The organism is Campylobacter massiliensis (assembly GCF_014253065.1).
GTDB lineage: Bacteria > Campylobacterota > Campylobacteria > Campylobacterales > Campylobacteraceae > Campylobacter_A > Campylobacter_A massiliensis.
In genome coordinates this window covers 172,135-229,805 of record NZ_JACLZK010000001.1, presented here as the reverse complement: position 1 = coordinate 229,805, position 57,671 = coordinate 172,135, and the positions used below count along the sequence as shown (strand labels likewise).

Below are 57,671 nucleotides of genomic sequence, written 5' to 3'. Positions count from 1 at the left end.
TCCTCGCTAGGCTCGATACCCTCTTTTTTAAGCAGCTCGCGCGTAAATTTAAGCGACTTGCTCTCGTCTTTATCCGCGATATCCATGGCGTGTTCTTTGGTTGGTTTTAAGCTTAACTGCTCGCTAGCTAGCTTAACTACGCTCTTATCGGGCTCTACGGGCGTTTTGCCGAAGTAGCCTAGCACCATTTTGCCGTAGCCCTCGGCGATCTTTTTCCATGGGCCAAACATCACGTTGTTAAACGCCTGCTGGAAATAAAACTGACTCACCGGCGTCACGCTCGTGCCGTAGCCACCCTTTTGTACGACTTCGCGCATAGCAAGGATGACTTCGGGGAATTTATCCAAGATATTATTATCGCGCATCATTTGAGTGTTTGCCGTTAGCGCGCCGCCTGGCATCGGGCTAAACGGGATGAGCGGGCTAACCTGCACGGCCTCAGGCGGCAGGAAATAATCTTTCAAGCATTCACCGAGCACGCTTTCATATTTTAGAATTTTCTCCACGTCAAGTCCGCCCAGATCGTAGTTTTTGCCCTTAACGGCATGCAGCATCGTTAGGATATCTGGCTGGCTGGTGCCGCCGCTAACCGGGCTTGCGGCTAGATCGATGCCGTCTGCGCCGGCTTCTAGAGCGGCCATATAGCATGCGACGCTAACGCCTGCGGTTTCGTGGGTATGGAGTCTGATGTGGGTATTTTGCGGGAGGAGTTTGCGAGCCATTTTGATGGTCTCATATACTTTTTGCGGGCTAGAGGTGCCGCTGGCGTCTTTGAAACAAACGCTGTGATACGGGATGCCCGCGTCTAAAATTTCGCGCAAAATCCGCTCGTAAAACGCCACGTCGTGCGCGCCCGAACAGCCTGCAGGCAGATCCATCATCGTGACGACCACTTCGTGCTTTAAGCCGTGATGAGCGATACGCTCGCCCGAGTATTTTAAATTTTCCACGTCGTTTAACGCGTCGAAGTTTCGTATCGTGGTCGTGCCGTGCTTTTTAAAGAGCTTTGCGTGCAGATCGACTAGCTCGCGGCTGCCCGTATCTAGCGTCACGGTATTTACGCCGCGGCTTAGAGTTTGCAGGTTTGCCTCGGGCCCGACCGTTTCGCGAAATTTATCCATCATCGCAAACGCGTCTTCGTTTAAGTAAAAATAAAGGCTCTGAAACCGCGCCCCGCCGCCAAACTCAAAGTGCGTTATACCAGCCTCTTTAGCCGCGCTAACCGCAGGCAAAAAATCAGCCATCGCCACGCGCGCGCCGAAAACCGACTGAAAGCCGTCTCTAAAGGTAGTGTCCATAACGTCTATAAATTTTTTCGCCATTTTGCCGCCTTGTCAAATTTCAAAATCGTGCTAATTTTACCTAGTTTTAGATTAAGTGGATATAATAAAATCAAAGCATTATCACAAAAATGTTTAACGAGGGGAGCAAATGCAAGAGCGCACGCTAGAAGAGCTTTATAAAAAGCTAAAAGAATTTGATAGATTAGCCGATAAAGAAGAGTTTTTGTTTGACGAGATAAGAGACGCCGTAGAGGCGCAGGATTTGGCGTTTGCCGCGCAAATTTGCGACTTTGTTTTAAACGATGAATTTGAAAAATTCGGCGCGTTTTTAAGAACCAGAGCGCTAATGTGGCTCACGGACTATATCGTGCAAAATTTAAAAGAAAACGAGAGCGAATACCCGAATTTTGGCGACTTTACGGACTGCCTGTGGAAATTTAAATGGATCGTCTCGGGCGTCGCTCAAAGCTCCGTGATAGAAAAGGAGCTCATAGACGAGGCAAACGAGGCGATGCTATTTTACCACGAGCGCATGGAGCTCTCGCTGGCTGCCTACTACAAGGCCTTGATGAATCAAAACATAGACATGGGCGATGCTAGAGAAGCAAAGGCAAACTACGAGCTGTGGAAAAAGCTCGCCAAAGACGATATGGCCGACTGCGAAGCGTGCGAGGCTAGCGACGAGATTGCGTATCTGTGTTTTGCCGGCGAGCATGAGGCCGCGCTGGAGCTTGCCGCGCCGATACTATCAGGCGAACTAACCTGTGCCGAAGTGCCTCACACGACCTACGCGCCGATACTTTTTAGCATGATTAAAACAGGCAAGATAGAAGAGGCAAAAGCCCTTTTACCAAAGGCTGCAGCGACGATCGAGTCAAATCCTCGCGTCATAAACGAGATCGCCCCGCTCATCGAGATCGCCGTTAGGCTAGACGAGCGCGAGACGGCTCTAAATTTGGCGCGCAAGCACTCCGCGGCGATCCTTGAGGGCAACGACGATTTAAACGACCTGCGATTTTTCATCGCAGTTAGCGCATTTAAGGGCGAGAACGACTACAAGATAGCTCTAGAGATAGCGGGCAAATTTGACGCTAGAAACGGCAACACCTACTACTCGGACTACCTGAACGAATTTTACGCGGAGTTTGGTTTTTAGCTTTTTGCGGGTTAAATTCTATGGATAAATGCGGAGTTAAATTTATAAAATTTGACGCGCTGAGACTTGCATCTTGAAAACTCAAAAATTTGGTTTTTAAATTTGACGCTATGCGTTTAAATTTCTCTAAACAGAAATAATTCTTTGGAATCATCTTGTTTCTTTGTTAAGGGGGAAGGGGCTTGAATTACGAAGTCGCTCCCTTCCCCCTTAACGATCCCCTATCCCCTACGACGTGAGAAGTTGCTGCGCTATGCGCAGTTTTAAATTTGGCGCTGTCGCGCCGCAAGTTTAATATTTAGCATTTTCGCGGTGCGGGTCTCGGCGGCTCAAATTTACAAATTTGACTTCAAATTTGAACGCAAAGAGTCAAGGCGAAGTATTTTTGTTCTAGACAAGGCGCTTTTAAATTTGGCGACGGGGGTACCTGGTCGGTAATGACCTAGCCAAATTTAAAAGCAACGAAGTATAGGGCAAAAAGACAAGCCGCGACAAGAAATTTATAATCTTATTCGCTCGGTTTAGTTAGCTCATAGGAGAAATTTATCTCCTTGCTCTCATTTGGTTTGAGCGCAAATTTCCACGTTACTTTGCCGTCTTTACCGATCTCGTTTTCTTTCGGGTCGTTTTTCACGCTCACGCTTACGCTCTCGTGCGTGCTAACTGGCGCTTGCTCCTCTAAAACCACGTCCCATGCGAGTTTTGAGCCGTTTTTGACGCTATATTTATATCCGCGCGAGATCTTGTTTTTCGAGCCGAAAAACGACTCTTTCGTATATTCGCCGTTAGCTTCTTTTTTTACGCTAACAAGCTCGTTTTTGCCGAAAAACTCCTTCGCCTCCTCGCCGGCGGCGTAGCCTACGTATCTTTTGCCGATATTTATGCCGTCGATTTTAAACTCGCTTTGCGCGCCCTCGATGCTTCGCTCGGGCTTAAACGCGGCTCTAACGAACGCGCCCGCACTGCCGTAGCCGTCGATCACGAGGTCAAATTTAGCATCCAAGCTCTGCTTGTCGTAGGCAAAGTCCGCCGTTTCGTCCGCTTTTAGGCTCACGCCCTCGATGCGCCAAGCGTTTGCGAGCGCGTTTTGATCGTTGCTGGCTTGCACGTCTTTGACGCTATTTTTCTTTGCGGGCGCCCTAGCCACGGCCATATCGGCACTCGCCTCCATCATCGGCGCAGCCGCTAGCGGCATCATGTTTCGCGGCTTTGGCTTGCCCTCATAGCGCGGATAAAACGGTGCGGGCGTCAAATTTGACGAGTAGTAAAACGGATAAAGTGCGATCGTAAGGGAGTTTAAATCTATACCCAGCGGATTTGTTACGGTTAAATTTTGCGAGATTTCGACCTTGCCTTTTGCGACGTCGGCATGGATTTTATTTTTTAAATTTACGCTAACGCCCACGGGATAGGAGATCTTGACCTGTTTTGGGTCGCATTCGAATTTCAAATCAAGCTTTTGAAAATTTTTAACCTCAGCCGCGTTCATTTTCTTTTTCAGCTCGTCTATTTGCTTTTTGGTTTGCGAAATTTGGGCTAGATTTTTTAGCACCGCTTCGTAAAATTTATCGCCGTCGGCGTCCAAATTTGCGACGCTTTGCTCTTTAAATGCCGGGAAGTTATTTAAAAAAGCATTTTTCGAGTTTAGCGCGTTTAGCTTGTCGTTTAGCTCCTCAAGCTCTTTTTCGTTTTGCTTAAATTTAGCGTAGGCCTCGTTTTCTGCGGGCTTTGCTTCGTTTAAATTTAGACTTAGAAGCTCGCACGACGCGGCCACGTCAATGTCCTCAAGCTCGACGAAATCGGGCAAATTTAGGCTAAATTCGCTTTTTTGGTTGGTGAAATTTTGATGGATAAATGAGGCGTTTTTGTAGATTTCTATCAAGTTGCTTTCGGCGCTCGCGATCAGGGCAAACGCCGAAACTAAGGCTATCTCTCTCATTTTCTCTCCTTTGGGTGAATTTAAGAGATTATAGCCTTACAAAGATAAATTTTAGCCTAGCAAGATAATCGTAAAGATGATCAGAACTAAAATTTGTATCGCGATAAAAGGCACCACGCCGCGGTAGATGTCGGAGGTCTTGACCTCTGCCGGCGCCACGCCTTTTAGGTAAAAGAGGCTAAAACCAAACGGCGGCGTGAGGAACGAAGTCTGTAAGTTCATCGCGATAACGATAGCGAAATATAGCGGATTTATACCTAAATTTACGGCAATCGGCGCCAAGATCGGTAGCACGATATACGAAATCTCGACGAAGTCTATAAAAAATCCTAGCGCAAAAATCGTAATCATGGCTAAGATGATAAAGCCCCATTTTTCGCCAGGCAAACTAGACATCACTTTCTCAACGATCTCGTCGCCGCCGGTGTAGCTAAACACCATCGAAAACGCCGTCGCGCCGATAAGGATAGTAAAAACGACGGCCGTGGTTTTTACGCTCTCTTCGAGCGCTTCTTTTAGCATTTTAAACGAAAAAGTCCTGTAAAAAACCGAAAGCAAGATCGCGCCCACGCAGCCAAACGCCGAGCTCTCCGTCGGCGTAGCTATGCCTTCAAATATCGAACCGAGCACCAGCACGACAAGTACCAACGGCGGCAAAATCGCAAGGATAGCGTTTAAAATTTGCTTTGATTTAGGCACGTCGCTCTCTATGACGACGGGCGGTGCGTAGTCCTTTTTAACGTAAGAGACGATGAGGATATAGGCTATATAAGCGCCCACGAGCGCAAGACCCGGATATATCGCCTCGCGGAAAAGATCGCCGACGGGCACCGTAAAGACGTCGCCTAGGATAATAAGAACGATCGAAGGCGGGATAATCTGTCCAAGCGTACCCGAAGCGCAGATAGTGCCGCAGCCTAGAGCCTTGTTGTAGTTGTACTTTAGCATAACGGGCAAGCTCATAACGCCCATAGCTACGACGCTAGCGCCCACAACGCCCGTAGATGCGGCTAATAGCGCGCCCACTAGCACGGTGCTGATCGCAACGCCGCCGCGAATCTCGCCGAATAAAAACGCCATGCTCTCGAGCAACCTCTCGGCTAGCTTGGTCTTTTGTAAAATAATGCCCATAAAAACGAAAAGCGGCACGGCGATGAGGATTTTATTTTCCATTATCGAGTAGATGCGGTAAGGCATGAAGTTAAAGGTCTCTTTAAATATCTCAAGCCCGCCCATAAAGCCGTTACCGTCGCCAAAGCTCTCGACCATACCGCCGATGAGTCCGAAAATGACGGCTATCGCGCCAAACGTAAATGCGACGCTAAAGCCGATAGCAAGCATAAAAAGCGCGGCTAAAAACATTACTATGCCGGTCATTTTCCATCTCCTTGTTGCGCGGTTTTGCTTAAATTTGCGTCAAATTTGCCCGCCTCGCTTAAATTTGACCGGGCGTCTAGATAGACGTTTAGCCACTTTATAAAGTATCCGACGCTAAAAAATATAAGTAGCCAGAAGCTAAACGGTATAAAGGCCTTGATGACCCAGCGATACGGTAAACCGCCCGGATCCGCGCTACCTTCGCCGCTCTCGTACGCCTCCACGACGTAGTCCCAGCTCAGCCACGCGACCAAAAGCGCAAGCGGCAGGATAAAAAGGATGACGCCCGCCATATTTATGAGCGCCCTTTTCTTTACGCTCATCTTTTCGTAAAATATATCCACTCGCACGTGCGCGTCGTCTTTTAGCGCGTAGCTCATGCCAAGCAGGATGATGATGCTAAAAAAGTGCCACTCAAGCTCTTGGAGGCCGACGTTGCCGTATTTGAAAAAATATCTCGCCGTGACGTTAAAAAAAACGTCCGCGATCATCAAAAACATCACTAGTATACAGACGTAGCCCACGACGTTGCCGACTTTATCGAAAAACCTCTCTACTTTTTTTAAATTTCGTTCCATTTAACTCCCCAAAATTTGTCTTATCATTATCGCCAAAATGCAAATCGGCGCGACGAATCGTAGTAAAAAATACCAAATTTCAAAAACCGCCCTACCCATATACGGCAAAAATAGCTCCTCTAGACTGCGTCTTTTCATCGCGTAGCCGACAAATACCGCGATCACGATACCGCCAAGCGGAAGCATGATATTTGAGCTAAGATAGTCTAAAACGTCGAAAAATCCCTTGCCGAAAAACGTGAGCGCGTCTTTAAATTCGGCGATATTTGAAAGCGCGCAAAGCGTGCCTAGGCAATAAACGCAAACGCCTACGATCGCGATCGCGCCTAGGCGAGGGATCTTAAACTCGTTTATGAGATAAAAAACGAGCGGCTCGACCATCGAGATAGCCGACGTAAGCCCCGCAAAAATAAGCGCGGTAAAAAACGTAAAACTTAAGACGTTTCCCATCGCTCCTAGCTTAGCAAACAGCGTAGGCAGCGATATAAACGCAAGCCCCACGCCCTGGCTAGGCTGCTCGCCGTACTCAAAAACAAAGGTAAAAACGATGAGTCCGATGACGACGCTAACGATGATGTTTAGCGCCACGACGTAGAGCGAAGAGGTGAAAAGATTGGTCTTATCGTCTAGACTTACCGAATACGTAGCGATCGCGCCGATACCAACGCACATCGTAAAAAACGCAAGCCCCAGAGCTACAAACACCGCCTCGCTAGTGATCTTAGAAAAATCAGGCACTAGCAAAAACTCCGCCGCCTGCGAAAATCCGTCCATTTGCATCGAGTAAATCAGCATAAAAATAAGTAGCAAAAAAAGCGTCGGCAAAAGCCATAAATTTATGCGCTCTATGCCGCCTTTTATGCCCTTTGAGAGGATGAAAAAGTAGGCCGCGAACGCGATGCTAAAGTATAAAATTTGGCCCGAGATATCAGAGCTTATAAATTTGCCGAAATTTTCGCCCGAAACCGCGATACTCTGCGGAAGCTCGCCCAGCGACAATACCGAATACCTAATAACCCAGCCGATGATAACCGTATAAAACGACGCCACCAAAACGCCCGTTATCATTATGACGCCAGCGTACCCCCAAAATTTGCCGTTTTTAGGAGCGAGCGAGCGAAAGGCGTTAACCGGATCGGCGTTTGAAATTTTACCCATCGCCATCTCGGCAAAAAATATGCTAAGCCCGACCGCAACGGCAAAAACAAGATACAAAAGCACGAACGCCGAGCCGCCGTTTGCGCCGACCATATATGGAAATTTCCACGCATTGCCAAGTCCGATCGCGGCACCCACGATGGATAATATAAATCCGATTTTAGAAAATTTATCGCTCGCCACGGTTAGCCTCTTAGCGCATTTATCGTGATGATGACGATGCTAATAGGAGCTACGAATCTAATCATAAAATACCAAATTTCAAAAACGACCCTACTCATATACGGCCCAAAAAGTATGTAAAGCGCGTCTTTTTTGATGACAAACCCGACGAAAATCGACACCGTGATGCCGCCGATAGGCATGATGATGTTTGAGCTAAGAAAATCAAGGCAGTCAAAAAAGCTCTTGCCGAAAAATACCAAATTTTCCTTAACGCCTTCGATGCTTGAAAGTATGCACAAAATGCCCATGCAGTAGATGAAAGCGCCGATTAGCGCGAGGGCTTTTTTACGAGAAAAGCCAAATTCGCGGATAAGATAGTGCGTGAACGGCTCTAGCATCGAGATGGCCGAGGTAATGCCGGCAAAAAGCAGAGCCGAGAAAAACGCAAACGCAAGCACGTGTCCGAGCGCTCCGAGCTTGGCAAACAGCGTAGGCAGCGAGATAAACACGAGTCCCACGCCCTGACTAGGCGTCGCTCCAAACTCAAACACGAAAGTAAAGATAACAAGCCCCATCAAAATGCCCATCACGACGTTTATCACGACAATTATGATCGAGGAGCTAACCAGATTGGTATTATCGGGCAGCGACGCGGAGTAAACGATGATAACGCCAACGCCCAAAGATAGCGTAAAAAATGCCAGTCCAAGCGCGGTTAAAATGCTGCTTACGCCCAGTTTTGAAAAATCGGGAACCAGCAAAAATTTAGCCGACTGAACGAAGCCGTCCATCGTAAACGAGTAGCTAAGCATGATGATAAGCAAGATAAGAAGCGACGGCATCATCCATACGTTTACGCGCTCTATGCCGCTTTTTATGCCCTTTGATACGATAAAAATACAGAGAAAAAACACGATCGTAAAGTAAAAAATTTGAGACGCGGCGTCATTAGCGTAGAAATTTCCGAAAATTTTCTCCGAAGCCTCGACGTCTTTTGGAAGTTCTGTTATTACCATTACTGCGTATTTTAGTATCCATCCGATGATAACCGTGTAAAAAGAGGCGATAATGATCGCGCCTATCATCGTAAAACCCGCAAATTTCCAAGTTTCTTTGCGCTTTGGAGCAAGCTTTTTAAAGGCGTTTACTGGGTCAGACTCAGAAAGCTTACCGATAGCTATCTCGCCGAAAAATATCGCAAGTCCGATAAAAAACGTCATAAAAAGATACAAAAGCACGAAGGCCGAACCGCCGTTTTGACCGACTAAATACGGGAATTTCCACGCATTTCCAAGCCCCACCGCAGAGCCCGCGACGGCTAAGATAAAGCCGATTTTTGAAAATTTATCCTGCGCCAAATTTAACCTTAGTATTTGAAATTTCAGAAGCGAGGCTAGCATAAAAAAGCTTTTAAAATTCTAATTTTTAAATAAATTCGTAGAAAAATGAAACATCGCTGAAATTTTTTGTAAATTTGTAGCACTACGCAGCGGCAAATTTGACGAACGGAAAATTTATGAAAAATTTTCTCGGTTTTAAGTAACTCAAAGCTAATTTTTTATAAAATGCGCTCTCAAAGCTTCAAAGTAGGGGTCTGATCCGAAATGGCTTAAATTCACAAGGAGACTTTATGAAAAAAGTTGTTTTCTTAATGATGGCTTTTGCTAGCTTCGCGTTTGCGGACGGCGGCGAAATGCTAAAATCTTACTCTGTTCTTGCAGCAGCAGTTGGTCTAGGCCTAGCGGCTCTTGGCGGCGCTATCGGTATGGGAAATACCGCATCTGCGACAATCTCAGGCACAGCTAGAAATCCAGGCGTAGGCAGCAAGCTAACTACGACGATGTTCGTTGCTCTTGCGATGATCGAAGCGCAAGTTATCTACGCACTAGTTATCGCGCTAATCGTTCTTTACGCAAACCCAATGTTATAATCTCGGGCGGGTTCGTCCCGCTCTTTGTTCTTTATAATCCACGTGCGACCTTGGTGGAACGGTAGACACGCTACTTTGAGGTGGTAGTGCCGAAGGGTGTGCGAGTTCAAATCTCGCAGGTCGCACCATTTAGACAAATTCTCCCAAAAAATATCCCGATATCCGGCTTTTGCAAAATAGGCATTAAAGCTAAGTAATCCGAAATTTATCGAATTGCTTTCCTAAAACTTCCTTGACGGCTTCCTATCTCGGTTAGGAAGTATTTTTTTAGAAAACTCGCGCTACCCGTCTGAAATCTTATAATTAAGAGAAAAAGGACGCGCATGCGATTAACCTCTCAACTTGACAAACTTACGGATTTTGTCGGCTTTAAAGCTCACCCTGACGAAACTATCTCGTCTTATACTCTCCCTATTGGCAAAAAAGAAAGCCGTCAAAAGCTCGACGAATGCGGGCTTTGGGTGAAAATCCTAAAAACGACTGCCCGCAAGAGTAAAAAAGTCAAGCTCAAGAAGGACTACTACTACGGCGAACAGGGCAAGCTCGTTAAGTTTTTAGGCTCCGCGAAAGATATCAGCTACAAAACCGCGCTAAAAATGGCGAAGGAGCTAAGCGTAGGCGCTACGCCAAAGGGAAAAGCCTTTAATACCCTAGGCTCCGTTTTTGAGCTGTATCTAGCCTCGGGTTCTAAAAGCTGGGCTCCGCGTACGACTGCAAAAAAACTAAAAATATATAAAAAATTCGCCCCGATAAAAGACAAAGATATAGCTCGAATAAAGGCCGACTCGATATTCACAATCGCTGACGAACTCTATCAGGCTGAAAAATTTGCCGCACTTAAGGACTTTCTAGTCGAGGCTAAAATGCTTTTCACCTATGCTAAAAATCGTCAAAAAATCGCTAACAATCCTTTAGACAATATCGATTTTTCTAAAATCTACGTCATACCTGATAGCGACGGCTTCGGGCATATCGAAACCGACAATGACTTACGCTCGTTAATCGCCTATTGCTGTGATTATGCAGGGTCGCGCGATGTTCGCAACGCTCTAGTTCTCGGCCTTTGCACGGCGTTAAGGGCGGGAAATATTCGTACTTTGCAAAAGAGGCATTTAAAACTCGACGAAAACGGCTACTATTTGGCTTTTAACAAAGATGAGATGAAAGTATCAAGTAATGGCGATATGTATCTCGGCATTCCTCAAGAACTTGGCGAATGGCTTGAAAATATGGATGTCGGCACTCACTTTTTTATGGGTCGCGCGGGAAAGGGGCTTCTCTCTGACGCGATACTCTCAAAATCCCTAAAAGACTACGAGCCTGAAAATCCGAAAGGTCGTATCGTGTTTCACTCGTTCCGCAGTATTCTTTCGACTTTCGCTCATGAAGTCGATGAAAGCGAGGTAAGCGATTACGACATATCACGCACTCTATCACACAAGATAAGAGGCGTAGAGAAAAGTTACAATAAATCGAAATCGATCGCTACTACTCGCCGTGTTTTATCTTGGTGGTTTGTATATCTGAAAAATAGGGGATTGACATTATGAAAAAAGAAGGCGGGCGAAAGGTTACTTTATCCTCTCGCCTAAAAGAACAAGTGAATTATAACAAAATTTCCTTATTTGTCCCTAATTTATCGCAGGAAGCGAGCGGTCAGTATGCTAGAAAATAGAAAATTTTTAAGCATAGATGACGGCGAGGTGATTAGCGATGAGCTTCTTGCTCGCTCTAGTATCGGCCGAGAAGTCCGCCTGCGAACTATAGATGTTTCAAAAACTCTCGAAAAAATCGGCTTTACCGCTTTAGGAATTGCAATCACGCTAGACAATTCAGGCATAAGAAAGCGTGGCACTTGCGGCCGCATGAGTGCCGTCGAAGCTGCTCGAGCTCTCGAAAAATATTTGAGAGCACTTATAGAAAAAGAGCTAGGACGATATCCACTTTTTGTAAGCTACGTATTCGAAGCTCATCGCGGCGGCACACCTCACATTCACGCGATGGTCTTTTGTTTGCCTTTGCATCTCTATAAAATTGCGGCCATTCTAGAACGGCACTTGTCACGCAAGGCTGTAACCGTCGATGTCCTGTCGCCTTCGTATCTCTTTAAAGAAGGCACGGGCGAATGGCATTTGCGACGAACAACGGCGCAACTCATCGGCTATGATGTTTCGAAGTTACTTAGGAAAACCGCGAGCGAATGGGAAAACGGCAAGAAGCGGGTCTATAAATGCGATCGAATTAAAGACCTTCAAGAAGGAAAAATTCTACACAGCATGCAAAACTACGCTATGGCCAAACGCTATCCGAATACATATATCGAAATCGATGTGTTTATGAATGCGCTATTGGAACAATGGAACGCTACTTTTGGCGTCAAGAAAAACCGTGCAAAAGCGTCCTCTGCGATGTCGCCTGAAAACAGAGCGCCATATATTCTAGAAAAGGTCGTCATATTCCCGTCGAGCATTAAAAGAAATCGCAAGCCCAAAAAGACGAGTAAAAAAGAAAACACAAAACCTCTTGATCTAGATTTGCGGGCAAAAAATGGCGATCGATATCATGCCTGCAACTGCCGGGTTTTTTTGGATTCGAAACAAGTCAAAGCCCTAAAACTTGCCGCAAAAAAACAACGCAATAAAAACGGGCTGATTTGCCTAATTCGCACTCTTTTTTCAAATTACCAAAATGGTTTAATGCCTAGTTTATCCCCCACTCGTGCAAAAGCATATCTAAATTTTGTCTATAACCAACATCAGGCACGGCAACGGGCGCGGCAAAAACAAGCTCGCGCAGATCGAAAGCTCGCGCAGGAATACGGCGCAGACAATATTCAGCAGCTATATGAGTATCACAAGCATCGTGAACTTTGGGGCGAAGTAAAGGTTGAAATTTTTGAAACTTGGCATACCGAATTATGGGCGCGGGGGTTAATGGGCGACATCTCGGGCAGAGCCTGCGATGCAATAGTTGACGAGCTTTTGGACACGGAGGAATATTGGGAGCTCGGCCTGCATGAGAAGTATCAAAAACTCGGCGAACTCTTTCCGAAAAAACGCACGGCGGTTGCAGAAAAATCGCCGCAAAAAATAAAGGAAAGCGAGCCGCAAAAAGTCACCGAGCCTTGCCTTTTTGCGCCTTCCGAACTAGTGCCGACATCGGCGGAAAAATTAAATAAAAATTACCATCTTTCCTGATATGATCTTTATCAAAATTTTTTAAAAAGGAGTTTCATCAAATGGAACAAAATTTTCAAAAACCAATCCCAAATGTTGCTCTAGCTCAAACGCAGAGCCAAAAACCTGCTCAATCGCAGGATATAAAAACAAGCGAAACGAGGGATGAAAAACCTCTTAGCAAAAATGCGCGGCTCGTCCAAGAGTTGAAAAAAATTTTAGCAAAACTAAGCTCTATTGAAAAACGCGAAAAGGCTGCGCAAAATGCTATCGAGAAAGCCCAAAAAGAGCTTGCCGCAATCGCCATTGAAAAGGCACAATATGAAGCAATCGCGAAAAAGTTCGAAGCGCCTGCCGTTTAACCTCTGCCTTTCCCCTTGCGGGCGGACTTTTCAGTGTGGGGGCTTGTCCCCCTACTGAAGTAGTGCGCACTACATGCAATAAGAGGGACAAGCCCCCATTATTGCGCGCTGCTAGACAAATACAATTAAAAGGATGGGAACTATGGATAACAACGCTAAGAGCTCGTTCAATATCGCCCTGACTACATCGGGGAGTTTTTGGCATAATTTTCGGCGCGGATTTTTGGCAAAAAACGTCCGAGCTGAATTATCACATTTAAACGAGTATACTTGTAGCTTCGAGGAAGCGCGACAAAAAGCGAAACAAATGAAGGCTGACGCTGACGCTGCCTATTATGCGCGCACGGGACGACGCCCGAAGTACGACGAAAAAAAGATATATTGGTCGGCCGTTGTGAATGCCCGAGCGTGGCATTCTCTGGCTGACCTTGAAAAGGTCGCCGAGGTGATCGAGGATGAGATGGGCTATCGACTCGTTTACGGGTGCTTTCACCGGGATGAAGGACATCCAAATGACGCAGGGGAGTGGATTGAGAATAACCATTTTCACCTTGAATTTATTTCGCTTGACTCGAGCGGGATTTCACAGCACCGAAAAACATTTAATCCATCAATGATGTCGCGAATCCAAACAAGGATTGCGGCCGTGCTCGGAATGGAGCGCGGCATCTCGAAAGGGATTACGGGACGCAAACATCTTCCGCCTCGCCAATACAAGCAAGCGATAAAAATCGCCGAGCCGCTGAAGCAAGAGCTGAAGCTTACAAAAGACACTTTGAAAACGGCAAAAGAGCGAATAAAACAGCTAGAGGAACAACTTAAGACTGCAAACAAGCAAGCCCGCGCTGACTTGCAAAAGGATGGGGCAAAACGTGAGGACTACTCTGCGCTAGAGCAAGAAAACAAGCAACTAAAGAACGAACTAGCTGAGCTAAAAAAAGCGCCTGCTAATGTAAATATCGATGACGAAATGGCTAAAATCGGTAAGAGAATTGAGGAGCTTCAACATTCTCGAAAAATTTTAAAAGAAGCTAAGGCTGGGGTCTTGGAGTTTAAAAACGCTTTGGGGTTACTCGATAAGGAAAAGGTTACGGCTTTTATCTGCCAAAGCGTCGCTCTTACTTACGCCGTGCGTGAGCAGCTACAAAACTATATCCCTATTTTGAACGATGTCGAGCGTTATAAGGCGGAAGCCGCGCAAGCGAAAAATCTCCGAAATAACAAGATCGCTCAAGTCTTTTTGGGCGCCGCCTCAAGCAAGCCTGACGTAGACGTTGATGCCCTACAAAAAGAAAATGCCTCATTGCTAAAAACTTTTGACGTGCTATATGGGCAAAATCAAGATCTCCAAAATGATCTTAAAGCCACTGCTGACGCTATCGAAAAAAAAGACGCCGAAATCGCAAAGCTGAGAAAGAATCAAGAGGATGTGAAAACTACTAATGCGTTTCTTCTTGGTCAAGCTGAAATGCTTTCCGATCTCGTGCGTTCGGGACAGCTCTATATCGAACCGGGAGGTCGTCACCTTGTCGAGAGCTTGGACGGTATCGTAAAAGGCGATCGTCCTCTTACAAGCTTCGCCGGAATAAAAAGCGGCCTTCTTACCTATTGCCCCTCTTTATCGTCTCCAAAAAATGACCTAGAAATATAAACTCGATTGCTCGCGCGCGTCTGGAAATACGGCGTTTGCGAGTATTTTTAGCGTTTTCTTAATATATTAAAATAAAGATATATATGGCAAAACCCCTAATCCATACTTCGGTCAAGCGAGAGTGATTTTTTGAGAGTGGCGAGAAAAATCACGGAAGCGTAAGAGAAATCAAATTTTCTTAAACCGACAAGGGGGTATGGGGGTGAGCCCCCATAGATGTGTATTCGGCGACCTCTCCCAAAGAGAGGGCGACGCCTAGAAGTGAAAAAGAGAAAAAAACAAATTTGTATTTTTTTAACGCTCACGCCGTTAAGCTCGCCACTCTCACTTAACGGCTCCGCTTGCCCGAAGTAGTGGAATAGCATTTTTTTTGCCCAATTTGCAAAAAATAAAATTTTGTGATATGATGCAAAAACAAGAACGGCGGGTAGTAGTTACTTTAATTTCTTAAGCTTAGAACCTTAAGTTGTTTATTTTTGATTTACTATAAACCTAAAAATAAGCAGAAATCTCTTAAGCTTTCTTAATTAACTACCTCAAAAAGCTACGTTTTCTTTAAAATTCTTAAAAACCTAGGAAGTCGGTTTTTACGCTTCCTATTTTTGCTAAAGCCCCGATTTTTTTGGCTTATTTGGCTAAATCACAGACCCCGCAGGTCGCACCATAATTCTTATTAACTTCCAACAAAAACTCTCAAAACCATCAATGATCTGCTAGCCTAAAATGCAACCCTGTAAAATAGGCCATGTGTATAAGTGCTCTTGCAGTTGCGCATAATGCATTAAAGAACTTAAGTCTATTAGATGTTTTAGTAGCTGCCACACTTCTTTATACGATCAAATTTAAAAAGCGGTTTGCAAATTTAAATAACCTAAAAAACAAATCAATAATTTAAGTTTTAAAAATCGTCAAAAGTAGCAGCCCTGCAAGACAAATTTAATCCGCTATAATTTATATCTAAATTTAAAACAATGGCAAAAACAGGGGAAATAAAAAATCTCAAATTTAATCGGCAAGCGCCCGAAGTTAATTCTAAAATAAAAAGCAACCAAGCTCCCATAAGAAGCCCGGTCGCCTAAATTTGCATTGAAGCCAAACGTCAAATTTGAAAATTCGGCTCCAAATTTTGTCTTACATAAAGACCGGTATCGTCGTATTTTTAAGGAAATATCTCGAAGTACCGCTCAAAAATATCTCTAAAAAGCCGTTTTCGCCGTATCTGCCCGCCACGATCAGGTCAAATCCGCCCTCTTTAGCGCTTCTTAGCAACGCCTCGCCTGGCACCGAAGTCGTGCTAACTACCTCGTAAGTCGCCTGTATGTCGTGCAGTTTTAGGTACTCTTCTAGTTTTTTTAGATTTTCCTCTGCGCTACCGTCGCCGGAATGCGGCATACAAGTGATACAATGCACTTTTTTAGCTTTTTTTAGTAGCTCAATCGAGCTACTTACGGCGCGCGAGTTTTGCGTCGAGCCGTTCCAACTAACTAGGATATTGTCAGCCTTAAAGCTCGTTATGCGCCTTGGTATCGTGATAGCCGTTTTACCGCTTTTTAGCACCGCCGCCTCAAACGTACCCGTGATCTTGCCGTCAAGCGGTACTGCGGCAACTACCATATCGCAAAATTTAGACTCCTGCTCGACTACCACGCTTCGCTTGCCGCTTTTTGTGGTAAATTTAGCCGTCGTCTTGCCCTCGATCGGCTCGTCGCTGATCTGCACGTCTAGCTCTTCGCAAAGTTTATGAAAAATAGTCTCGTTGCGCTCGTGCTCGACGCCGAGCTCCGCTTTCGCCGCCTTTAAAAACTCGTCATAAAGCACGCCGCCTCGAAGCGTCATTTTCATGTTATAAACGACGCCTGGATCTAGCTGGCAAGCCAAAATCTCGATGTGGCTGTTGAAATGCTTAGCGACCAGCAAAGCCCCTCTGATACGCTCTTTTACGTCGTCGCCCGCACCGATTGGGAAAAATATTTTTTTATACTGCATCGGTTCTCCTTTAAATTTATTGCGCTAGAGAAAGGGAAATTTTGTGCCCTTTTTGCTCGCTGATTTTTACTTTGACCTTATCGCCGGCTTTTAGAGGCGTTTTGATCTTTGAGATATGCAAAAGTCCGTCTACGCCACCCGGAAGCCCGATAAAGGCGCCAAATTCCACCACGCTTTTTACCTCGCCCTCAAATTCGTCTCCGATATTAAATTCGGGCGTCTTGTGAGGCTTGCCGTCTCTGCCGCCTCTTTTGCCGCCAAAGCCCTTGCCGTTATCTTTTGAGACGATTTGGATGATGTAGTCTTTAGCCGCGTCGACGCTTGATTTTTGCGCGCCGGCGATCTTTACTTCGCCTTTTTCGCGATCTAGATCGATAGCGACGTCAAATTTTTCTATGATCTCTTTTATCGTTTTACCAGCCTGTCCGATGATATCTACGATCTTGCCCGGATCCACGCTAAAGAGCTCTAGTTTAGGGAGTATATCTTCGTTTACGGAGATATTTTCGTTTGCTTTTTCCATCAAATTTAATATATGCAGCCTGCCCTCGCGCGCCTGCAAAAGCGCCTCTTTTAGCACGTCAAGGCTTATGCCGCCCAGTTTTATATCCATCTGAAGCGCGGTTATGCCGTCTTTGCTACCTGCGACCTTAAAGTCCATGTCGCCGTCGTGATCCTCTAGCCCCATGATGTCGGTTAGCACGGCGTGTTTTTCGCCCTCGAAAATTAGTCCCATCGCAACGCCCGCAACTAGTTTTGGCGTATCGACGCCCGCAGCCCTTAGCGCTAAAGAGCCGCCGCAAACGCTAGCCATCGAGCTTGAGCCGTTACTTTCTAAAATTTCGGACACGAGTCTGATCGTATAAGGCGAATTTGCGTCGATGCTAGGCGCAAGCGCGCGTTTAGCGAGGTTGCCGTGTCCTAGCTCGCGTCTGCCCGGAGCCTTTAGCGGGCTAGCTTCACCGACGCTAAAGCCGGGGAAGTTGTAGTTAAACATAAATTTATCCGTCACGGCGCCTTTTTCCGTTAGCATATCATACATCTGCGCGTCGCCATCGGTGCCTAGAGTCGCCACCACGAGAGCTTGCGTCTGGCCACGAGTAAAGAGGCAGCTGCCGTGAGCGTTTGGTAGGATATTTGTTTCGATGCTGATCGGGCGAACCTCCTTAAGCCCTCTGCCGTCGGCGCGAACGCCCTCGTTTATGATCTGCTCTCGGACGATTTTTTTCTTAAATTTAGCTAGGACGTTAGAGACGACCTCCTCCCCCCAGCCCTCTTTTTGTGCTACTTCATCGGTCAAAATTTGCTTGGCGATCTTGGTTAGTTCGCTAGCGCGCTCGCTTTTAGCCATCTGATTTATCGCGGCTTTTACGTCGTTTTTGTAAAATTCGTTTAGATAGACGGCGACGCTCTCGTTTTCGATCTCCGGTTTTAGCTCAAGCTGTGCGTCCTCTTTTTTATGCTGGCTAAATGCTTCTTCATAAGCGTTTGAGGCGCGAAGTATGGCTTTACCGGCCTGCGCGATCGCCTCCACGATGAGATCTTCGCTAAATTCGTTCATATCCTGCATCGCTATCACGCCGCCGCCTAAATTTGGATCCATCATAGGATCTAGCGCGATAGGCATTATTTCGTCTTTTTCAGTCGCGATACTTCTCATCTCGATCATCAAAAGTTCGTCTTTAACGCCGGCCACGTAAAGATCGAGCGCCGATGTTTTTAACTCGGAGTTGCTAGGGTTGATTACGAATTTATTATCAATATAGCCCACGCGTACGCCGCAAACAGGCGCATTTACGGGGATGTCACTAAGATAAAGCGCGACCGAAGCGGCATTTAGACCGACAACTTGCAAATCAACCTCCGGATCGCAAGATAACACCATAACGACGATTTGCGTCGGGTATGCGTAGCCCTTTGGAAAGAGCGGACGTAGCGAGCGGTCGATGATGCGCGAAGTTAGCGTCTCAAAATCCCCCGGTTTAGTCTCTCTTTTTACATAGCCGCCCGGAATCCTACCTGCTGCGTATGTTTTTTCGATGTATTGCACCGTTAGCGGTAAAAAATCCTCGCTAACTTGCGTGTCCTCGCGAGCGACGGTAGCTAAAACGACGGTATTTTTCACGCGCAAAAGCACCGCGCCGCTAGCTTGCTTGGCAACCTTGTTTATATCGTAAATTTCAACTTGATTATTGACTTCTATTGAATACTGCATGTCCTGATATCTCCTTGTTTTTGTAATGGTATATAAAACGGACTCTCCTCTAATATGGAAAGCACGGTTTCCGGTTTTGGTTCGATTTTGTTTTCGTAGTAAAAATCCACCTCGATAAAATTTGCGATCTTGTGCACGGCGTAAATTTCATCCACCAGCGGCGCGATAGCTGCGGCGACGTCGGTAGCGATGAGCGGCGTGGCGTAGGTGACTGATTTTACTCGCTCGCGCATGAGTGTTTTTAGGCAGGTTAGCGCTGTAAGACCCGTCTCGCAGCCCTCATCGACGAGCAGGATATTTCTATCCTTTAGATCGCCGATTAAATTTCCTTTTCTAAATTTATATACGTTTTTTAGGATTTTTTCGTCGTATTTGCGATCCGCCTCGCCATAAACAAAATCGTAACTAATGCCAAAGCTCTTAATCAGCTCGTCGTTTAGCACCACGTCATCCTTTTCGCTAACCATCGCGATCTCACACTCCGGGTTATTCGGCGCAAAAATGCGCTCGCAAAATAAAATCTCGTAGCTCAAATTTAGCCCGCGAGCTATGCTATCGACCATGATGACCGAGTCTATAGAGCTGCATATCATCAGATACTCGCCCGCGACCAGCTCTTTTTTGGGCAAAATTTCAAGTAGCTTTTCGGCCGCTTCGAGCTGGTTTTCAAACATAAAGTCTTCGTAGTTGCCCATTAACTACCCTGCGTCGTCTGTCCTACCGAAAAGTCGTAATGCAAGCCGCCCATCGGATAGAAATTTATAAAGAAGTAAACGCCTCTTGATTTTTTGGCGGCTGTTCCGCTCGTGGTCGTCGTAGGCTCAAGCTCCTCTTCGTAGACAAAGGTATAATTCCAGCACTTTCTGCGGTGAGAGATGCCTAGCTGCCACTGCTTATTGTAGTCGCGCTCGAGGTCATACTGAGTACCGCTAAATAGTCTATAGTTATGCGGAAGTTCGACGTAACCGTTTAGGTGTAGATAGTTTTGCTTTTCCTGCGCATTTTTTCTTTGCATCGTATGCCAGAGGCTAGCGCCGAATTTATCATGCGTATAGCTCGCGCCGCTTTGGACTTTTTCAAAGTATTTATTCACGTACGAATACTCAAGTCTGTTGTAAAAAGATAAATTCGCCAGCGGATACCAGCCGATGATGTTTTTCAAATTTGAGCGCTTGTTTTCTTTGGTGTAATAACCCTGCGAAATCGTATGGCGTAAAAATTTCCTTCCGTCTTCGTTAAAGAAATACTGCGTCGCTCTAGCCGAAATTTCATCTCTAGTGTGTTGAGGGTTGATGAAGCTCTGATATTTTCGTCCGAGCATATCGTATACGTATACGTTGCCGTCATCTTCGGCCGTCTCGTATCTGTCTGGCAAGTCGCCTTCATTATATGCTTTAACCACGTAATCTACGCCCAAATTTAAACTATGATAAAAGCTCTCGTAAGCCTTAGCCAGATCTGTCTGGAGAGAAAATTTATGATAGTTTTCTATATAGTTTGCGCTCTTGTCCTCATCTCCGGTCGGACGGTACATTTTCTTTGCATAGTCCACGTGGGTAGCGTATAAATAGTGATAATACGAGAATTTCAGATAATCGTCCGCTAAAGGTAGATGAAATGAAACCGGCAGGTTAAATTCGTACTGCGTCGCTTTTACGCCGATTTTTCTCGTGTAGTTGTGCGAGTGAAGATCGACAGAGTAAAGCACGTTTGGCAAGATGAAGTTGTCGGTAAATTTATGATACTGAAAGCTCGGATACTCTTGAAGCGTGTCTTTATTTTCGTTCGGACTACCGATCTTTGACGTATCCGTATAGTACCTAGCATATGCACCGAAGTAATGCTTGTCGCTACTTAAGAAATAGTTTAGTTTTGAGGTCACGAGAGGGTTATCGTCGCTACCCGAGCCGCGTTTTTTCAAATTTATATAGTCTATATCGTTTAGCGCCGTCGCATCGAGCCACAAGCCCTCCTGCAAATCCTCGTTTATCAGGTGCTTGACGAGCCTATCGCGCTCATATTTTACATCAGCGCCTTTATGCGTTTTGTTTTTCAGAGGGAGTCTTAGCGAGTTTTTCTCGATCTGTCTTTGTCGGTAGCCCTCGGTATCTCTAAATGCGCCAAGTGTCACAGAGCCTCTAGAATAAGGCGAATCGGCAAATCTAAACGTACCGTATATGCCTGTACCGCGTCTAGTGCGAATTTGCGGATCAAACTGTAAGTCCCAGCTGTCGTATTCGGCGATATAGATCGGTTGTTTGTAGTAAAATCCATCGTTTTTACCGTAACCAAACTCCGGCGGCAAAAGCCCGGTACGTCTGCGAGTATCGGTTGAAAAGCCAAAATACGGTAGATAAAACACGGGGACGTTTCCGACGTAAAATACGGGGTTAAATAGATGTAAAAATTTATTCTCGCGGTTTAACTTGCCGCTGCTAAATTTGATCTTCCAGTCCGGGTCTTGGACGTTGCAGCTTGACACGACCGCGCCGTTTACTCTGTAAAATTCGGACGTACTGTTACTCTCGTCGCTTTGCATCCACACTTCCATGTCGCGGTTCATCATAAATAGCGTCTCGTAGTTGCTATCTTTACTATTTAGATCGATCTTCGCGTACGAGCAGCGCGAGATTTCGTCCTTATTTCTTATCAAATTTACGTTACCGAAAAGCTCCAAAATCTCTTTTTGCTGATCGTAAACAGCTCTATCTGCGCTCATCAAATAATCTTGCGAATAAACAAGCACGTTTTTATCTGCCGTAACAACGCCGTTGTCGCGCTTTACGTCATCGGCTAAAAGCTCGAAATTTTGAACGGCATAGCAACTAAAAGCCCCGAAAATAAGCGTCAAGAAAATTCTAGTAAACATTTATAACTACCGTTTTCGCGGCCTTATCTTGCCACGTTTGAAATAATGGATTTGAAAACGCCCATGCAAAACCTAGGAAAAACGCGTTTTCGCTGATAATGCGTACCAAAGAGCGGGTGAGAGAATTTAGCAAACCCGGCTTATCGAGCAGATCGATATCCACGCACACGATCTTCATCGCGACCTTACCGATGCTAGCGCCGCAATACCACGTAAAAAACGTCTGGTAAATAACCTCGAGCAAGACTATCTGCGGTATCATTTCCATCGCTAGCGCACTGATCTGCTCGTAGTCTAGTCCGTCAAATTTCTCGTAGTAAACGGCATAAAACAAAAACGAGATGAGAAATTTATCTATACCCCATGCGACGGCTCTTTTGCCGACGCTGGCGAGCGTGATATTTTCGTTTTCGAGCTTGTCTATGACGCTCCTTCTCATTCGCGCCCTTTTAGCATTTGCCAGGCGATATCTTTTCTGTACTGCGCGCCGTCAAATTCTACGTTTTCGCAAAGCTCATAGGCCTTTTGTTGCGCTTGTCTTATGCTTTTGCCAAGCCCCACGCACACAAGCACTCGTCCGCCGTCGGCATATATCTCGCCGCCCTGCTCGCTCACGCCGGCAAATGCTATGTGCGAGTTTTCAGGCATGTTTTTTACGCTGATTTTGGCCCTAGGCGAGCTTGAAAAAGGATAATTTTTACTAGCCATCACGACTCCGACGGCAAATTCGTCTTTTAGCTTCACGGGTTTTAGATCGCCTTTTGCAGCGTTTAGTAAAATTTCGCCCAGATCGCCATCGATCAGCGGCATTAGCACTTCGCACTCAGGATCGCCGAAACGCACGTTAAACTCAAGCACGTACGGCACGCCTTTAACCACCATAAGCCCCACGAAAAGCACGCCGCAGAAAGGATTTCCTTCGGCCTTCATACCTTTTAGAGTCGGTTTTACGACCTCTTCTTCGACCTGTTTTATTAGCTCGGGGCTTGCTAGCGGACTAGGAGCGTATGCACCCATGCCGCCGGTATTTGGCCCTTCGTCGTTATCTTTTAGGCGCTTATGATCTTGCGCTACCGGCAGGCTAACGAAATTTTCGCCGTCGCAAATCGCAAAAAAACTAAGCTCAAATCCGTCTAAAAACTCCTCCACGACCACGCGTTTGCCCGCCTCGCCGAAGCTCTCTCCGCTTAGCATATCGCGAGCTGCGACCTTTGCTTCCTCGCGGCTTTGCGCGATTATCACGCCTTTGCCCGCGCACAGTCCGTCGGCCTTAACGACGACCGGAGCGGCAAGAGAGTCGATAAATTTAGCCGCAGCATCGTAATCGTCAGTGTTTAAATAGGCAGCCGTTCGGATAGCGTTTCTAGCCAAAAAGTCCTTCATAAATGCCTTACTACCCTCAAGCCTGGCCGCAGCCTTGCTCGGTCCGAAAATATTTAAATTTCGCGCCTTAAAGATATCCACGACGCCGTCACTTAGCGGCGCTTCAGGTCCGACGATCGTTAGTTCTATCTGCTCTGTCTTAGCAAATTCTGCGAGCTGATTATAATCTTTGGGGTTTAGATTTGTGCCGAGCTTTGAGGTAGCTCCGTTGCCCGGAGCAAAGAAAAGCTCGTGTTTGCGGGATTCTTGAAGTTTTAGAGCTATGGAGTACTCGCGCCCGCCGCTTCCGATTATCAAAATTTTCATAATTTCTCCAAAAATAAAAACCCAAGTGAGCGGTGCGCATATAAGTGGCCCGAAAATTCAAAGCCAACCTTGCAAATAGGCGGTTCCTTTAGGTCGCAACTTCTCGCGCTCGCACGCTCAAACGAAGCCACGTCACACAGTTCCGCACATCTTCGCCGATACTAATGTGTTGGACCCTGTAAAAATACGCTGCCAAATCACTCAGGCAAGGTTATTATATAAAATTTTAGCTTAAAATAGCGTTTTTGCGAGGCTTACGCAGGAATTTATATTTTGCTGGGCGCTCACTGCGGGCGAGATAAAAATTTCCAGCTCTTTTGCCGTCGTAAGCCCGATAGCGACGGCTTTATAGCTCTCATCCCAGCCGAAATTTCGAGTAAAATTTCGCACCGCCGAGGGAGCCGTAAAAATAATCACAGAGTTTTTGGGCGGTTTTTGCTCCTCCTTAAGCGGCTTAAAAACGTTTTCGTAAGCGATTATTTGCGTCAAATTTACGCCGTTCTCTCTCAAAATTTCGCCCACGCTCGAAGCCGTCTCGCGCGCTCTTAAAAATAGCGTTTTTTTGCCCTTTAAAAACGGTGCGATCTCGGCGGCAAAGTCGTTTCCGTGAGCGTTTTTTGCAGTGTAAATTTGAGCAAAGCCAAACTCGCTAGCCGCGCGGCTAGTGCCGTCGCCGATGGAGTAAATTTGCAAGCTAGCGGGCGAAATTTGATTAAATTTTAGCGCGTTTACGGAGTTTTTGGAGGTTAGAACCAGTGCGCCAAATTCGGCTAAATTTACGCTAAATTTATTAAATTTGATCTCGTTTAAAACCAGCGTCTTTACGCCCTCAAATTCCAAATTTGACCCGACCAGATAGATCATTTTCGCCCTTAAGTTTATGATTTCGCGTCCAAATTTTACCGCAAATCCTCAAATTTTAAAAGCCGCAGCCAAAAACGCTAACTCTATTTCGCTGCGTTGCGCCTGCTTAGATACTCTTTTGCCTTTTGTTTTAGCGCTTTATACAGCTTGCCGGCGTCCTCTGCTCCGTATTTTTTCACCAGTCCGTTGTGAAAATCGCCCAAATTTTTACTCTCGAATGCAATTTTTCTAATCTCTTGCTTTTTTGCCTCGTCTATCTTGATCGAGAGCTGCGCTTTTGCCGCATATTCAGCTTTATCTTTTGCTTCGTTTTGCGGTGCGAGAGCTTGCTTTGATTTTTGCGGCGGACGCTTGTTTGATAAATTTTGCCCTTTCCCATCCGCTTTAAGATCCTCGCTAGAAGCTTTGTCGCTCAAATTTTGCTCCGCGTCTTTTGGCTGCTCGGTAGAACCCGGATCATCGCTTAAATTTGCTTCTACGGCTTTTGCCTCTTGTAAATTTTCATTATTTGTCGCCGCACCGTTTTCGCTTTTTAAAGATTGCAGTTTTAGAGACTCCAAATTTTGATCTACTTGAGAGCGATTTTCTAAATTTTGCTCTTTGCCCGAAACGCTTTGAGCGTGCAAAATTTCGCCGCTTAAATTTGACTCGGTTTGCGGTTTTTCTCGCTCGTCAAGTTTTTGCTCATCGCCTTGAGTTGCCGGCCTAGATTTTGCGGAATTTGGCGCTGCAATACGCTTTACTTCGCCTTTTTGCGAGTTTTCTATTTGAGGTTTTTTGTAAATTTTCCTCGCATCCTCTTTTAGCGCGTTATACACGCCGGCGCCGTTTTTGCTGCCGAATTTTGAGATAAATTTCATATGAAGCTCGCTGAGACTGCCCGAGTTTCGTATCAAGATCGCGATTTCGTCTTGATTTTCTTCGATGAGCTGCGCCGTATACGAGCAGTTGAAGTCAAATTTGAGTTTATGAAATTTGCCGCCGTTTTTATCTTGCTTATTAAAAAAATCTATCACGTCGTCGTAAAATTTATCGTTGCTGACGATGTAAATTTTGTCTTTTTTGTGCGAGAGTTTGCCCATTAGAAACGTAATTATTTTATCGGCATAGTCCTTGTGAGCGCTTTCTAAAAGTATGATTTTTATTTTGATTTTTCGCGCTAGAAACCACGCCAAAACGGAGATGCTTAGCTTTTGTCTATTATTAGTTACGATATAAATTTTATCTTTTTGTCCTAGCTTTTTTAGCGTTGCTAGATTATCTACGCTTATGTTTTCGTCGTCTATTATAAATCTTGCCATATATTTCCTAAACGAGTCGGGGCAATCGCCCCAAAACTCTACATCTTATCTTTTGTTACGATGAGTAACATTTTAAATTTTTCAGGGATCTTTAGCCCGTGCGGGATTTTACCCGGAAGCACGATGGTATCGCCCTTTTTGATATCAAAATGCTCGTCGCCGATGGTTAGCTTCATCTCGCCATCAAGCGCGATCAAAAGCGCGTCGCCCGGAGCCGCGTGAGTGGAGAGCTGTTGGTCCTTTGAAAACGACAGTAGCGACATCGAGCCGCTTTCGTTTTTGACGAGCGTTTTGCTCACGATTTTGCCCTCTTCGTATTCGACCGCATCTACTAGGCTAAAAATAGCCGCCTTAGGTAAATGATCTATCATTAAGTCCTCCTTAAAATCGATTGAGACGTATTTCGTCGGTTTGTTAAAAACTAGTTTTCGCCATACTTTTTTCTCTATCAGGCAGGCCTGTTCGCCGCCTAAGCGCATCTGCTTGTCGCCGTAGTGCAAACTCGCGCCGCCCTCCACGACCCACGCGAGGCTGTCGCAAAATAGCATCTCGTGATCTAGCTCCTCGCCCGCGTCAAAGGCAAAGACATCGACGTGAGCGTTCTCGCAATCAAAAATCCTTTTGCTAACGACGCTTTTTGCGATCACTTTCGTGTCGGCGCTTAGATTGTAAATTTTACTCATTTTTTTCCTTTCGTAAATTTACGCGTCATTGTAGCTAAAATTTTCGGACGATTTATTGATAAGGATTATCTCTTTTTGTCAAATTTAAGCCATTTTTTACAAATTTACGCAAGCCCAGGAAAGCGTCTATCCAGCACCCCCTTTAACCTGCTCTAACCAGACCTTTCGCTCGACCTCGTCACTATCTACGACCACTCTAAGCATCAGCTGCTCAAAGATTTTTACGCCACAAAAATCAAAAATGCAACTTTTCCAAATTCTTTCCAGCGGATCGCCGAATATCTTGTTTTCTCTGGCCTCAGGGAGTGTTGCAGGTGTTGAAAACTACAGCGGCTTCAGCTTTTAAAAGCCCTATCGGAAGCCCACCGCCGCTATCGCCCGGCGCAAAATCGCAGGCTACTCTCTGCCTTAACACGCGGTCGATCCAGCCTTTGAGGATGGCGGCGGCTCGCCCCACTAATTTGGGTGTACAATCACGATTCCATGGGTATTTACGATATCTTTTTGATGCGCTTTTAACAGCTCGTCGTCGCTTTCGTCGCTCACAAGCTCGGTGCCGCTAAGGATTGGGTTAAATTTCTTCTTATATAGATCGTAGAATTTAACTTCGTAGCCGCTATTTTGCAACTTTCCTATCGCTATGTTCCCAATAGCTGCATTTAGACTTCTCTCGTAAGGATGTGCTAAAATGATGCAGATTTGTTTCATAATAATTCCAGTTCTTGTTTTTCTTAAATTTCCCTAATCAATTTATTGCAAATAATAAGATCATAATACTCTCTAGCCATTTTTTTGGAACGAACTTTGGCTACTTCAATATCAAAATCTGAATATCCTGAAATAAAAGTTTTAACTTGTCCATATTTTGATTTATTATAAACTTCCTTTTTTTCGATATATTTTAAATCACTAGCATCATTATTTAGACGAGTCTCTAAACAAATTAGGTTGCCAATCAAGCAAGTATCATTATCTTCCGATTTTTCATTTATAATGTGTTCTACGGAAGTATCATCAGAGAAAAAATCCCTTTTCTCAAAATATTGATTAAGCTTCTTTAAAACATATTTAGCCAATACGTTTGTTGGCAAATTTCTTCTTCCGCTATATGCCAACTTAACAAAACTCTCTTCAAATTCCTCATACTTCGGCAATTTAGAATTAAAAGTATCGTAGAGTAATTCATCAAGAATCGTATTTGTATCGCTTTTACTTTGTGTTTTTCTTAACTTGATTGCCAATTTAGAAAAATTGGTCTCATATATATTAGCCTGTTTCTTTGATATGTTTGTATATGCGAAAATAAAATTTTCAAGATATTGGATTGCCTTTTTAAAACTTGGAGTCGAAATCAGCCCCCTATTTTTTATATCCAATAGCGCTAGTAATATAATTCTGCTTTGTACTACATTAAATATACTTCCAAAAGATTGTAGACTTTGAACCAACCATTTATATTCTTGCCTATTACTGTAATCTTCTATTTTTGGATTAACAATACTAATATAAATTTTTGACTCTTTTTCTAAATCTTTTAAAAAATCAAGGTATTCATCTTTTTTTATATAAGACTTAAATGAATCATAAAGCTTATTGTTTGTTTCTTTTTTAAATTTAGATATCCAATAATGTCTATAAAAGGTTGCTAAACCTATTGAGCCATCTCTGTCTCTTAAAATTTTTTTAACCCCTTCCCAAACACTTTCTGCGTAGCCAATTCCTCCATTTTTATCATTGTGCAACTTTTCAAAAACTATGTTTTTAATAAGATCTATACTTGCAAGATTTTTACCTTTAGCATTTAAAATTTCAAAAATCATATATGCACTATCTTTATCACTGGTTACTATAGCGATAAGTTTTGACTCAAGAATTTGATCTCTAACTGCTAGTAAAATCTTCACATAGTCAAAATCTTTAAAGACCAAATTTTGTTCTTTTAATTTCTCACATGATAAATATATATTAAAAAAATCGTAAGTTTGCTTTATGTTTTCTTCTTCCTCTGTTTCTACTTCTGGGATATTGGTTTTTTCTTTAGATTGCACATAACAATCAAAATATGGATATGACGTATCACTGATCAAATGCCTTATAGGTTCGTCATTATCATTAATATCTTTAACATATCTAAAAGTTGCATCAGATAGACCTTTCTCTCCACATTCCATTAATTTATTTGAAATTACTGACAATAATATTGTAATCACAGTTAATCTTTGCTGACCATCGACCACATCTATACTATTCTCGTTAGAATTTCCAGAAAAAACCATAGTTCCAATAAAATACACATTATTAGATAAACTGTCTCCTACCGACTTTATACCACTAATAATATCGTCTATGAATCTTTTATAAAACTGCTTATCCCAAGAATAATCCCTTTGAAAAACGGGTATCCTAAAAGTTGGGTACGTTTTAAACAATGTTTTTACATCCATATCTTGTGGAGAAAAATTCATGATTATACCTTTCTAACAATGCTCAAATGCTGTTGCATGCCGATATTTTTACCGCTACTCCCACTCTATCGTTGCAGGCGGTTTGCTCGAGATGTCGTAAACTACGCGGTTAATGCCGTCTACTTCGTTTATGATGCGGCGAGAGACGTTTTCTAGCAGGTCGTACGGCAAGCGCGAGAAGCTAGCCGTCATGCCGTCGCTGGCGTCCACTACGCGTATGCACACGGCGTTTTCGTAGGTGCGGTTATCGCCCATGACGCCCACTGAGTGCACGTTTAGCAGCACGCAAAACGCTTGCCACGTTTTGTTGTACCAGCCGCTTGATTTTAGCTCGTCGCGTAGGATCACGTCGGCTTTGCGTAGCAGCTCGAGGCTCGGCGTATTTACCTCGCCCATTATGCGGATAGCAAGGCCCGGACCAGGGAACGGGTGACGGAACACGAGCTCTCGCGAAAGACCAAGCTCAAGGCCGAGCTGGCGCACCTCGTCTTTAAAAATCTCTCTTAAAGGCTCAATTAGCTCAAAGCTCATCCAATCAGGCAGCCCGCCCACGTTGTGGTGGCTTTTGATCGTCTTGCTCGAGCCTACGACCGAGCTTTCGATGATATCGGTGTAGAGCGTGCCTTGGGCTAAAAATTTGACGTTATCGTGCTTTTTGGCCTCTTTTTCAAAAATTTCGATGAAAGTTTCGCCGATTATCTTGCGCTTTTTCTCTGGATCTGTTACGCCAGCAAGCCTTTCTAGGAAAGTTTTACTCGCATCTATGCTAACTAGCTCCACGCCAAGCTTAGTTCTAAAAGTCGCCTCGACCTGCTCGCGCTCGCCCGTTCTAAGTAGTCCGTTATCGACGAAAACCAGGATCAAATTTTGCGGTATCGCAGCAGCCAAAAGCGCAGCGGTAACGGAGCTATCCACGCCTCCGCTAACGGCGCAAAGGACTTTTTTGTTGCCCACGGTTTCTTTGATTTTAGCGATCTGGTTTTTGGCAAAGCTGCCCATATTCCACGTGCTTTCGCAGCCGCAAATATATTTGGCGAAATTTTTTAAAATTTGAGTACCGAACTCGCTATGCTGCACCTCCGGGTGAAACTGCAGAGCGTAAAATTTGCGCTTTTCGTCGCCAAATACGCAATAAGGCGAATTTTCGCTAGTCGCGATCGCCTCAAAGCCGTTAGGTAGATTTTTTACGAGGTCGGAGTGACTCATCCAGACGATTTGCTTTTCAGGCGTATCAGTAAAGAGCGGATGGGATTTTAGAGCGTTTAGGCTTGCCTTGCCGTACTCTTTGTGAGAGGCTGGAGCAACCTCGGCGCCAAATTTATGCGCCAAAAGCTGCATGCCGTAGCAAATGCCTAAAATCGGCAGCTTTAGCTTAAATACGCCCTCGTCGCAAAAATACGCATCCGGAGCATAAACGCTAGCAGGACCGCCGCTTAGTATTATGCCTTTTGGTTTTTTCGCCTTAATCTCCTCGACCTTGACGTTAAAAGGCAAAATTTCGGTATAAACGCCCTGCTCGCGCAAACGTCTAGCGATGAGCTGGGTATACTGCGAGCCAAAATCCAAAACTATTATCGTGTTATTCATGAGCGTCCTTTAAAAATATAAATGAAAAATTTCAAACTGTATGTACCAGATCACGACCGATACGATATAGCCGGCAACCACGGTCCAAGCGTATTTCATATGCGCGCCGAAGGTATAGATGCCTTTTAGTTTGCCCATAACGCCAACGCCCGCAGCAGAACCAAAGCTTATCATCGATCCGCCGATACCGGCAGTTAAGGTAACTAGTAGCCACTGGCTTAAATTTTCGCCCACATCCGCGCCCATCATAGGATTTGCTTTTAGCACGGCAGACATAACAGGAACGTTATCCACGATAGCAGATAGGAAGCCGACGCCGATATTTACGGTAGTAGCGCCAAATTTATCATAAAGCGAAACGGCGTAGTTTAAAAACCCGACGAAGTGCAGTGCGCCGACGGCGGCAAGGATACCAAAGAAGAAGAAAAGCGTGTTGTTTTCTATCTTTGACATGTAGTGAAAGACGTGCATAGGCTCTTCGTTTTTATTAGTTTTTTTGTAGATGTAGGTGTAGATGCTAAGAAGCGAGAAACCAAACATCATGCCCCACATCGCAGGCAAGTGGAAAAGCTGGTGCATCATAACTGCCGAAAATATCGTAAATGCGCCAAGTCCGATAACGACTTTGCCGCCTTTTTTGATGCTTACTTTCGGCTCTGTCGCAGGGTCAAAATGCGGACTGCCCGCAGGCACGATGCGCGCTAGCAAGAAAGCCGTAACTAGCCAGCCGATAAATGAAGCAGGGAAAAGCGCGAAAAAGTCGATAAACGGAGCCTTGCCCGCAGCCCAAGCCATCAGAGTCGTGATATCGCCGAACGGACTCCATGCGCCGCCTGCGTTTGCGGCTACGACAATGTTTATCGCACCAGCGACTAGGAAATTAGTATTATTTCTATCTATCGTTAAAAGTACCGTGGAGAGGATGAGAGCGGTAGTTAGGTTGTCGGCGACGGGGCTGATGAAAAATGCCAAAACGCCGGTTAGCCAAAATAATCTTTTGTACGTATAGCCCTTTGAGACGAGGTTGTATTTTAGCGCGTTAAACACGTCTCGCTCGATAAGTGCCTCGATATAGGTCATCGCAACCATGAGGAAAAATACGATCTGCGAAATCTCTAAAATCAGGTGATTTACCTCATTTTGCAACAAATGCACGTCTAAGCCGTTTGCCAGCATATAAAAGCCGATAAGCAGAAACATAAAAGTGCCGATAAAAATGGCCGGTTTAGCCTTATCGATGTGAAAATTTTCCTCCGTAGCGATGAAAAAATATCCCACGACAAAAATGATGAGGCTCGCGATACCCACCCACGTAGTCGTTAAATTTAAAGCCTCGCCCGTAGCGTCGCCGCTACCAAAGGCCAAAGCAAAAAACAGACTTAAAAGTCCGACGATCTTCATTTGCTCTCCTTGATTTATAGTTTATTTATTTTTTCGGTTTTGCTGTTTGAGGGCTCGGACGGCGCTTCGTAGAACGGATCGCCCTTGTGGCCGCAGCCTGCTATAAAAATTAACAAAAAAAATGCTAAAATCGCCTTATGAAAGACGCTAAGACTATTATTCGACATATTATTGATAATCCTTTTTATAAAGAATTAAAAAACCGTAGCGAATGCGGGGAATTTTTACAGCTTTTAAGCCTAAATCATCGCAGGCTCATCGCCTTTTGCTACGAGAAAAACGGCGTTTTGTTTTTTGCCCTGTTTCATCCGCTAGGACTTCAGGAATTAAAAAGCGATAGTAGTATAAAAATGTTAAAAGGCTTATTAAAAATCTATTCTAGCGTAAATTTTGACGGCAGGCTCGCTCGCGTAACGGACGTTAAATTTTTTGTGACAAAGCATTTAAAATTTAAAAAAGTAACCGACCCATACGAAAAAAAGCGAATTTTTACCTACGCCGAGCCGTCCAAGGGAGAGTTCGCAAATTTAGCCAAAAGCGAGCGGATTTTCGAAGGATTTGAAAAAATTCGCCTTGCCATAAAGCAAAATTTAGCCAAAGAATCAAGCGGGGCGCGATGAAGCGAGATAAAACTGGGCAAAATTTAGGCGCAAAGCGCGCAAACAAACTACCTCAAATTTATAAAAACTATGTGGCGCAAACCTCGTCAAATTTAACCCCAAACGGCAAAAGCGTAAATTTACCGACGGGAGCCAAATTTTGCTAATCGACGAGATCCGCTCGCTGCCTGCTCAGCCCGGCGTTTATCAGTATTTCGACAAAGCGGGCAAGCTTCTTTACGTCGGCAAGGCTAAAATTTTAAAAAACCGCGTCAAAAGCTACTTTTCATTTACGCCAAGTCTCGCCCCCTCGCCCAAGCTGGGCCCGCGCATCCACAAAATGATCAGCGAGGCCGTACACCTCGAGTATATCGTAACTCCCAGCGAAGCCGACGCGCTGATACTGGAAAACTCCTTCATCAAGCAACTACGGCCCAAATACAACATCTTGCTGCGCGACGACAAGACCTATCCATACATCTACGTAAATTTGGACGAGGATTTCCCGCGCTTTGAGATCACGCGCAAGATCGTCCGAGGCAAAAACGTCAAGTATTTCGGGCCGTATTTTCGGGGCGCACGCGAGCTTTTGGATGCGCTTAGGCTGAGCTTTAAACTCGTGCAAAGCAAAAGCGCGCTCAAAGCCACGGGCGCATATCTGCCCTATCAGATCGGCTATTCGGAAGCCCCTCTCATCAGCAAAATTTCGCCCGCAGACTATGCCAAGGTCGTAGATGGCGCGATCGCGGCGCTAAATAATCCTCTTTCTATGCTGCCAAAGCTCGTAAATTTGATGAACAAATACGCCCAAAACGAAAACTACGAGCAAGCCGCCCTCGTGCGCGATAAGATCAATGCGATCAAGGATCTAGACGTCAAAATAGAGGTCGATCTGGCTAAGCTCGAGGATTTTGAGGTTTTTGCCGTGGGCGCGGAGCAAAATTTGCTTTGCGCGGTGCGTTTTAGCGTGCACGGCGGCAAGATCAGCGGCGTGTATCAAAATATCACGAACGCCAAAATGAGCTCGCAAGGCGACCTAAACGACGCGTACAAGCAAATAGTTTTAGAGAGCTTCCCGGCAGGCGCGCCCGTCGTGAGCGCGAAAATTTACGCGCTTGAGGCCTTTGAAGACGCAGGCCTCGTAGAGGAGATATTGACCGCTCGCCACGGCCGTAAATTTAGCATTTCCGTGCCTAAAATCGGCGAGAAAAAGCGCATCTGCGAGATGGCGCTAACAAACGCGCAGGTCTTTATCCAAAAGTACCTAAAAACCCATGACGACGCATTTTTGGACGAGTTAAAGGAGTATTTCGGCCTCGCATGCGCGCCGTATGCCATCGAGACCTTTGATAACTCGCATATGTTCGGCGCGGCCGCGGTCGGCGCGATGGTGCGCTTTGAGCACGGAAACTTCGCCAAAGAGCACTACCGCCACATGCACCTCTCTCACGCAAACGACTACGATCAGATGCGCCAGATGCTAACCGAGCGCGCTTTGCGGTTTGATAAGCTAAGCCCGCCCGATCTCTGGCTCATAGATGGCGGTCAGGCGCTGCTGGATCTCGCTACGGATATCATCGCTAGCAGCGGCGCAAACGTCGATATACTCGCCATCTCAAAAGAAAAAATAGACGCCAAAGCCCACCGCGCAAAAGGCGGCGCGAGGGATAAAATTTACGCTAGCAGCGGCGTATTTACGCTACCAACGAACGACAGACGGCTACAGTTTTTCCAGCGACTTCGCGACGAGGCGCACCGATTTGCGATTACCTTTCATCAAAAAACCAAGCGCAAGGAGGATCTGGGCGCTAGCAAGCTATCAGACGCCGGCGTATCGGCGGGTAGTATCGCAAAGCTCGTTAAATTTTACGGCAGCTTTGAAGCGATAATGACCGCGACTAGCGAGGAGATCGAAAAGGTGACAAATAGGAGCGTGGCGGCTAAAATCGAGCAATTAAAAGAGAGCGAAATTTGATGTGCCCGGACTTCATAAATTTTGCTCTAAAATTTGGACGAATTTGCGGGTAAATTTAGCCAAGTTTTCGACTTAAATTTTGATGCGGCGATTTTGCGTATTTTTGGGTTATTTCTTGCGTGCGCTCGTTCTTGCCGAATTTGAGCCGCGGATTTAGGATTATTTTTTTAGCTAAATTTGATCCGATAAGCGGCTTTGGCTTCGGCTAAATTTACAATCCAAAATCGCAAAAAGCTCAAATTTAACTAAAAATATAAAAATTTATCCCCCAAACGTCAAAATATTCTTGATAACGCCTATCCATTTAAATATAATCTAGCTAAAAAATTAAAGGATAAATTTGCTTTACAGGTCGCTAACTGTGCTTAGCCTTTGCATCGCGCAGTTTATTTGCATCGGATTTTTCGGCGAGGGGCTCGTTAGCATCCTGCGTCAAGACGGTTTTAGTTTAGAGCGCGTCGGCGCGCTCAGAGGGCTTGGACTTTTCGCGGTTTTGGCTTTTTTGTGGTCGCCGTTTATCGACGCTACCGCGCTAAAAATAGGCGGTTACAAAAAGATTATCCTAGCCTTTCAGTGCCTTACTTTGGCGATTTTATATGCGGTTTCGCTTCTAAATCCGCGCGACGATTTACCTGCCGTAATCGCTTTAGCGGTGCTTTTGGCCTTTATCTCGGCCACCTGGACGATGACGTCGAACGCATTTTTTATCAAAATTTCAAACAGCTCGAATTTAAGCTTCACAAACGCCCTTAAGCTTAGTGGCGGATTGATAGGACACGTATCCGGTAACGGCCTAACGCTCGTAATCTACGCAAAATTCGGCTGGAGCGAGGCGAATTTATTCTTGACGTCTTTGATAGCGGTTTCCTTGCTTAGCCTTGCTTTCTTTAAAGAGCCTGAGCGCGTAAACGCCGGCGAGGGGCTGGATTTTAGGGCGATGTTTGGCTTTTTTAAGGGCAAAAAGGCTTGGCTTAGCGTGCTTTTCGTACAATCTATCGGTATATGCGCGGCGTTTGGACTGCTTAGTCCGATGCTTGTAGATATCGGCTGGAAGCTGGAAGATATCGGCGAGGTCTTGCACATATACGGCACGATATTTGGCTTCGCGGGTGCGCTTGCGGCGGGCTTTGCGGTAAAAAAGCTAGGCGCCAAAAGAGCCTTTTTATACGCCGTAGCGATGCAGACGCTAGGCATCCTGGCCATCTGGTTACCTATCGGCGGCTGGACGGACCGCGCGTCGGTACTTTTTGCTTCGAGCGCGGCGTATGCGGTATATATGGCGCAAGCGACGATAATCTCCACGATGATGATGCAACGTGCCTCGGGACGGCGACCCGCTAGCGAATACGCCGTGCAAAGCAGCCTAAATATGACATTTCAGATATTTTCGTTTTATCTCGGAACGCTTTTGGCGGGGACGTTGGGTTACGGAGCGGTCGTGTTGGGCGCGGCGGCGTTTTGCGTTTTGAGCCTAGTTTATTTTATAAAGATTTATAAATTTATCTAGCGGATTACGATTTTGTGGGATTTAAGTCGCCGTCTAGTACAAAAAACTGCGTAAATTTTATTCCGCAGAGTTTTGCAAATCGCTTTGCAGATTTAGCCCGCGTCGGCAATGCGGATTAAACGCATGCAATTTAACCCGAACGCAAGGCCGAATTTAAGTCTCTGGCGCAAAAAAGGCGATAAATTTAATCCCGCATCAGGCAAACCCGCTTGCAACGAGAGAAAAACTGCAAAACGAGCTTAAATTTACGCTTAAAACGGCGCAAATTTGGCTCGTAAAATTTACGCAAAAGCTAAATTTACAACCGCTCTTTGATGATCTTTAAAAAATCCAAAAGCGCCTTCGCGCTATGATGAGGCGTGTCCTGGGCGGCGATTAGTTCGCAGTTTGGTAGCATCCTCGACACTTGCGAAGCGACGACAAAAGGCACTTCCTCGTCGGCCCTAGAGTGATACATAAGCACGCTTTGAGGGACATCCTTTAGCTCAAATCCCCACGGCCTAGCTTGGAGCCAGAGGTCAAAGCCGATGCCGTTAAGCTGCGCTTTTATGGCTTCTTTTAGCGCACCCTTAGCCTGCGAGCCGTATTTTTCCCACGCCGTTTGCGCCGTATTTTCAGGCGTATTGTGCGATGCAAAATCATAAATTTCCTTTATGTGCGCATAGTCGGCATAGTCGGCCAAAAGCTCGGGCGGGGCGTTAAATCCGCTTAGTATAAACACCCTTTTCGCCTCTTCGCAAGCTACCGCCGTAGCGTAGGCGTAAGCCGCGCCCACCGACTCGCCCAGCACGCTAAATTCGCTCAAATTTAACGCCGAGAAAAACTCTTTTAGGCGCAGGGCGAATTTTAAAAAACTATCGTCCGCGCTAAAAAGCGAGCTGTTAAAATGCCCGCTTCTATATATCAAAATAAGCCTTATTTGATTTTTATCGCAGAAATTTATCAAGGTGTTTTGCGGAAAAATCATCAGCGGATGATGATAAACCAAAACATCTTTAAAATCGCTACCAAAGTCGTCGTAGCTTAGATTTTCGCCGCTTTTAAATTTAAAATTTTTCATCTTTTTCCTTAAAATTTATATTCAAATTTTACGCCGATCTCGCGAGGGTCGGATAGGTAGTGCATAGTGGCGTATTTTACGTCGTGATCTTTGTCGAAAAGATTATTAGCATAAATATAAACGTTGATATTTTTGTGATTAAAGCCTACTTTTGCATCGACGGTCGCGTAGCCCGCGTTTTCTACGACATTGGCCTTATCGGTATAAAATTTGCTCTGTCCTCGCAAAAATGCCGCCGCGTAAAATCCGCTTGGAGCCTCATACGAAAGCCCTGCGCCATAAGTTAGCCTTGGCGCGTAATAGACGTATTTGCCGCTATAATCGCCCTGTGCGTCTTTGTAGTCTTTAAAGACGCTTTTTGCGTAGCCCAAATTTGCGCTAAGCTTTAATCCGTCCGCCAAAAGCACGGCGCCGTCTAGTTCAAAGCCTTGGGAGCGCGCTTTGCTGGCGTTCTCTGCCACCGTGATATTAGGCGCTACGATGACGCTTACTACTTGCTTGTTTTTGATATCGGCGCGAAAAACGGCGGCGCCTAGCTCAAACCGCTCCCAAGCCCCTTTTACGCCGACTTCATAGCTAGTCATCGTTTCTTTATCGTACCATTTTTTAGACGTAGGCGACGCAGCCCAAAAGCCGCCTGGTTTATAGCCCTTCGATACGCTCGCATACGCCGTAACCTCGTCGTTTATAGCGTATTTTAGTCCGATCTTGGGTGATAGCGCGCTATACGAATCGCTTAAATTTTCGCCGTTCATACGGTTTTGAAATTTGACCCTATCTTTGTCGAATCTAGCTCCCAAAATAACCGAAAAATCAAGCGGCAGATAAATTTCATTATGCGTAAAAACGCCGTAGTTTTTACTTCTGGTTTTGTTATTTTGCAGCGAACGAATACCGCCGAACATCACGCTGTTTACACTGCTTCGCACGTCTCTTTGTGTAGTGCCGACCGTAGCGCCTAGGACGAATTTGCCATACGCGCTATCGGCGCTAAATCTAAACTCCTGCGTAAAATCCTTTCTGTCCTCTTTGTAATACACGTCCAACAATGACGCGGGGCGATGATCGCCGTCGTAACTACTGTCGTTTTTATAATCCCTAAAAGTCGTAAGCGAAGTGAGCGCGTAATCACTAAATCTATATTCGGCTTTGAGCGACGCTTCGTAGTTTTTGGCGTTTTCCTCGCCCTCCATGCCGTTGGCGTAGCGCGTTCTATTGGCTGCCTTAGGTAAATTCGATCTTTGCGCGCCGTTAGCTATCCTGTAATAATTTTGAATAAGATCTACCGTAAGCTCATCCGTAGGCAAAAATCTAAAATAAATTTTGCCGTAAAGGGCATCTTTGTAGTCGTCACTTTTGTTTAAATTTTCGTTATACATAAAGCCGTTTTTCTTTTCGCTAAAACCGGCAAAACTAGCCAGAAATTTATCCTTTACTATCGCTCCGCCTGCGTTAAAACTAATACCACGCAGGCCATCCTCGCCAAGCTTTAGTCCGATCTTTGCTTGCGGTTCGTTGGTAGGAGCTTTGGAGACCGCATTTATCACGCCTGCGTAGGCGTTTTTGCCGTAAAGCGCGCTTTGAGGCCCTTTTAGGATCTCGATACGCTCGATATCCTCCAAAAATACGTAGTTGCCGTAAGTGCCAAGATAACTCACGCCATCCAGATAAAGCCCGACGTTTGGGCTATCAAATGCGTAATCGCTCGTAACGCCGCGCATGATAAAAAGCGAAATACCTCCGCCTTGCAAAAACGATAAATTTGACGATGCGCTCCTAAGCCCGTTTAGACCTTTTGCTTCTCTAAGCCGCAACTCTTTTTCGTCCAGCACGCTCACCGCAGCCGCTACCTCGCTAGCGTTTTCATCGATCTTTTGAGCCGATACGCTGACCTCATCCAGCCTCACAGCGGGAGCTGCTATCGCTAGCGCCGCAACCGCACTTAAAAGCAAAATTTTTCTCACTTTAGACTCCTTTTATAATTTCTTTACTTTAAGGATAGTATAATATTTTTGAAATTTATTATCAACCCGAAATTTACAAATGACGGATTTATTTTTATATTTAAAGGAAAAAATTTGCGCACGGTATCCGCAGACGTTTTTATGGATAAATTTAATAGCAGCGAAGACGGAGTTTTGGCTGGTCTTGGCGTCAAAATCCGCGCCAAAAATATCGCGCTAAGCGATGAAATAGCCTTCGGCACGATAAAAATGGACGCTAAAGACGACACCAAAATAGTCGGCGATTTTCACGCTTTGCAGGGTTGCTTTATAAATTTCACCCTACAAGGAGGCATTAGCCTAAGCTCAGCGAATGGCAAAGTCGAATACAAAAGCGGACTATCCACGATCAGCTCGGTCGATCTACCAAGCTCGGATCAAGAGATTTACGGCGGCGCGCACGCGGGAATAAATTTATTCCTAGAAAACTCGTTTATGAGTGCAAATTTCGGCGATCTTATCGAGCTTGGCGCAAACAAACTCGTCTCGCAAAACTACACCTGCGCCGTAAATAAAATTTTATTAAACCAAATTTTATCGCTAAACGCCGACGAGCCGCTTGAAAGACTGCTTTTAGAAAGTAAAATTTTAGAGCTTATTTATAACGAATTCAGCCGCCTAAAATGCCCAAATAAGCATGTTATACTAGACGAAGCGGACAAAAACGCGCTACAAAAAGCCAGGCAAATTTTAAGCAAGGATATCAAAAATCCGCCGTCTATAAAAGAGCTCTCAAAACAGGTGCGGCTGAACGAATTTAAACTTAAAGTCGGCTTTAAAAGTTTGTTTGGGCAAACTCCTTACGAATTTTTGCGCGAAGAGCGAATGAAGCGAGCGCTGGCGATGCTGCAAGGCTCGGAGCTAAATATCGCCGAAATTTCGGCTGCGACGGGCTTTAAAAATCAAAGCCACTTCAGCAAGCTTTTTTGCGATTATTACGGCACGGCACCCAAAAATTTGATGAAAAATAGAAAATATTATTATTGATTTTGCAAGGTTGTCTAAAAATTTGCCGTAGACGGCTCTCAAAAGCCCGATAAAATAACGCCTCCGATAATTGGCACGACTTTGGTTTGACGCATAATTTAACGGCGCGGATTTATAACTTGCATAAGTTAGATATGGCAACAGGCTATTTTTACGCTAAATTTGACGAGCAAGCGCGGTTTGAGAATAAAAATCGCTAAAATTTAAGCGGAATTCGGCTAAATTTGTCCGCTTGGCCGCTACGATTTTATAAAATTTAAAAGACAAATTTAACCCGTCAAATTTTTATGCAATGGGTGAGTAAACCTATGTCACTCGGCGTTTTGAAGGCAAATTTGATGAAACTGCACAAGCAAAGACAAAAATAGTGCTCCAAAATTTGCAAATTTATAAAACCGAGCAAAAAGTCGCCGAAAAATCTGAAAACCTCAAAATTTATAAAATTCAAGCAAGCCCCGAGCCCAAATTTAGCGGACCCTTAAGCTAAAATTTACAGGCAAATTCGGCTAAATTTACCCTCCACAAAGTCAAATTTTAAGCCTTTTTGCCTTTTTTCTTGCCTTTGTCGCCAGACTCTTCGCCTTTAAACCACCCTTTTATCTTGTCCAAGATTCCTTCGTCTTCTTCTTCGTCGTAGCTCGCCTTGCCGGCCTTGATGCCAAAGCTTTCTTGTAGCTGATTTAGCAGCGAGATTTGCTCGCCCGTTAGCTCTTTTGGCGTTTTTATGGAGATTTGAGCTACGAGCCTGCCGTATCTTTTGCTGTTTACATTTTTTACGCCAAGGCCGTCAAATACGAACTGCTGCTTGTCTTTTGCGCCGACTGGCAGTTTTAGCTCGGTCGTACCTTTTAGCGTTGGGATCGTGATCGTCTCGCCCAAAATTGCCTGCGTGAAAAATACCGGAATCTCGATATAAACGTCGCTTTCGTGACGCACGAAATGCTCGTCGGCTTCAACCTCGATATGCACGTATAGATCGCCTCTGGCGCCGGTTGATGATACATTGCCCTTTTCGCTCACGCGCATGCGCATACCGTCGTCGATGCCCTCGGGGATATTTACCTTGACGCTTTGGCGTTCTTCTTTGTAGCCGCTGCCGCCGCAATCAGAGCATCTATCCTTGACCGTTTCGCCCGTGCCGTTACAGTACGGACACTCCTGCACGAAGCTCATAAAGCCCCTTTGCTGCGATATCCGACCTCTGCCCTCGCAGTGCGGACATACGTGCGTTTTACCGTCTTTCGAGCCGCTGCCTTTGCAGGTTTGGCACGGTTTTTTGATCGTAAATTCTATCTCTTTTTCGGTGCCGAACACCGCTTCGTTAAATTTGATCCTAAGAGCTATCTCTAGATCGAGCGGATACTTGTCGCTGCTTCTTTTGCGGCTGCTTGCGCCAGAGCTAAATCCGCCGCCAAAAAACGAGTTAAAGATATCGCCCAAATCAAAATCCGCGCTAAATCCGCTTGAGCTAAAGCCGCCTCTGCCCTCAAGCCCAGCCTTGCCGTATCTATCGTATATCGCGCGCTTTTCTTCATCGCCTAGCACCTGATATGCTTCGTTTACCTTTTTAAAATTTTCTTCCGCCTCTTTGTCGCCTTGATTGCGGTCGGGATGGTACTTTAGCGCTAGTTTTCTAAATGCTTTTTTTATGGTTTCAGAGTCGCTATTTTTGCTGATTTCTAAAATTTCGTAGTAGTCTATTTCCACAAAATCTCCTAAAATTTTTAAATTTAAAGGGCGATTTTATCTTATTATTTATAAAAATTCAAAGCGGGGGAGAATTTTAAACGAGGATAGTAAATTCGGAAAAAAAATTTAACATTTTTTGGTTATAATCATTTTCGTTAAATCTATTTGAAAGGCTTAAAATGATTAATGTTTTAATGATTGAAGACGATCCGGAATTCGCGCAAATCCTATCCGAGTACTTGAGCGATTTTAATATAAAAGTAACAAATTTCGAAGATCCTTATTTGGGACTAAGCGCCGGAGTAAAAAATTTCGACCTGCTTATCCTAGACCTTACACTACCAGGCATGGACGGCCTAGAGGTGTGTAAAGAGATCCGTAGCAAATACAACATCCCTATCATCATCTCTTCTGCTCGCAGCGATATCAGCGATAAGGTCGTAGGGTTGCAGCTAGGCGCGGACGACTATCTGCCAAAACCGTACGATCCAAAGGAAATGTACGCGCGCATCATGAGCCTAATCCGCCGCTACAAAAAGACCAACGAAGTACAAGAAGAGGTCGTAGATACGCTATTTAGGATAGACGAGCGCAGACACGAAATCTACTACAACAACGAAAGCCTAACGCTAACGCCGGCCGAGTATGAGATTTTGAGCTATCTTATCAAACAGCACAGCTTTTCGGTTTCTCGAGAGCAGCTAGTTTATAACTGCAAAAGCTTAAAAGACAAGGACTCAAAGAGCCTAGACGTCATCATCGGCAGACTAAGAACCAAAATCGGCGACAGCTCAAAAGCGCCTAAACATATATTTTCGGTACGCGGAATAGGCTATAAACTCATAGGATGAGATACTCCTTAACCACGAAGATATCGGTAGTTTTCGCGCTAGCGTTTTCTCTTGTTTGTATCTTGTTCTACACGTTTGCGAGCATGCAGCTGGATAACGCGCTAGAAAAGATAAAAAATAAGCAGCTAAACGCGATAAACTACCTCATCGCCTCATACGAAAAGTCAAATCCGCCTAGCGATTTGACTAATTATTTTAGAAATTTCGGACTAACTTACGTCAAGAGCGACAAAACCGTCGCAAACGTCATAAGCACCGGCAAGACGGTCTTTGCCAAGCAAACGCAGCTGGGACTATTTCAGTCGCTGCTTTTTCAGGATAGTTTGTACTTGCAGATCAAAAATCCTTCGTTTCAAATTTTACTAGAAAGCGACGATACGAAAAATATAAACGATCCGATTTGGGTTGGTTTTATCCTCACGACGGCGCTTTTGGTGTCGCTTTACGTTTCGGTGATGAAGTCGCTGATGCCGCTTAAAAAACTAAGCTCTGATATCAGGAAATTTGGCGCCGGAAACATGGACGTAAATATCGCCAAACCCGACTCCGACGACGAGATCGCCAAGGTCGCGATAGAATTTGACGCCGCAGCTAGCAAGATCAGGGAGCTTTTGCGCTCTAGGCAGCTGTTTTTACGCACGATCATGCACGAGCTAAAAACGCCGATCGGTAAAGGCCGCATAGTCTCCGAGATGGTGCAAAATCCTACGCACAAAACCCGCTTGATAGCGATATTTGAGCGGCTAGATATGCTCATAAACGAGTTTGGCAAGATCGAGCAGCTACTATCCAAAAACTACGCGCTAAACTATCAGGAGTCGTACTTTTCAAACATCCTTGACCAAGCGCGCGACATGCTGATGCTCGATAAATTTGAAGAAAAAGTGAGCGTAGATATCCGCCGAGATATCTTGCTACGCGTGGATTTTGGGCTCTTTTCGCTCGCGATAAAAAATCTCATAGATAACGCCCTAAAGTACGCCGACGACAAAAAAGCACAGGTTATCTGCGACGCAGACGGTATCGTCGTGAGAAATCTAGGCCAACTGCTACAAAATCCTATCGAGTACTACATGCAAGCCTTCATCCGCGAAAAGGGCACCAAAAGCAGCGGCATGGGGCTAGGACTTTACATCATCGACCACATCTGCCGCATGCACAAATTTAGCCTAAAATACTCATATGAAGACGGCTATCACTCATTTAAAATTTGCACCAATCCAAAGGAAAGCGTTGAAAAAAGGGCTTGAGAAATTTAACGAGCTCGTAGCGGCCTTTGAGCAGCTGCCCGGCGTCGGCAAAAAGTCCGCCCAGCGCTACGCCTATCACGTATGCCTAAAGGATAGCTTCGGAGGGCTAAAGCTCGCTCAAAGCATCGAGGACGCCGTAAGATTTACGGGCAAATGTCAAATTTGCGGCGGGCTTAGCGAGGATGAGATTTGCGATATTTGCAGCGACGAAACGCGAGATAAAGAGCTGCTAGCCGTCGTCGAAAGCCCAAAGGATATCCTAGTTTTCGAGCAAAGCGCGATCTATCGCGGGCGCTACTTTGTGCTAGAAGAGATAACGCCGGAACAAACCGAAAAACTGCGTACAATCATAGAGCAAAACGGTGTAACCGAGATCATTTTCGCGCTCACGCCGGGGCTTAGCAGCGATGCCGTGATGGTGTTTATAGAGGATAAGCTAAGTGGTTTGGGCGTCAAATTTAGCAAGATAGCCCAGGGTGTACCCACAGGCGTAAATCTCGAAAACATCGACCTTCTCTCGCTTATGAAAGCGCTTGATAGCAGAACTGAGCTGTAAATTTAAGTCGGGCACACGAAGCTTTTTATCGATTTAACGGTACCTTTTTAAATTAGCTCAAGTCTAAATTTAAGATTGGGCGAACCAATTTCCATCACATTTCATACGAATAAACCGCTTCAAATTTAACCCGCCGCCAAAACTGATCAAATTTACAGCGACTCAAATTTAGCACGTAATGCGAAAATCAAATTTGACATACACATCAAAGAATAAAAAGAGAAATTTACGACCCGAAGGCCGTAAATTTAAGCCGCCCGAAACGAGCGACGAGAAGTTATTTCGTAGTTTTTTGGATATATGAGAACTCGGAAATCTTTGTCCACTCGCGAGCTTTAGCCAAAAACGCTCTTTGAGAGTCCAAAATCTCCTTAAATAGCGGATCCTTCGCCGCCTCTTCGTCTAGGATTTCGTCGCTTGCTTTTCTAAGCGCATCCATGACGTCCTGCGGGAACGAGCGAACCTCGATGTCCGGATACTCCGCTTTCATCTTTGCCCAGTATTCGGCGTTATCAAAGAACGAGCGCGTATTTAGCATGCTAGCTACTTGATTAGCCGCAGCCTCGATCACAGCCTGAAGGTCGGCAGGCAGCTTCTCGTAGGTCTTTTTGTTTACGAAAAACTGAGTTTGGCCGCTCGGCTCTTGCCAGCCCGTGTAGTAGTATTTGGCGATCTTGTGAAAGCCTAAGCCCATATCAAACGCAGGGCTCACCCACTCGACCGAGTCGATCGTGCCCATCTCAAGCGCCATATATAGCTCGCCGGTCGGGATCGTGTTTATCGTCGCTCCCACGCGCGCCATAACCTCGCCGCCAAAGCCAGGGATCCTGATTTTTAGGCCTTTTAGATCCTCTACGCTTTTGATCTCTTTTTTAAACCAACCGCCCATTTGCGTGCCTGTGTCGCCAGCGTTAAAGACTTTGATGTTGTATTTATCGTAAACTTTTTCTTCTAGCTGCTTGCCGCCGCCAAACTCATACCATGCGCGTAGTTCGCCTGCAGTCATACCAAAAGGCACGGCTGTAAAAAACATAGTGTTTGCATCCTTGCCCTTGTAGTAGTAGGATGCAGTATAGCCGATATCGTACTGACCACCTTTAACAAAATCTAGGATACCAAACGGCGCCTTATGCTTAGACGGATAGTCTATCCTCACCTCTAGCCTGCCATCGCTTAGCGTCTCGACTACGCGCTTAAATTCTTTCGCCGCGTCGCCCAAAACCGGAGTCGTACTCTCCCAGGTGCTAGCTAGCTTTAGCTTATAGGTTTTGTCCGCTGCATTCGCGCTTAGCGCTAAGCCAAAAGCAGCCAAAACCGCTAAAAACTTTTTCATTTTTGCTCCTTGAAATAAATTGGCCGATTATACTTATTTTTTTTAAAAATTTGGTAAAATTGCGCAAAAAAGGGGCATCCATGAATAAAAAAACAAAAATCCTAGCCACGGTCGGACCGGCCAGCGAGTCCATAGAGGTTATGGAGCAATTAGTTTTGGCCGGAGTCAATGCTTTTAGGCTAAATTTCAGCCACGGCACGCACGAATATCACAAATCAAATATCGATAAAATCAGGCAAGTAGAGGCGAAGCTCGGGCGCAAAATAGGTATATTTCAGGATATCTGCGGCCCTAAAATAAGAGTCGGCAAACTAGACAGAAGCGAATTTAAACTAAAAATCGGCGATACGCTAATCTTCGTAAAAGAAGAAATACTCGGCGAGCAAATAGACGAAAATCGCTATAAGCTTTGCATAAATCAGCCTCAAATTTTAGCCGCGTTAAAAATGGGCGAGTACATATATCTATGTGACGGACAGATTCGCGCTAAGATCGTAAACGCAAGCGCTCAAAAAGTAGAAGCCGTAGTGGAAAACGACGGGATACTCCGCTCGAACAAGGGCGTAAATTTCCCAAATACCAAGCTTAATATCGAAGTTATCACACCTAAGGATTTAAAAGATTTGGAATTCGGCGCCAAAAACGGTGTGCATTTCGTCGCGATCTCTTTCGTGCAAAATGCAAACGATATAAGAAAAGCTAGAGAAATCCTAAAAAGCTTTGGCTCTAAAGCTCAAATTTACGCCAAAATAGAAAAATTTGACGCCGTAGAAAATATCGACGAAATCATCGAGGTTAGCGACGGCGTGATGGTCGCTCGCGGAGATCTAGGTATCGAGGTGCCGTACTACAAGGTGCCGACGATCCAAAAGCTTATCATCAAAAAAGCAAACGAAGCCGTTAAGCCGGTCATCACCGCTACGCAGATGATGCTAAGCATGGCCGAGCACGAAACGGCAACTAGAGCCGAGATCAGCGACGTGGCAAACGCCGTACTAGACGGCACCGACGTAGTCATGCTAAGCGAAGAAAGCGCGGTCGGCATAAACCCGGTCGCCGTCGTGGAAGCGATGAGCAACACCATAATCCAAACGCAGCAAATTTATCCTTTTAATAAATTTGATTTTGGTCACTACGACGATACGGATATGATGGCATCTAGTACAGCTAGGCTCGCCTCGGCGCTAAAAGTAGACGGTATCATCGCGCTAACCTCATCGGGCGGCTCGGCGGCGAAACTAGCTAGATACCGCACGGATATAGATATCATCGCCATAACGCACAACGAACAGGCCGCATATAGGCTGACTCTTTGCTGGGGCATCACGGCGGCGTTCGTGATAGAAAAGGAAGAAAGACTGCATACGCTAATGGCTAAATCGATCAAAGCCGCAGTCCAAAAAGGCTACATAAAAGACGACAAAAGCTATATCATGACGGCCGGATATCCGACGGGAGTGGCGGGCAGCTCTGATTTGATCAGAATTTTAAGAAAAGCTCAGATAGATTATTATCTAGAAGAAGCCGATAAATAAAGGGCTTTTCGCATCGAGGCTTCGATTTTAGTCTCGTCAAGCGAACCCTCGAAAAATAAATTTAATGCCTTTACCGCTTGAAAAAGCAGCATCTCTGAGCCGTCTTTATGCGCGAGTCCGCTAGCGGCGGCTAAATTTAAAAATGGCGTTTTTTTGCCGTAAATCACGTCGAATGCAAATTTAGCTTCATCTAAAATCGGGCGTAAAATCTCGATCGGCGCGGGCAAATTTTCATCTTTTAGCCCAGCCGAGGTCGTATTTACGACGAGATCAAATTTGCAGCCTCTAAATTCGCCAAAATTCGTCCAGCTAAATTTTTCAAATTCGGCAAAATTTGCCAGCCTCTCCTCGCTTCTATTTAGCACGCAAACTCGCACGTCGCGGCTTTTTAGCGCATAGGCGACCGCTCTAGCCGTCCCGCCCGCGCCTAAAACGAGAGCTGAGTTTATCTGTCCGAAATCTTCTATCGCTAGTAAAAATCCAGGCGCGTCGGTATTGTATCCGTAAATTTTATCGCCGCGAGATACCAGAGTGTTTACGGAGCCGATTTTAGTAGCAGTTTCGTCTGCGATGTCGCATTGTGCGAGCGCAGCTTCTTTGTGAGGTACGGTTACGTTTGCGCCGCTTAGTTTTAGTTCTTTAAATTTAGAGATGAGTCGCGAGCCGTCTTCTAGCTCGTAGCGAGTATATAGGGCTTCGCGAGATAGACCCAGCTCGCCGAGAGCTAGGTTGTGTAGCCTCGGCGAAACGGAGTGGGATATAGGGTTGCCGAAAACGGCAAAAATCATCATTTTATATTTACGATAAAGGCGTTTGGAGCCGCGCTTTGCTTGATTTTAGCAAGCTCGCTTTTTAGCTGCTCACCGCTATAAGGACCGACTAGCACTTTGATAATCTCGTTGCCGTTTACGTTCGTCCTATATAGCTTATACGCGTATCCTGCGGCTTTTAGCTTACCAAGCTCTGGCGCTTTTTCATTAAAGTGCTTGACCGCAAAAACTTGTATGTAGCTACCACTGTGAGCCTCGCCGCCGTTAGCTGTAGGAGCTTGTTTGGCCGGCTTTTGTTTAGCCGGCTTTTCTTTAGCCGCATCGTTTTTAGGCTGTTTTGCGGCTTTTTCTTGTTTAGGCTCTTTTTGCTTTACTACGTTTACGTGCTGCTTAGGCTCGGCTTTTGGCTCGCTTGGTTGAGCGTTTGGCGCGTCATTTTGCTTTAAAGCACCCTGTATAGTAGAAGGCTCGGTCGGCGCAGGAGCTGCCGCACCTGTATCTTGCTGTCTTTTATCCTCTTTTTCCTTGAGCGCTTTTACCATATCCTCAAAGCTATCTTGACCTTTGTTTTCAGGCACGATAGGCACCTGCTCAAAAGTAGGATTTGGCTGCTGCGCTTGAGGCTCGGACGGAGGAGGCGGAGCGACTGGAGGGACGTTAGTTTGCGCTACCTGAGGCGCAGGCTCGCTAGGCGGAGTGGCAGGCACGCTCACTTGCTGCGGGATACTTCGCGTATTATCTGGCTCAGGCGGTAAAACCAGTCTAGAGTCGGTTTGCGCGACTTGATCGTTAGTCTCCGGCGAATTTAAAAATTTCATCACGATGAGAACAGCTAAAAAGATAATGACGAAAACGGCAACGAGGATGAGGATCCTCTTGACGTTTTTGCTCTTTTTGTCCTCATTGTTATCAAGCATAATGTCTCTTAGCTCGTTATACTCCATTTTTACTCCTTACATATGTTTTGACCAGCTTGCGCCGCGCTCTTTTTGATAGACCCTATACGGCAACGTCAAGATGTTAAATTCTTTCGGCATTTCCATCGTCGGAAACACTCTCCACTCTTTAACCAAACGCGAACTAAGCAGCATAGATAGCTTATTTGCAATCTGATAGCCCTCGTTTAGGGTCGTGTGCCCCTTGTGCACGTAAAGGTGCAAGTGTCCCGGCGTCTTGCTCTCGTAGGCGGTAAAATTTATAAACCCCTCCTCGCGAAGCAAAAGCTGAGCTCGGTGCCAAAAGCGCTCAGGCATCCTGCCGTTGTAGTCAAAGACGATATTTTCGACCTTGTCGCCCGGCAGTATCAGCGAGTGCGCGACGGTGATCTTGCCCTCGTCGTGATCTTTTATCACCTGATAGCTTAGAGGCTCGTTTATGAGCTCAAATTTATTAAAAAAAGTCCGTCCTTTATACTCGATCTTGCTTACGATATTATCGCGTTTGATCCAGTAGTGGCTCGTGTTCATTTTGATTAGCGCGGTGTCTATGCTCTGCATTAATAAGTCGCCCTGTCGTAGATGATAAATTTGCTCGCAAGCTCTTTTAGCTCGGCTTTTACCGTGCTTTGAAGCTCGGCATTATTGATATCACTTAGCACGTCGGCGATTTTATTTGCGATGATCTCAAATTCCGCCTCTTTCATACCGCGGGCCGTAAGCGCTGGACTTCCGATTCGGATACCGCTCGTGATAAACGGACTTCTAGTTTCTCCAGGAACGGTATTTTTATTTACGGTTATGCCCGCATTTCCTAGCGCGATGTCAGCGTCTTTACCGCTAAAATCGCGGTTTAAAAAGCTCATTAAAACTAGATGGTTATCGGTACCGCCGCTAACTAAATCAAAGCCGCGTTTTACTAAAACTTCGGCTAGTTTTTTAATGTTTGCCTTAACTTGCTTAGCGTAAATTTTCCATTCAAGCGAAAGGTTATGCTTAAAGCCTACCGCCTTTGCCGCGATGACGTGAACTAGCGGTCCGCCCTGAATGCCAGGGAAGATGGATGAATTTATCTTTTTGGCGTACTCTTCGTTATTTGTCATGATGATACCGCCGCGAGGTCCGCGAAGCGTCTTGTGCGTAGTCGAGCTCACCACGTCGCAGTGCGGGAAAGGATTTTGATGCTCTCCGGCTACGACCAGACCGGCGATGTGAGCTACGTCTGCAAAGAGTATAGCGCCTACTGCATCGGCGATCTCGCGGAATTTCTTAAATTCTATCTCGCGCGTATATGCGCTTGCGCCGCACACGATCATCTTAGGTTTTACGATTTGCGCGATTTCCATCACTTTGTCGTAGTTTATGCGTCCGTCAAGCTCCACGCCGTAGAAAAAGCTCTGGTAAATTTTACCCGAGCTGCTTACCTTTGCGCCGTGAGTTAGGTGTCCGCCGTGGCTTAGATCCATGCCTAAAATTTTATCGCCAGGATTTAAAAGCGCGCCGTAAACGCCCTGGTTTGCCTGCGAGCCCGAGTTTGGCTGTACGTTTGCAAATTCGCAACCAAAAAGCTCTTTGCAGCGATCGATCGCTAGCTGCTCGATCTGATCGACGTATTCGCAGCCGCCGTAGTAGCGTTTGCCGGGATAGCCTTCTGCGTATTTATTAGTTAGAACCGAGCCCATTACTTCCATTACTTCAGGGTAGGTAAAATTTTCGCTCGCGATCATCTCGAGGTGGTCGCATTGGCGTTTTAGTTCTAAATTTACTAAATCAAAAATTTCTTTATCGTAACTTTGCAAACTCATTAATTCTCCTTGGTTTCGTTTTTTTGAGGTCTCATCGCAGGGAAAAGCACCACGTCGCGGATGGATTTTTTATTAGTTAGTAGCATCACGAGCCTATCTATGCCGATGCCCTGCCCGGCCGTCGGCGGCATCGCGTAGCCAAGAGCCCTCACATAGTCCTCGTCCATCTCGTGAGCTTCGTCGTCGCCGGCGTTTTTGGCTTCGATCTGCGAAGCGAAACGACCGTATTGATCGATCGGGTCGTTTAGCTCGTTAAAACCGTTAGCCAGCTCGCGCCCTGCGATAAATAGCTCAAATCTCTCCGCTATATCTGGATTTGCGTCGCTTCTGCGAGAAAGCGGACTAATAGAAATCGGATAGTCGATGATAAACGTCGGATCGGTTAGTTTGCTCTCTACGTAATTATCGAAAAGCTCGGCCTGCAAATGCCCTAAATCAAGCTTGGCATTTGCCTCAAAGCCGTCCGCTTTGAGCTTAGCTAAAATTTTATCCTTATCGCCAATGATTGCTTCGTCTAGTCCGCCGATTTCTACGAGCGCTTTTTTGTAGCTTATTCGTTTAAACGGCTTGCTAAAATCGATCTGCATACCGTCAAATTCGATGATTTTAGGCATATCGAGTTTATCGAGAAGCACGTTAAATAGCTCCTCGGTTAGCCCCATCAAATCGTGATAAGTATGCCACGCCCAGTAAAACTCGATACTTGTAAATTCGGGATTATGCGTTAGGTCCATACCCTCGTTGCGGAAATTTCTATTCATCTCGTAAACCGCATCAAAGCCGCCCACGATGAGACGCTTTAGATAAAGCTCGGGCGCGATGCGCAAAAATCTCTCCACGCCAAGCGCGTTGTGAAATGTTACAAAAGGCTTAGCGTTAGCTCCGCCCGGGATCGGATGCATCATAGGAGTCTCAACCTCTAAAAAGCCCTTGTCCTCGAAAAATCTACGAATCGTGCTAACGATAACCGAGCGGCGCTTAAAATCAGCCCTAACCTCCGGATTCATTATCATATCAAGGTATCTCTGGCGGTATCTAGTCTCGATGTCCGTTAGTCCGTGGAATTTCTCCGGAAGCGGCGAAATGGCCTTAGACGCTAAAGTTAGCTCGCTAACGTGCATCGAAAATTCACCCGTTCGCGTGACGAAGGCATATCCACGCACATATATGATGTCGCCTACTTCGATATTTTTCTTTACGACCTTAAACCAATCGGGATCAAGCGTCTTGTTGCTAAAGTAAATTTGGAGATTGCCGTCCTCATCCTCGATGTTGGCAAATATCGCCTTGCCCGCATCCCTGATGAGCTTAATCCGTCCGGCTAGGCTTACTAGCTGGCCTTCGGCACTCTTTTCTTCAGTGTCTATTATATGTTTAAATTTGAGCCTAAATTTAGTTATATCCATATCGCGGCGCAAAAAGTGCGGATATGGATTTATACCGGCATCTCTTAACTCGTTTGCGGTCTCTAGCCTCTGGATCTCCAGTTGATTTTCAAATATCACTTGCCGCCCTTTGCCTCTTTGGCATTGCACTCTTTGCACACTCCGTAAAGCTGCATCATGTGTCCGGTTAGCTTAAAGCCGTGTTCTTTTGCGATATTTGCTTGTCTTTTTTCTATGGTTGCGTCTTCAAATTCGATGATAGTTCCGCATCTGCGGCATATCATGTGATCGTGGTGAGGCTTGGTTGCGAGCTCGAATTTTTTACCTTGCGAGCCAAAGCTGATAGAGGTTACCATCTCGGCTTCTTCAAGCAAATTTAGCGTCCTATAAACGGTCGCGATACCGACGTTTAAGTCAGGATAGGTCTCTTTAATGAAAAAATAAAGTCTCTCCGGAGTGAAATGCTCGTCGTTGTTATAGAGCGTCTTTAGTAGAACTTCTCGCTGTTGCGTGTATTTTAGCCCGTTATCTCTCAAAATTTTTTTAAATTTCTCAAGAAGCGCGTCGTATTCTAAATTCTCAATCATCATTTGTACTCCTTAATCGTCGAATTTATCTCTAAATTTGGCCTTTGCTCCTGCATAGAGGCATCAAACGGCGTCTCGATATTTCCTACCCCGCTTGCTATGCCTTTTACATCCACGTTCATTATCCATTTGCCCGTATCCAGCAAGATCGGATACAGCTTACTTCCTCTAAAATAAGGTTCTATTTTGTTATTTAAGACTTGAATGTTTGAAATGGTCACTATCAAAACCGCAAAAACTAGGAAAATTTTGGCGCTTCCGATGATAAATCCGCCCAGTTTATCTAAAAATCCAAGTCCGCTTAGTCCGACTAGCTTTGATAAAAAGGCGCCGATACCTAGGCAAAGTACCCAAAACACGATAAGCGTCGCTAAAAATCCGGCAAAAAACAGAACGGAATCGCCCTCTATCTTATAGATATTATCGCTTATTAGAGTGCCGACCCTAGCGCCGAATCTACTAGCTACGACGATACCGCCGATAAGGCCGATAAGGCCGAAAATTTCCTTTATTAGTCCGCTTATTACGCCTTTTATGCCCAGTATCAAAACAAGCGAAACGACGACTACGTCAAATAATGTAACAAAATCCATTACATACCCAACAATCCGCCCAGCTCTTGCTGGCTCGTAGAGTATCTCATCGCCATCTCTTTAGTTATCTGATTTGCTCTGATAGCCTTCATAAGGGCTTGCGTTTGAGTAGTCATGCCGGTCATTTGCTGATTTAGCTGCATTTGAGAGTAAATTTGATGCACCTTATTTTCGCGGATAAGGTTTGCGATAGCGGCGTTGTTTATCAAAATTTCATGAACCGCGAGCCGTCCGCTGCCGATTTTTGGAAGCAAAGCTTGAGAGATAACCGCAGTTAGCGAAACGGAAAGCATATTTCGCACTTGAAGCTGCTCGCCGCCCTCAAAGCTATCTATGATACGGTTGATGGTCTGGATGGCTGAGTTTGTGTGCAAGGTCGCAAATACGAGGTGTCCCGTCTCCGCAGCCGTGATCGCGGTCGATATCGTCTCCCTATCTCTCATCTCGCCCACCAGGATGATATCTGGGTCTTCACGGAGGGCAAATTTAAGTGCTCTAGCGTAAGACTGCGTATCTGTACCGATATTTCTGTGAGAAAAAAGAGATTTTTTATTCGTATGCACGAACTCCACAGGATCTTCGATCGTGATTATGTGCTTTCTTTCGGTCAAATTTATCTCGTTTAGCATAGCCGCAAGCGTAGTGGATTTACCGCTACCCGTCGGGCCGGTAACTAGTATCATTCCTTTTTCGCGCTTTACGACTTCTTTAAAGATATTAGGCGCTTTAAGATCATCTAGCGAAGGGATCTCGGTCGGAATGATACGAAATGCGGCAGCCAAATCGCCGTTCATCGTGTAGTAGTAGTTGCCTCTGAAGCGTCCGACGCCGGGAAGCTCTATGGCAAAGTCAAGCTCTCTGTTTTCCTCCAGTTCGCTTTTTTGTACGTCGGTTATGAGCGCATAGCAGATATCTTGTATGTCGTGTCCGCTCAAAACTCCGAGCTCTAGAGGTCTTAATGTGCCGTCTATTCTGATTTGCGGTTCGCTTCTTGATACAATGTGCAAGTCACTGGCTTTGTTGTGAACGACGGTTTTTAGCAGTATTTCAAGACTGGTGTTAAATTTTTCGATTTCTTCCATTTTTCTACTCTATGATTTTTGGTACGACGAAGAAGTGCCCGCTGCTCATCGGAGCGTTTTTTAGTATAGTTTCTATCACGTCCGAGCTCACGCTTACGTCTTCTCTTAGCGGAGTTCCGCCCTCTATAGAGCTTACTACCGCCCTAGAAGCGCTTAGATCAAGCTCATCTAGTATTCCAGCGAAGCTCAAAATTTCACTGAGCTGACCTTCGATCTCCCTTCGCTTATCGCTCTCGACTTTGAGCGAACTAAGCTTTTCAAGTTTGGTTAATAACGTATCATCTATCTGCATAAAACCTCGCCAAATTTTTAAATTTTCCCGCATTATAACACAATTTGCCTTGATTTTTATGCTGTTTTATATTTATTATGCTACAATTACGAACTTTCAATAACTTAAATTTAAGGAAAAAACTTGGCTATCAAAGATGATATTGATTCTATAAAGGAAGAGTTAAATACTCAGGAACAATTTTTAGAAAATATAATAAAAAGCGAAAGATTTTTTAAAAAATATAAAAAAATTATCATCGGCGCGGTCGTTTTGGGCGTCATCGGCGCGGCGGGATACTATATAAACGGCGCATTAAAAGAAAAAGAATTTAAAGCCGCAAACGCCGCTTACGCAAAACTAATACTAAATCCGAAAGACGAGCAGGCAAAAGCCGAGCTAAAGCAAAAAGACGCCTCGCTTTACGCGCTTTACGAGTTTAAAAGAGCGGTTGACAACAACGATACAAACGCGCTAAAGTCGCTATCAAACGAGCAGATCGACCCCCTTTTAAAAGATATCGTAAAGTCTCAGATAAACGAGCCTAGCGGTCAAATTTTAAGCTCGTATAAGGCGGTTATTAGAGGTTACGAGCTGATGAAAGAAAATAAAATCGACGAAGCGAAAAACGAATTTAAGAAGGTTCCGTTAAATTCACAGCTACAATCCATCGTCAAAAATTTAGAACACTATCAAGGAAACGCAAAATGAGAAAATTTCAAGCTATTTTAGCGGCCGCGCTATGCATCGCGGTGCTTGGCGGATGCAGCACGAAAAGGCAGTATTTCGAGCCGACCGATGTGCAAAATGAAAAAATTTCAGAAAACAGACTGCCTGCCAGCATCGCGACGGCAAGCCTAAACGGAGCGGTGCTAAAAAACGGCATGGCCATAACCAAAAACGGCCTACTCTCACCGGAGATAAAGCTACCAAAGGGCGCAACCTTGCTAAATTCCGCCGACGGTAAATTTATCAGCTCCGATTTGGACGGAAATTTGATCGTAGCAAACGGCTCAAACGAGATTTTATTTCAGAAAAAATTTAACGAAGCTATCGTTTCGGCAGCGCTTGAGGGAGATAAGCTAGCCCTTTTAAGCGCAGGCAACGTCATATACCTCATCGACATCGCGACAAACGATACTCTGCTCGAGTTTGAGAGCTCGAGCGTTTATGCGCAAGACTCCCGCGTCGCGGCGCCGTTTTTCATGAGCTCGCTCGTCATCTTTCCTACGCTTGACGGCAAAATCATGATAGTAGATAAAAACCAAGGCCGAATTTTGCGTGACGTAGTCGTGAGCAGCGAACAGTTTTTTAACAACATTATATCTCTAAACGTCGTAAACGACACGATGATAGCTGCCACAGGCAAGCGTATCGTCTCGATAAGTCCAGAAAAAACGGTTTACTATAACGGCGAGATAAAAGACATCGTCATAAACGGCGAATACGTATATATCCTACTAAAAGACGGCAAAATCGTGCTTAGCGATCTAAATTTGCAAAAGATAAAAGATGTGGAATTTAAATTCGCCATCTTTTCAAGCGCCACCGTTCATAACGGCTCGCTTTATATAATGGAAAAAACAGGCTACCTCATCAAGACCGATTTAGCGCTTGAAAATGCCAAAATTTACGAGCTTTCAGACGAGGTCGAGAGCCAAATTTTTGCCGGCGCGAAAGAATTTTACTACGACGATTACAGCTTAGAGCTTAAATGACGAAGCAAGAAATTTATCAAGTTCTGGAAGCCAAAAAGATTATTTTAAAAAATCTAAGCTGGGTGGAGCTTGATAAATTTACTAAAAAAAAGACCCTTGTCGCACTTACGGGCATCGATATGAAGGGATTTTATACGCTTTTATTTTTCCGTAGCGCAAAGGCTAGATTTTTAAGCAAAGAATTTGAAGCGATTGATGAAATAGCTGGCAAAATCGCCGAGCAAACGGGTGTAAATTTTAAGAAAAAAGCTATTTTTTATAGTTCGGATGTCTGCTCGAAAACCGCAAATTTGATGAAAGAAAACGGCTACAAACATGACTCTATGTGACGTAGGCAACACTAACGCCACCTTCTTTGAAAACGGCAAAATCACCAAAATCAAGCTAGAAAATTTTAAAGATTTTAAAAGCGACGAGAAGATTTATTTTATCAGCGTAAACGATGAAGTGACTAAAAGACTGCAAAATTTGCCCAAATTCGTAAATTTAGAGCCGTATTTTGAGCTGGATACCATCTACAACGGCCTAGGTATCGACCGTATCGCTAGCTGCTACGCGGTAAAAAACGGCCTTATTATCGATGCCGGTAGCGCGATAACTATGGACGTTATGATGAACTCGATGCATCTTGGCGGCGCGATCATGCCCGGCATATCGCATGTTTTAAAAACCTACGATGACATCTCGCCGAGACTAAAAATCTCGCTAAATTCACAGATCGACCTCGACGCGCTCCCGCAAAAAACGACCGACGCGGTGAGCTACGGCGTCATAAAACCGATTTTACTTCTCATAGAAAACATGGCAAACGGCTCAAAAATATACTTCACGGGCGGCGACGGCGAGTTTTTGTCGCGCTTTTTTACCGACAGTATCTACGACCGTATGCTCGTTTTTCGCGGGATGCAAAAATTAATCGAACAAAAAAAGGACATTTTATGCTAACGGTTGCTCTACCGAAAGGTCGCATCGCCGACGAAACGCTCGCGATTTTTAGGAAAATTTTTCAAAGCTCATTTGAGTTTGAGGACAGAAAACTGCTGATGAGCGAGGGCGATTTTAAATTTCTAATGGTTCGCAACCAAGATATCCCGACCTACGTCGTGAACGGCGCTGCGGATATCGGCGTGGTGGGCCTTGACGTACTCGATGAGCATCGCCCCGACGTCGTGCGCCTACTTGATCTAAAGATCGGCAAATGCCGCGTCTGCGTGGGTATCAAAGAGGGTGAGGAGCTAAATTTAAACGCTCCCGAGCTAAAGATCGCCACCAAAATGCCGCACATCTCGCGCAACTATTTCGCCGCAAAGGCCACCGCGCTAAAGATCATCAAACTATACGGCTC

52 protein-coding genes and 1 tRNA gene (2 of these 53 only partly in view) are annotated in these 57,671 nt (G+C 45.2%); 21 read left to right on the top strand and 32 right to left on the bottom strand.

The window, feature by feature from the left end:
- Window positions 1–1,322: the 5' portion of a biotin/lipoyl-containing protein gene (locus H7R39_RS01090; protein ID WP_185897595.1), read on the bottom strand. The gene continues 499 nt to the left of window position 1, outside the view; 1,322 of the gene's 1,821 nt are visible here — the first part of the coding sequence; the start codon lies at window positions 1,320–1,322; its stop codon lies beyond the left edge, outside the window.
- A gap of 109 nt (window positions 1,323–1,431) precedes the next feature.
- Between H7R39_RS01090 and H7R39_RS01085 the strand changes: the two genes are divergently transcribed.
- Window positions 1,432–2,439 (top strand): hypothetical protein, encoded by a 1,008-nt coding sequence (locus H7R39_RS01085; RefSeq protein WP_185897594.1) that lies wholly within the window; start codon window positions 1,432–1,434, stop codon window positions 2,437–2,439.
- A 508-nt stretch (window positions 2,440–2,947) separates the two neighbouring features.
- On the opposite strand, the gene H7R39_RS01080 is transcribed toward H7R39_RS01085, so the two are convergent.
- From H7R39_RS01080 to H7R39_RS01060, 5 genes are read right to left on the bottom strand one after another with little or no spacing between them, the layout of a single operon-like run.
- Window positions 2,948–4,378, bottom strand: coding sequence for a DUF4139 domain-containing protein (locus H7R39_RS01080; RefSeq protein WP_185897593.1), 1,431 nt, complete (start codon window positions 4,376–4,378; stop codon window positions 2,948–2,950).
- A 51-nt stretch (window positions 4,379–4,429) separates the two neighbouring features.
- Window positions 4,430–5,755, bottom strand: a complete 1,326-nt coding sequence (locus tag H7R39_RS01075; protein WP_185897592.1) for a TRAP transporter large permease — start codon at window positions 5,753–5,755, stop codon at window positions 4,430–4,432.
- Entirely contained in the window at window positions 5,752–6,333 is a 582-nt protein-coding gene (locus H7R39_RS01070) for a TRAP transporter small permease subunit (protein ID WP_185897591.1), read from the bottom strand. Before H7R39_RS01070 ends, H7R39_RS01075 begins: the two co-directional genes overlap by 4 nt.
- The gene (locus tag H7R39_RS01065; protein WP_185897590.1) at window positions 6,334–7,674 is read right to left on the bottom strand and encodes a sodium-dependent transporter; all 1,341 of its coding nucleotides are present in this window, start codon (window positions 7,672–7,674) and stop codon (window positions 6,334–6,336) included.
- Window positions 7,675–7,676: 2 nt separating this feature from the next.
- Window positions 7,677–9,056 (bottom strand): sodium-dependent transporter, encoded by a 1,380-nt coding sequence (locus H7R39_RS01060; protein WP_185897589.1) that lies wholly within the window; start codon window positions 9,054–9,056, stop codon window positions 7,677–7,679.
- A 230-nt stretch (window positions 9,057–9,286) separates the two neighbouring features.
- Between H7R39_RS01060 and H7R39_RS01055 the strand changes: the two genes are divergently transcribed.
- From H7R39_RS01055 to H7R39_RS01030, 6 genes are all read left to right on the top strand, one after another.
- Window positions 9,287–9,586: a F0F1 ATP synthase subunit C gene (locus H7R39_RS01055; RefSeq protein ID WP_122862636.1), complete on the top strand. Its 300-nt coding sequence runs from the start codon at window positions 9,287–9,289 to the stop codon at window positions 9,584–9,586.
- Window positions 9,587–9,630: 44 nt separating this feature from the next.
- Window positions 9,631–9,714, top strand: a tRNA-Leu gene (locus tag H7R39_RS01050).
- Window positions 9,715–9,909: 195 nt separating this feature from the next.
- Window positions 9,910–11,136 (top strand): tyrosine-type recombinase/integrase, encoded by a 1,227-nt coding sequence (locus H7R39_RS01045; protein WP_185897588.1) that lies wholly within the window; start codon window positions 9,910–9,912, stop codon window positions 11,134–11,136.
- 111 nt (window positions 11,137–11,247) lie between these two features.
- Window positions 11,248–12,783, top strand: coding sequence for a hypothetical protein (locus H7R39_RS01040; protein WP_185897587.1), 1,536 nt, complete (start codon window positions 11,248–11,250; stop codon window positions 12,781–12,783).
- A 185-nt stretch (window positions 12,784–12,968) separates the two neighbouring features.
- Complete coding sequence (locus H7R39_RS01035) at window positions 12,969–13,124, top strand: hypothetical protein (protein ID WP_185897586.1); 156 nt, start codon at window positions 12,969–12,971, stop codon at window positions 13,122–13,124.
- A 142-nt stretch (window positions 13,125–13,266) separates the two neighbouring features.
- Window positions 13,267–14,775: a mobilization protein gene (locus H7R39_RS01030; RefSeq protein ID WP_185897585.1), complete on the top strand. Its 1,509-nt coding sequence runs from the start codon at window positions 13,267–13,269 to the stop codon at window positions 14,773–14,775.
- A gap of 1,131 nt (window positions 14,776–15,906) precedes the next feature.
- On the opposite strand, the gene H7R39_RS01025 is transcribed toward H7R39_RS01030, so the two are convergent.
- The 13 genes from H7R39_RS01025 to nhaD form a co-directional block, all read right to left on the bottom strand.
- On the bottom strand, window positions 15,907–16,761 hold the full coding sequence (locus tag H7R39_RS01025) for a universal stress protein (protein WP_185897584.1): 855 nt from the start codon (window positions 16,759–16,761) through the stop codon (window positions 15,907–15,909).
- Between the two features lie 16 nt (window positions 16,762–16,777).
- Entirely contained in the window at window positions 16,778–18,976 is a 2,199-nt protein-coding gene (locus tag H7R39_RS01020) for a polyribonucleotide nucleotidyltransferase (protein WP_185897583.1), read from the bottom strand.
- On the bottom strand, window positions 18,961–19,671 hold the full coding sequence (locus tag H7R39_RS01015; RefSeq protein WP_228724695.1) for a phosphoribosyltransferase family protein: 711 nt from the start codon (window positions 19,669–19,671) through the stop codon (window positions 18,961–18,963). Before H7R39_RS01015 ends, H7R39_RS01020 begins: the two co-directional genes overlap by 16 nt.
- Complete coding sequence (locus H7R39_RS01010; protein ID WP_185897582.1) at window positions 19,671–21,845, bottom strand: LPS-assembly protein LptD; 2,175 nt, start codon at window positions 21,843–21,845, stop codon at window positions 19,671–19,673. Before H7R39_RS01010 ends, H7R39_RS01015 begins: the two co-directional genes overlap by 1 nt.
- The gene (locus tag H7R39_RS01005) at window positions 21,835–22,284 is read right to left on the bottom strand and encodes an RDD family protein (RefSeq protein ID WP_185897581.1); all 450 of its coding nucleotides are present in this window, start codon (window positions 22,282–22,284) and stop codon (window positions 21,835–21,837) included. The genes H7R39_RS01010 and H7R39_RS01005 overlap by 11 nt, the downstream gene beginning before the upstream one ends.
- Window positions 22,281–23,534 (bottom strand): phosphoribosylamine--glycine ligase, encoded by a 1,254-nt coding sequence (purD, locus tag H7R39_RS01000; protein WP_185897580.1) that lies wholly within the window; start codon window positions 23,532–23,534, stop codon window positions 22,281–22,283. The genes H7R39_RS01005 and purD overlap by 4 nt, the downstream gene beginning before the upstream one ends.
- 231 nt (window positions 23,535–23,765) lie before the next feature.
- Complete coding sequence (locus tag H7R39_RS00995) at window positions 23,766–24,398, bottom strand: uroporphyrinogen-III synthase (protein WP_185897579.1); 633 nt, start codon at window positions 24,396–24,398, stop codon at window positions 23,766–23,768.
- Between the two features lie 83 nt (window positions 24,399–24,481).
- Entirely contained in the window at window positions 24,482–25,699 is a 1,218-nt protein-coding gene (locus tag H7R39_RS00990; RefSeq protein WP_185897578.1) for a PIN domain-containing protein, read from the bottom strand.
- A gap of 38 nt (window positions 25,700–25,737) precedes the next feature.
- A complete protein-coding gene (locus H7R39_RS00985; protein WP_185897577.1) occupies window positions 25,738–26,382 on the bottom strand; it encodes a cupin domain-containing protein in 645 nt (214 codons plus the stop codon).
- Window positions 26,383–26,838: 456 nt separating this feature from the next.
- Window positions 26,839–27,090, bottom strand: coding sequence for a hypothetical protein (locus H7R39_RS11050; protein WP_221892056.1), 252 nt, complete (start codon window positions 27,088–27,090; stop codon window positions 26,839–26,841).
- Window positions 27,091–27,113: 23 nt separating this feature from the next.
- Window positions 27,114–28,847, bottom strand: a complete 1,734-nt coding sequence (locus tag H7R39_RS00975; RefSeq protein ID WP_185897576.1) for a DUF262 domain-containing protein — start codon at window positions 28,845–28,847, stop codon at window positions 27,114–27,116.
- A 54-nt stretch (window positions 28,848–28,901) separates the two neighbouring features.
- A complete protein-coding gene (gene guaA / locus H7R39_RS00970) occupies window positions 28,902–30,434 on the bottom strand; it encodes a glutamine-hydrolyzing GMP synthase (RefSeq protein WP_185897575.1) in 1,533 nt (510 codons plus the stop codon).
- A gap of 9 nt (window positions 30,435–30,443) precedes the next feature.
- Window positions 30,444–31,835, bottom strand: a complete 1,392-nt coding sequence (nhaD, locus tag H7R39_RS00965) for a sodium:proton antiporter NhaD (RefSeq protein WP_185897574.1) — start codon at window positions 31,833–31,835, stop codon at window positions 30,444–30,446.
- 137 nt (window positions 31,836–31,972) lie between these two features.
- On the opposite strand from nhaD, the gene H7R39_RS00960 reads away from it, so the two are divergent.
- The 4 genes from H7R39_RS00960 to H7R39_RS00945 all read left to right on the top strand — a co-directional run bounded on the left by H7R39_RS00960 (window position 31,973) and on the right by H7R39_RS00945 (window position 35,916).
- On the top strand, window positions 31,973–32,455 hold the full coding sequence (locus tag H7R39_RS00960; RefSeq protein ID WP_185897573.1) for a hypothetical protein: 483 nt from the start codon (window positions 31,973–31,975) through the stop codon (window positions 32,453–32,455).
- Window positions 32,452–32,601, top strand: a complete 150-nt coding sequence (locus H7R39_RS00955; protein WP_185897572.1) for a hypothetical protein — start codon at window positions 32,452–32,454, stop codon at window positions 32,599–32,601. The genes H7R39_RS00960 and H7R39_RS00955 overlap by 4 nt, the downstream gene beginning before the upstream one ends.
- A complete protein-coding gene (gene uvrC / locus H7R39_RS00950) occupies window positions 32,595–34,409 on the top strand; it encodes an excinuclease ABC subunit UvrC (RefSeq protein WP_185897571.1) in 1,815 nt (604 codons plus the stop codon). Before H7R39_RS00955 ends, uvrC begins: the two co-directional genes overlap by 7 nt.
- A gap of 340 nt (window positions 34,410–34,749) precedes the next feature.
- Entirely contained in the window at window positions 34,750–35,916 is a 1,167-nt protein-coding gene (locus tag H7R39_RS00945; RefSeq protein WP_185897570.1) for an MFS transporter, read from the top strand.
- A gap of 298 nt (window positions 35,917–36,214) precedes the next feature.
- Here H7R39_RS00945 and H7R39_RS00940 read toward each other — a convergent pair whose 3' ends face one another.
- Both H7R39_RS00940 and H7R39_RS00935 read right to left on the bottom strand, forming a co-directional pair.
- Complete coding sequence (locus H7R39_RS00940) at window positions 36,215–36,976, bottom strand: alpha/beta fold hydrolase (protein WP_185897569.1); 762 nt, start codon at window positions 36,974–36,976, stop codon at window positions 36,215–36,217.
- A gap of 8 nt (window positions 36,977–36,984) precedes the next feature.
- Window positions 36,985–38,940: a TonB-dependent receptor gene (locus tag H7R39_RS00935; protein ID WP_185897568.1), complete on the bottom strand. Its 1,956-nt coding sequence runs from the start codon at window positions 38,938–38,940 to the stop codon at window positions 36,985–36,987.
- Between the two features lie 48 nt (window positions 38,941–38,988).
- Here H7R39_RS00935 and H7R39_RS00930 point away from each other — a divergent pair, with 48 nt between their 5' ends.
- Window positions 38,989–39,966 carry an AraC family transcriptional regulator gene (locus H7R39_RS00930; protein ID WP_185897567.1) on the top strand — a complete coding sequence of 326 codons (978 nt, stop codon included), beginning with the start codon at window positions 38,989–38,991 and terminating at the stop codon, window positions 39,964–39,966.
- A 534-nt stretch (window positions 39,967–40,500) separates the two neighbouring features.
- Here the strand turns inward: H7R39_RS00930 and dnaJ are convergent.
- Entirely contained in the window at window positions 40,501–41,673 is a 1,173-nt protein-coding gene (gene dnaJ / locus H7R39_RS00925; RefSeq protein ID WP_185897566.1) for a molecular chaperone DnaJ, read from the bottom strand.
- 161 nt (window positions 41,674–41,834) lie between these two features.
- Between dnaJ and H7R39_RS00920 the strand changes: the two genes are divergently transcribed.
- From H7R39_RS00920 to recR, 3 genes are read left to right on the top strand one after another with little or no spacing between them, the layout of a single operon-like run.
- Complete coding sequence (locus H7R39_RS00920; RefSeq protein ID WP_002948262.1) at window positions 41,835–42,506, top strand: response regulator transcription factor; 672 nt, start codon at window positions 41,835–41,837, stop codon at window positions 42,504–42,506.
- Entirely contained in the window at window positions 42,503–43,756 is a 1,254-nt protein-coding gene (locus H7R39_RS00915; protein WP_185897565.1) for an ArsS family sensor histidine kinase, read from the top strand. The genes H7R39_RS00920 and H7R39_RS00915 overlap by 4 nt, the downstream gene beginning before the upstream one ends.
- Complete coding sequence (gene recR / locus H7R39_RS00910) at window positions 43,740–44,312, top strand: recombination mediator RecR (protein ID WP_185897564.1); 573 nt, start codon at window positions 43,740–43,742, stop codon at window positions 44,310–44,312. The genes H7R39_RS00915 and recR overlap by 17 nt, the downstream gene beginning before the upstream one ends.
- A gap of 277 nt (window positions 44,313–44,589) precedes the next feature.
- Here recR and H7R39_RS00905 read toward each other — a convergent pair whose 3' ends face one another.
- On the bottom strand, window positions 44,590–45,645 hold the full coding sequence (locus H7R39_RS00905; protein ID WP_185897563.1) for a TRAP transporter substrate-binding protein: 1,056 nt from the start codon (window positions 45,643–45,645) through the stop codon (window positions 44,590–44,592).
- An 80-nt stretch (window positions 45,646–45,725) separates the two neighbouring features.
- Between H7R39_RS00905 and pyk the strand changes: the two genes are divergently transcribed.
- Complete coding sequence (gene pyk, locus H7R39_RS00900; RefSeq protein WP_185897562.1) at window positions 45,726–47,180, top strand: pyruvate kinase; 1,455 nt, start codon at window positions 45,726–45,728, stop codon at window positions 47,178–47,180.
- On the opposite strand, the gene H7R39_RS00895 is transcribed toward pyk, so the two are convergent.
- Genes H7R39_RS00895 through gatC form a run of 9 tightly spaced genes read right to left on the bottom strand, consistent with a single transcriptional unit; the run spans window position 47,156 to window position 54,629 of the window.
- On the bottom strand, window positions 47,156–47,971 hold the full coding sequence (locus H7R39_RS00895) for a shikimate dehydrogenase (RefSeq protein WP_185897561.1): 816 nt from the start codon (window positions 47,969–47,971) through the stop codon (window positions 47,156–47,158). The genes pyk and H7R39_RS00895 overlap by 25 nt on opposite strands.
- Window positions 47,968–48,894 (bottom strand): SPOR domain-containing protein, encoded by a 927-nt coding sequence (locus H7R39_RS00890; RefSeq protein WP_185897560.1) that lies wholly within the window; start codon window positions 48,892–48,894, stop codon window positions 47,968–47,970. Before H7R39_RS00890 ends, H7R39_RS00895 begins: the two co-directional genes overlap by 4 nt.
- Before the next feature lie 9 nt (window positions 48,895–48,903).
- A complete protein-coding gene (locus tag H7R39_RS00885; RefSeq protein ID WP_185897559.1) occupies window positions 48,904–49,446 on the bottom strand; it encodes a DUF1882 domain-containing protein in 543 nt (180 codons plus the stop codon).
- Window positions 49,446–50,690, bottom strand: coding sequence for a serine hydroxymethyltransferase (locus H7R39_RS00880; protein ID WP_185897558.1), 1,245 nt, complete (start codon window positions 50,688–50,690; stop codon window positions 49,446–49,448). Before H7R39_RS00880 ends, H7R39_RS00885 begins: the two co-directional genes overlap by 1 nt.
- Complete coding sequence (gene lysS, locus H7R39_RS00875; RefSeq protein WP_323874596.1) at window positions 50,690–52,192, bottom strand: lysine--tRNA ligase; 1,503 nt, start codon at window positions 52,190–52,192, stop codon at window positions 50,690–50,692. Before lysS ends, H7R39_RS00880 begins: the two co-directional genes overlap by 1 nt.
- The gene (locus H7R39_RS00870; protein ID WP_171992834.1) at window positions 52,192–52,665 is read right to left on the bottom strand and encodes a Fur family transcriptional regulator; all 474 of its coding nucleotides are present in this window, start codon (window positions 52,663–52,665) and stop codon (window positions 52,192–52,194) included. Before H7R39_RS00870 ends, lysS begins: the two co-directional genes overlap by 1 nt.
- A complete protein-coding gene (locus H7R39_RS00865; RefSeq protein ID WP_185897556.1) occupies window positions 52,662–53,255 on the bottom strand; it encodes a CvpA family protein in 594 nt (197 codons plus the stop codon). Before H7R39_RS00865 ends, H7R39_RS00870 begins: the two co-directional genes overlap by 4 nt.
- Window positions 53,255–54,337, bottom strand: a complete 1,083-nt coding sequence (locus H7R39_RS00860) for a type IV pilus twitching motility protein PilT (protein ID WP_122862615.1) — start codon at window positions 54,335–54,337, stop codon at window positions 53,255–53,257. The genes H7R39_RS00865 and H7R39_RS00860 overlap by 1 nt, the downstream gene beginning before the upstream one ends.
- 4 nt (window positions 54,338–54,341) lie before the next feature.
- The gene (gatC, locus tag H7R39_RS00855; protein WP_185898467.1) at window positions 54,342–54,629 is read right to left on the bottom strand and encodes an Asp-tRNA(Asn)/Glu-tRNA(Gln) amidotransferase subunit GatC; all 288 of its coding nucleotides are present in this window, start codon (window positions 54,627–54,629) and stop codon (window positions 54,342–54,344) included.
- A gap of 123 nt (window positions 54,630–54,752) precedes the next feature.
- Between gatC and H7R39_RS00850 the strand changes: the two genes are divergently transcribed.
- The 5 genes in view from H7R39_RS00850 to hisG are tightly spaced (each overlapping or abutting the next) and all read left to right on the top strand, a layout consistent with a single transcriptional unit that may run on beyond the window.
- Window positions 54,753–55,319, top strand: a complete 567-nt coding sequence (locus H7R39_RS00850) for a hypothetical protein (RefSeq protein ID WP_185897555.1) — start codon at window positions 54,753–54,755, stop codon at window positions 55,317–55,319.
- Window positions 55,316–56,326: a PQQ-binding-like beta-propeller repeat protein gene (locus H7R39_RS00845; protein WP_185897554.1), complete on the top strand. Its 1,011-nt coding sequence runs from the start codon at window positions 55,316–55,318 to the stop codon at window positions 56,324–56,326. Before H7R39_RS00850 ends, H7R39_RS00845 begins: the two co-directional genes overlap by 4 nt.
- Window positions 56,323–56,655, top strand: a complete 333-nt coding sequence (locus H7R39_RS00840) for a hypothetical protein (RefSeq protein ID WP_185897553.1) — start codon at window positions 56,323–56,325, stop codon at window positions 56,653–56,655. Before H7R39_RS00845 ends, H7R39_RS00840 begins: the two co-directional genes overlap by 4 nt.
- Window positions 56,642–57,271 (top strand): type III pantothenate kinase, encoded by a 630-nt coding sequence (locus H7R39_RS00835; protein ID WP_185897552.1) that lies wholly within the window; start codon window positions 56,642–56,644, stop codon window positions 57,269–57,271. Before H7R39_RS00840 ends, H7R39_RS00835 begins: the two co-directional genes overlap by 14 nt.
- Window positions 57,265–57,671, top strand: partial view of an ATP phosphoribosyltransferase gene (gene hisG / locus H7R39_RS00830; RefSeq protein WP_122862610.1) — the 5' portion only. Its footprint extends 202 nt past the window's final position; the window shows 407 of its 609 coding nt (coding positions 1–407); it begins with the start codon at window positions 57,265–57,267; its stop codon lies beyond the right edge, outside the window. The genes H7R39_RS00835 and hisG overlap by 7 nt, the downstream gene beginning before the upstream one ends.

Excerpts from the sequence above, each read along its gene's own strand:
- H7R39_RS01085 (WP_185897594.1), top strand. The coding sequence starts at position 1,432 with ATGCAAGAGCGCACGCTAGAAGAGCTTTATAAAAAGCTAAAAGAATTT.
- H7R39_RS00865 (WP_185897556.1), bottom strand. The coding sequence starts at position 53,255 with ATGGATTTTGTTACATTATTTGACGTAGTCGTCGTTTCGCTTGTTTTG.
- H7R39_RS01040 (WP_185897587.1), top strand. The coding sequence starts at position 11,248 with ATGCTAGAAAATAGAAAATTTTTAAGCATAGATGACGGCGAGGTGATT.
- H7R39_RS01055 (WP_122862636.1), top strand. The coding sequence starts at position 9,287 with ATGAAAAAAGTTGTTTTCTTAATGATGGCTTTTGCTAGCTTCGCGTTT.
- H7R39_RS01080 (WP_185897593.1), bottom strand. The coding sequence starts at position 4,378 with ATGAGAGAGATAGCCTTAGTTTCGGCGTTTGCCCTGATCGCGAGCGCC.
- gatC (WP_185898467.1), bottom strand. The coding sequence starts at position 54,629 with ATGCAGATAGATGATACGTTATTAACCAAACTTGAAAAGCTTAGTTCG.
- H7R39_RS01025 (WP_185897584.1), bottom strand. The coding sequence starts at position 16,761 with ATGCAGTATAAAAAAATATTTTTCCCAATCGGTGCGGGCGACGACGTA.
- H7R39_RS00975 (WP_185897576.1), bottom strand. The coding sequence starts at position 28,847 with ATGAATTTTTCTCCACAAGATATGGATGTAAAAACATTGTTTAAAACG.
- nhaD (WP_185897574.1), bottom strand. The coding sequence starts at position 31,835 with ATGAAGATCGTCGGACTTTTAAGTCTGTTTTTTGCTTTGGCCTTTGGT.
- H7R39_RS00880 (WP_185897558.1), bottom strand. The coding sequence starts at position 50,690 with ATGAGTTTGCAAAGTTACGATAAAGAAATTTTTGATTTAGTAAATTTA.
- H7R39_RS00920 (WP_002948262.1), top strand. The coding sequence starts at position 41,835 with ATGATTAATGTTTTAATGATTGAAGACGATCCGGAATTCGCGCAAATC.
- H7R39_RS00990 (WP_185897578.1), bottom strand. The coding sequence starts at position 25,699 with ATGGCAAGATTTATAATAGACGACGAAAACATAAGCGTAGATAATCTA.
- H7R39_RS00870 (WP_171992834.1), bottom strand. The coding sequence starts at position 52,665 with ATGATGATTGAGAATTTAGAATACGACGCGCTTCTTGAGAAATTTAAA.
- H7R39_RS00995 (WP_185897579.1), bottom strand. The coding sequence starts at position 24,398 with ATGATCTATCTGGTCGGGTCAAATTTGGAATTTGAGGGCGTAAAGACG.
- H7R39_RS01015 (WP_228724695.1), bottom strand. The coding sequence starts at position 19,671 with ATGGGCAACTACGAAGACTTTATGTTTGAAAACCAGCTCGAAGCGGCC.
- H7R39_RS00890 (WP_185897560.1), bottom strand. The coding sequence starts at position 48,894 with ATGGAGTATAACGAGCTAAGAGACATTATGCTTGATAACAATGAGGAC.
- H7R39_RS00985 (WP_185897577.1), bottom strand. The coding sequence starts at position 26,382 with ATGAGTAAAATTTACAATCTAAGCGCCGACACGAAAGTGATCGCAAAA.
- H7R39_RS01005 (WP_185897581.1), bottom strand. The coding sequence starts at position 22,284 with ATGAGAAGGAGCGTCATAGACAAGCTCGAAAACGAAAATATCACGCTC.
- H7R39_RS01030 (WP_185897585.1), top strand. The coding sequence starts at position 13,267 with ATGGATAACAACGCTAAGAGCTCGTTCAATATCGCCCTGACTACATCG.
- pyk (WP_185897562.1), top strand. The coding sequence starts at position 45,726 with ATGAATAAAAAAACAAAAATCCTAGCCACGGTCGGACCGGCCAGCGAG.
- H7R39_RS01060 (WP_185897589.1), bottom strand. The coding sequence starts at position 9,056 with ATGCTAGCCTCGCTTCTGAAATTTCAAATACTAAGGTTAAATTTGGCG.
- guaA (WP_185897575.1), bottom strand. The coding sequence starts at position 30,434 with ATGAATAACACGATAATAGTTTTGGATTTTGGCTCGCAGTATACCCAG.
- H7R39_RS11050 (WP_221892056.1), bottom strand. The coding sequence starts at position 27,090 with ATGAAACAAATCTGCATCATTTTAGCACATCCTTACGAGAGAAGTCTA.
- H7R39_RS00840 (WP_185897553.1), top strand. The coding sequence starts at position 56,323 with ATGACGAAGCAAGAAATTTATCAAGTTCTGGAAGCCAAAAAGATTATT.
- purD (WP_185897580.1), bottom strand. The coding sequence starts at position 23,534 with ATGAAAATTTTGATAATCGGAAGCGGCGGGCGCGAGTACTCCATAGCT.
- H7R39_RS00835 (WP_185897552.1), top strand. The coding sequence starts at position 56,642 with ATGACTCTATGTGACGTAGGCAACACTAACGCCACCTTCTTTGAAAAC.
- H7R39_RS00905 (WP_185897563.1), bottom strand. The coding sequence starts at position 45,645 with ATGAAAAAGTTTTTAGCGGTTTTGGCTGCTTTTGGCTTAGCGCTAAGC.
- H7R39_RS01045 (WP_185897588.1), top strand. The coding sequence starts at position 9,910 with ATGCGATTAACCTCTCAACTTGACAAACTTACGGATTTTGTCGGCTTT.
- H7R39_RS00955 (WP_185897572.1), top strand. The coding sequence starts at position 32,452 with ATGAAGCGAGATAAAACTGGGCAAAATTTAGGCGCAAAGCGCGCAAAC.
- H7R39_RS00960 (WP_185897573.1), top strand. The coding sequence starts at position 31,973 with ATGAAAGACGCTAAGACTATTATTCGACATATTATTGATAATCCTTTT.
- H7R39_RS00885 (WP_185897559.1), bottom strand. The coding sequence starts at position 49,446 with ATGCAGAGCATAGACACCGCGCTAATCAAAATGAACACGAGCCACTAC.
- H7R39_RS00915 (WP_185897565.1), top strand. The coding sequence starts at position 42,503 with ATGAGATACTCCTTAACCACGAAGATATCGGTAGTTTTCGCGCTAGCG.
- H7R39_RS00895 (WP_185897561.1), bottom strand. The coding sequence starts at position 47,971 with ATGATGATTTTTGCCGTTTTCGGCAACCCTATATCCCACTCCGTTTCG.
- H7R39_RS01010 (WP_185897582.1), bottom strand. The coding sequence starts at position 21,845 with ATGTTTACTAGAATTTTCTTGACGCTTATTTTCGGGGCTTTTAGTTGC.
- H7R39_RS01070 (WP_185897591.1), bottom strand. The coding sequence starts at position 6,333 with ATGGAACGAAATTTAAAAAAAGTAGAGAGGTTTTTCGATAAAGTCGGC.
- H7R39_RS00860 (WP_122862615.1), bottom strand. The coding sequence starts at position 54,337 with ATGGAAGAAATCGAAAAATTTAACACCAGTCTTGAAATACTGCTAAAA.
- H7R39_RS00845 (WP_185897554.1), top strand. The coding sequence starts at position 55,316 with ATGAGAAAATTTCAAGCTATTTTAGCGGCCGCGCTATGCATCGCGGTG.
- H7R39_RS01020 (WP_185897583.1), bottom strand. The coding sequence starts at position 18,976 with ATGCAGTATTCAATAGAAGTCAATAATCAAGTTGAAATTTACGATATA.
- H7R39_RS01075 (WP_185897592.1), bottom strand. The coding sequence starts at position 5,755 with ATGACCGGCATAGTAATGTTTTTAGCCGCGCTTTTTATGCTTGCTATC.
- H7R39_RS00940 (WP_185897569.1), bottom strand. The coding sequence starts at position 36,976 with ATGAAAAATTTTAAATTTAAAAGCGGCGAAAATCTAAGCTACGACGAC.